Annotated in this window: 44 protein-coding genes, 2 tRNA genes and 1 pseudogene; 19 read left to right on the forward strand and 28 right to left on the reverse strand. The window is 59.7% G+C overall.

Annotation, left to right across the window (positions count from 1 at the left end):
• Positions 1-1,133 (reverse strand): sodium:solute symporter family transporter (locus F753_RS36965; RefSeq protein WP_023445455.1); only part of this gene is annotated, 1,133 nt, incomplete at its 3' end.
• Complete coding sequence (locus F753_RS36970) at positions 1,133-1,447, reverse strand: DUF485 domain-containing protein (protein WP_023445032.1); 315 nt, start codon at positions 1,445-1,447, stop codon at positions 1,133-1,135. The genes F753_RS36970 and F753_RS36965, both read right to left, overlap by 1 nt.
• A gap of 282 nt (positions 1,448-1,729) precedes the next feature.
• Between F753_RS36970 and F753_RS36975 the strand changes: the two are divergent.
• The 4 genes and pseudogenes from F753_RS36975 to F753_RS36990 all read left to right on the forward strand — a co-directional run bounded on the left by F753_RS36975 (position 1,730) and on the right by F753_RS36990 (position 5,109).
• Positions 1,730-1,953: pseudogene (locus tag F753_RS36975) on the forward strand (DUF2061 domain-containing protein).
• Between the two features lie 166 nt (positions 1,954-2,119).
• Positions 2,120-3,412, forward strand: coding sequence for an alpha/beta fold hydrolase family protein (locus F753_RS36980; protein WP_014819792.1), 1,293 nt, complete (start codon positions 2,120-2,122; stop codon positions 3,410-3,412).
• A 4-nt stretch (positions 3,413-3,416) separates the two neighbouring features.
• Positions 3,417-4,172 (forward strand): MlaA family lipoprotein, encoded by a 756-nt coding sequence (locus F753_RS36985; RefSeq protein WP_023445456.1) that lies wholly within the window; start codon positions 3,417-3,419, stop codon positions 4,170-4,172.
• A 94-nt stretch (positions 4,173-4,266) separates the two neighbouring features.
• Complete coding sequence (locus F753_RS36990) at positions 4,267-5,109, forward strand: pirin family protein (protein ID WP_023445457.1); 843 nt, start codon at positions 4,267-4,269, stop codon at positions 5,107-5,109.
• 51 nt (positions 5,110-5,160) lie between these two features.
• Here F753_RS36990 and F753_RS36995 read toward each other — a convergent pair whose 3' ends face one another.
• Positions 5,161-6,108, reverse strand: coding sequence for a lipid A biosynthesis lauroyl acyltransferase (locus F753_RS36995; RefSeq protein WP_014819789.1), 948 nt, complete (start codon positions 6,106-6,108; stop codon positions 5,161-5,163).
• Positions 6,109-6,266: 158 nt separating this feature from the next.
• On the opposite strand from F753_RS36995, the gene minC reads away from it, so the two are divergent.
• From minC to F753_RS37020, 5 genes are all read left to right on the forward strand, one after another.
• Positions 6,267-6,992: a septum site-determining protein MinC gene (minC, locus tag F753_RS37000; protein WP_003301263.1), complete on the forward strand. Its 726-nt coding sequence runs from the start codon at positions 6,267-6,269 to the stop codon at positions 6,990-6,992.
• A 96-nt stretch (positions 6,993-7,088) separates the two neighbouring features.
• Complete coding sequence (minD, locus tag F753_RS37005; RefSeq protein WP_003301265.1) at positions 7,089-7,904, forward strand: septum site-determining protein MinD; 816 nt, start codon at positions 7,089-7,091, stop codon at positions 7,902-7,904.
• Entirely contained in the window at positions 7,901-8,158 is a 258-nt protein-coding gene (gene minE, locus F753_RS37010; RefSeq protein ID WP_003301267.1) for a cell division topological specificity factor MinE, read from the forward strand. The genes minD and minE overlap by 4 nt, the downstream gene beginning before the upstream one ends.
• A gap of 61 nt (positions 8,159-8,219) precedes the next feature.
• Positions 8,220-8,855: an RluA family pseudouridine synthase gene (locus F753_RS37015; RefSeq protein WP_023445458.1), complete on the forward strand. Its 636-nt coding sequence runs from the start codon at positions 8,220-8,222 to the stop codon at positions 8,853-8,855.
• A 113-nt stretch (positions 8,856-8,968) separates the two neighbouring features.
• Positions 8,969-10,258, forward strand: a complete 1,290-nt coding sequence (locus F753_RS37020; RefSeq protein ID WP_023445459.1) for a M18 family aminopeptidase — start codon at positions 8,969-8,971, stop codon at positions 10,256-10,258.
• A gap of 91 nt (positions 10,259-10,349) precedes the next feature.
• Here the strand turns inward: F753_RS37020 and F753_RS37025 are convergent, their stop codons facing one another.
• Positions 10,350-11,312, reverse strand: a complete 963-nt coding sequence (locus F753_RS37025) for an NAD(P)H-quinone oxidoreductase (protein WP_023445460.1) — start codon at positions 11,310-11,312, stop codon at positions 10,350-10,352.
• A 174-nt stretch (positions 11,313-11,486) separates the two neighbouring features.
• On the opposite strand from F753_RS37025, the gene F753_RS37030 reads away from it, so the two are divergent.
• Both F753_RS37030 and F753_RS37035 read left to right on the forward strand, forming a co-directional pair.
• Positions 11,487-13,571: a carboxy terminal-processing peptidase gene (locus F753_RS37030; protein ID WP_023445461.1), complete on the forward strand. Its 2,085-nt coding sequence runs from the start codon at positions 11,487-11,489 to the stop codon at positions 13,569-13,571.
• Positions 13,572-13,670: 99 nt separating this feature from the next.
• A complete protein-coding gene (locus F753_RS37035) occupies positions 13,671-15,467 on the forward strand; it encodes a bifunctional diguanylate cyclase/phosphodiesterase (RefSeq protein ID WP_031297713.1) in 1,797 nt (598 codons plus the stop codon).
• Here F753_RS37035 and F753_RS37040 read toward each other — a convergent pair.
• The 18 genes from F753_RS37040 to F753_RS37125 all read right to left on the reverse strand — a co-directional run bounded on the left by F753_RS37040 (position 15,434) and on the right by F753_RS37125 (position 31,679).
• A complete protein-coding gene (locus F753_RS37040) occupies positions 15,434-15,901 on the reverse strand; it encodes an SEL1-like repeat protein (RefSeq protein ID WP_023445463.1) in 468 nt (155 codons plus the stop codon). The two genes, F753_RS37035 and F753_RS37040, sit on opposite strands and share 34 nt — an antisense overlap.
• Complete coding sequence (locus tag F753_RS37045) at positions 15,901-16,269, reverse strand: hypothetical protein (protein WP_003301276.1); 369 nt, start codon at positions 16,267-16,269, stop codon at positions 15,901-15,903. Before F753_RS37045 ends, F753_RS37040 begins: the two co-directional genes overlap by 1 nt.
• On the reverse strand, positions 16,266-16,595 hold the full coding sequence (locus F753_RS37050) for a helix-turn-helix transcriptional regulator (RefSeq protein WP_023445464.1): 330 nt from the start codon (positions 16,593-16,595) through the stop codon (positions 16,266-16,268). The genes F753_RS37045 and F753_RS37050 overlap by 4 nt, the downstream gene beginning before the upstream one ends.
• 156 nt (positions 16,596-16,751) lie before the next feature.
• Positions 16,752-17,201 (reverse strand): YkvA family protein, encoded by a 450-nt coding sequence (locus tag F753_RS37055; protein ID WP_023445465.1) that lies wholly within the window; start codon positions 17,199-17,201, stop codon positions 16,752-16,754.
• A 386-nt stretch (positions 17,202-17,587) separates the two neighbouring features.
• The gene (locus F753_RS37060) at positions 17,588-17,899 is read right to left on the reverse strand and encodes a ComEA family DNA-binding protein (RefSeq protein WP_023445466.1); all 312 of its coding nucleotides are present in this window, start codon (positions 17,897-17,899) and stop codon (positions 17,588-17,590) included.
• A 122-nt stretch (positions 17,900-18,021) separates the two neighbouring features.
• Entirely contained in the window at positions 18,022-19,524 is a 1,503-nt protein-coding gene (gene flgL / locus F753_RS37065) for a flagellar hook-associated protein FlgL (protein ID WP_023445467.1), read from the reverse strand.
• Between the two features lie 11 nt (positions 19,525-19,535).
• Positions 19,536-21,551: a flagellar hook-associated protein FlgK gene (gene flgK / locus F753_RS37070; RefSeq protein ID WP_023445468.1), complete on the reverse strand. Its 2,016-nt coding sequence runs from the start codon at positions 21,549-21,551 to the stop codon at positions 19,536-19,538.
• A 3-nt stretch (positions 21,552-21,554) separates the two neighbouring features.
• Positions 21,555-22,727: a flagellar assembly peptidoglycan hydrolase FlgJ gene (flgJ, locus tag F753_RS37075; protein WP_023445469.1), complete on the reverse strand. Its 1,173-nt coding sequence runs from the start codon at positions 22,725-22,727 to the stop codon at positions 21,555-21,557.
• Between the two features lie 10 nt (positions 22,728-22,737).
• On the reverse strand, positions 22,738-23,838 hold the full coding sequence (locus F753_RS37080; protein WP_023445470.1) for a flagellar basal body P-ring protein FlgI: 1,101 nt from the start codon (positions 23,836-23,838) through the stop codon (positions 22,738-22,740).
• A gap of 14 nt (positions 23,839-23,852) precedes the next feature.
• Entirely contained in the window at positions 23,853-24,548 is a 696-nt protein-coding gene (gene flgH / locus F753_RS37085; RefSeq protein WP_023445471.1) for a flagellar basal body L-ring protein FlgH, read from the reverse strand.
• An 84-nt stretch (positions 24,549-24,632) separates the two neighbouring features.
• Positions 24,633-25,418, reverse strand: coding sequence for a flagellar basal-body rod protein FlgG (gene flgG / locus F753_RS37090; protein WP_014819775.1), 786 nt, complete (start codon positions 25,416-25,418; stop codon positions 24,633-24,635).
• 35 nt (positions 25,419-25,453) lie between these two features.
• The gene (gene flgF / locus F753_RS37095; protein ID WP_014819774.1) at positions 25,454-26,194 is read right to left on the reverse strand and encodes a flagellar basal-body rod protein FlgF; all 741 of its coding nucleotides are present in this window, start codon (positions 26,192-26,194) and stop codon (positions 25,454-25,456) included.
• A gap of 199 nt (positions 26,195-26,393) precedes the next feature.
• Positions 26,394-28,094, reverse strand: a complete 1,701-nt coding sequence (locus tag F753_RS37100; RefSeq protein WP_023445472.1) for a flagellar hook protein FlgE — start codon at positions 28,092-28,094, stop codon at positions 26,394-26,396.
• 30 nt (positions 28,095-28,124) lie between these two features.
• Positions 28,125-28,808 carry a flagellar hook assembly protein FlgD gene (gene flgD / locus F753_RS37105; RefSeq protein WP_023445473.1) on the reverse strand — a complete coding sequence of 228 codons (684 nt, stop codon included), beginning with the start codon at positions 28,806-28,808 and terminating at the stop codon, positions 28,125-28,127.
• Between the two features lie 19 nt (positions 28,809-28,827).
• Positions 28,828-29,271: a flagellar basal body rod protein FlgC gene (gene flgC / locus F753_RS37110; protein ID WP_023445474.1), complete on the reverse strand. Its 444-nt coding sequence runs from the start codon at positions 29,269-29,271 to the stop codon at positions 28,828-28,830.
• 11 nt (positions 29,272-29,282) lie between these two features.
• A complete protein-coding gene (flgB, locus tag F753_RS37115) occupies positions 29,283-29,687 on the reverse strand; it encodes a flagellar basal body rod protein FlgB (RefSeq protein ID WP_014819770.1) in 405 nt (134 codons plus the stop codon).
• A gap of 197 nt (positions 29,688-29,884) precedes the next feature.
• Positions 29,885-30,712: a protein-glutamate O-methyltransferase CheR gene (gene cheR / locus F753_RS37120; RefSeq protein ID WP_014819769.1), complete on the reverse strand. Its 828-nt coding sequence runs from the start codon at positions 30,710-30,712 to the stop codon at positions 29,885-29,887.
• 34 nt (positions 30,713-30,746) lie between these two features.
• Positions 30,747-31,679, reverse strand: a complete 933-nt coding sequence (locus tag F753_RS37125; RefSeq protein WP_014819768.1) for a chemotaxis protein CheV — start codon at positions 31,677-31,679, stop codon at positions 30,747-30,749.
• Between the two features lie 82 nt (positions 31,680-31,761).
• On the opposite strand from F753_RS37125, the gene flgA reads away from it, so the two are divergent.
• From flgA to F753_RS37145, 4 genes are all read left to right on the forward strand, one after another.
• Positions 31,762-32,499, forward strand: a complete 738-nt coding sequence (gene flgA, locus F753_RS37130) for a flagellar basal body P-ring formation chaperone FlgA (protein ID WP_023445476.1) — start codon at positions 31,762-31,764, stop codon at positions 32,497-32,499.
• Between the two features lie 111 nt (positions 32,500-32,610).
• Positions 32,611-32,940, forward strand: coding sequence for a flagellar biosynthesis anti-sigma factor FlgM (gene flgM / locus F753_RS37135; protein ID WP_014819766.1), 330 nt, complete (start codon positions 32,611-32,613; stop codon positions 32,938-32,940).
• A 42-nt stretch (positions 32,941-32,982) separates the two neighbouring features.
• Complete coding sequence (locus tag F753_RS37140) at positions 32,983-33,453, forward strand: flagella synthesis protein FlgN (protein ID WP_023445477.1); 471 nt, start codon at positions 32,983-32,985, stop codon at positions 33,451-33,453.
• 63 nt (positions 33,454-33,516) lie between these two features.
• Entirely contained in the window at positions 33,517-34,263 is a 747-nt protein-coding gene (locus F753_RS37145; protein ID WP_023445478.1) for a flagellar brake protein, read from the forward strand.
• Positions 34,264-34,379: 116 nt separating this feature from the next.
• Here F753_RS37145 and F753_RS37150 read toward each other — a convergent pair.
• Positions 34,380-34,456, reverse strand: a tRNA-Arg gene (locus tag F753_RS37150).
• Between the two features lie 269 nt (positions 34,457-34,725).
• Here F753_RS37150 and F753_RS37155 point away from each other — a divergent pair.
• The 3 genes from F753_RS37155 (at position 34,726) to F753_RS37165 (ending at position 35,704) form a co-directional block, all read left to right on the forward strand.
• A complete protein-coding gene (locus F753_RS37155; RefSeq protein WP_023445479.1) occupies positions 34,726-34,938 on the forward strand; it encodes a hypothetical protein in 213 nt (70 codons plus the stop codon).
• Between the two features lie 42 nt (positions 34,939-34,980).
• Positions 34,981-35,166 carry a PA3371 family protein gene (locus F753_RS37160; RefSeq protein ID WP_014819749.1) on the forward strand — a complete coding sequence of 62 codons (186 nt, stop codon included), beginning with the start codon at positions 34,981-34,983 and terminating at the stop codon, positions 35,164-35,166.
• A gap of 214 nt (positions 35,167-35,380) precedes the next feature.
• A complete protein-coding gene (locus tag F753_RS37165; RefSeq protein WP_003301308.1) occupies positions 35,381-35,704 on the forward strand; it encodes an Arc family DNA-binding protein in 324 nt (107 codons plus the stop codon).
• A gap of 276 nt (positions 35,705-35,980) precedes the next feature.
• Here the strand turns inward: F753_RS37165 and F753_RS37170 are convergent, their stop codons facing one another.
• The 4 genes from F753_RS37170 to mgtE form a co-directional block, all read right to left on the reverse strand.
• Complete coding sequence (locus F753_RS37170; RefSeq protein WP_023445481.1) at positions 35,981-37,117, reverse strand: sodium ion-translocating decarboxylase subunit beta; 1,137 nt, start codon at positions 37,115-37,117, stop codon at positions 35,981-35,983.
• A gap of 10 nt (positions 37,118-37,127) precedes the next feature.
• Positions 37,128-38,912 (reverse strand): sodium-extruding oxaloacetate decarboxylase subunit alpha, encoded by a 1,785-nt coding sequence (gene oadA, locus F753_RS37175; RefSeq protein ID WP_023445482.1) that lies wholly within the window; start codon positions 38,910-38,912, stop codon positions 37,128-37,130.
• 22 nt (positions 38,913-38,934) lie between these two features.
• A complete protein-coding gene (locus F753_RS49110; RefSeq protein WP_041013465.1) occupies positions 38,935-39,177 on the reverse strand; it encodes an OadG family protein in 243 nt (80 codons plus the stop codon).
• A gap of 139 nt (positions 39,178-39,316) precedes the next feature.
• A complete protein-coding gene (mgtE, locus tag F753_RS37185) occupies positions 39,317-40,750 on the reverse strand; it encodes a magnesium transporter (RefSeq protein WP_014819745.1) in 1,434 nt (477 codons plus the stop codon).
• Positions 40,751-41,084: 334 nt separating this feature from the next.
• Here mgtE and F753_RS0124965 point away from each other — a divergent pair, with 334 nt between their 5' ends.
• On the forward strand, positions 41,085-41,567 hold the full coding sequence (locus tag F753_RS0124965; RefSeq protein WP_031297717.1) for a DUF4124 domain-containing protein: 483 nt from the start codon (positions 41,085-41,087) through the stop codon (positions 41,565-41,567).
• 49 nt (positions 41,568-41,616) lie between these two features.
• On the opposite strand, the gene F753_RS37190 is transcribed toward F753_RS0124965, so the two are convergent.
• Positions 41,617-41,693: transfer RNA gene (locus tag F753_RS37190), tRNA-Arg, on the reverse strand.
• Between the last annotated feature and the right edge of the window lies 1 nt (position 41,694).

Below are 41,694 nucleotides of genomic sequence, written 5' to 3' on the forward strand. Positions count from 1 at the left end.
AGGGTCAGCCCCGCCACGACGGCGAGAATGGTGGCGAAGGCGACCGCGGAGATGAAGCCGAGGAACAGGTTGCCGCCCACCGCGCTGGCCAGGTGGATGGCGACCATGTTGGTGCCGCCGACGATGGCGCCGGTCACGTCCTTGAAGTCCGGGTTGGTGCTGACCAGCAGGATCGCGCCGAAGCCGATGATGAAGGTCAGGATGTAGAAGTAGCCGATGAAGCCGGTGGCGTAGAACACGCTCTTGCGCGCTTCCTTGGCGTCGGAGACGGTAAAGAAGCGCATCAGGATGTGCGGCAGGCCAGCGGTGCCGAACATCAGCGCCAGGCCGAGGGAGATCGCCGAGATCGGATCGGAAACCAGGCCGCCCGGGCTCATGATCTGAGCGCCTTTCTCGTGGATCTTCACTGCTTCGGCGAACAGGCTGCCAAAGTCGAAACCGACACTCTTCATCACCATGATGGCCATGAAAGAGGCGCCGGACAGCAGCAGGACCGCCTTGATGATCTGCACCCAGGTGGTGGCGAGCATGCCGCCGAACAGCACGTACATGACCATCAGCACACCGACCAGCACCACGGCTACGTAGTAGTCCAGACCGAACAGCAGCTGGATCAGCTTGCCGGCGCCGACCATCTGCGCGATCAGGTAGAAGGCCACCACGATCAGCGAACCGAACGCGGAGAGCAGACGGATCTGCGTCTGACCGAGGCGATAGGACGCCACGTCGGAGAAGGTGAACTTGCCCAGGTTGCGCAGGCGCTCGGCCATCAAGAAGAGGATGATCGGCCAGCCGACGAGGAAGCCGATGGAGTAGATCAGGCCGTCGTAGCCGCTGGTGTAGACCAGCGCGGAAATGCCCAGGAAGGATGCCGCCGACATGAAGTCGCCGGCGATAGCCAGGCCGTTCTGGAAGCCGGTGATGCTACCACCCGCGGTGTAGTAATCAGCCGTGGAGGTGTTGCGCTTGGCCGCCCACTTGGTGATGCCCATGGTGAAGACGATGAACACCACGAACATGATGATGGCGGTGTAGTTGGTGGCCTGTTTCTGGACTTCGCCGGTAATCGCATCGGCGAGCAGCGCAGGCGAGACTGCCAGGAGGAAGGCAGCCATCAGGAAACGCAGGATCATTATTTCTGTGCCTCGTTGAGGATTTCCTGGTTGATGCGATCGAACTCACCATTGGCACGCTGCACATAGACACCGGTCAGGATGAACGCCATGAAGATCACCCCGACGCCAACCGGGATACCCCAGGTGGTCACGGTATTGGCGGACAGCGGAATGCCGAGGATCTTTGGCTCGAAGGCGATCAGCAGGATGAACGCCAGGTAGGCGCTGAGCATGACAGCCGATAGCAGCCAGGCAAAACGGCCGCGCTTGGCAACCAGTTCCTGGAAACGCGGATTGGCATAGATCTGCCGGTAAACATTTTCATTGTGCATTGGAATCTGTCTCCACGGTCGCTACCCCCCGGTGGGAGCAGGGGCGGCTACTTTAGGCTTGGGTCGGATGAACACCACCCCGACTTTGGTCTGAATGCAGTTCACAAAAACACCCGTCGTAGAGCCGTTCAGCCGCGGAAAATGGGGCGCCGCAACAAATCCACATACAAATAGTGTGGCGCTATGTCGCACATGCGAAACGTTGATTTCAGACATTGCCCGGGCTCGACCAGACTCTCTCCATCGCGAGAACGATTCTCGACTGCACAAGGAGACGGGGCCATGCTGAAGACCGTGACGTTCACCCTGATGCACTTCTGCATCGCCTTTTCGGTGACCTATGCACTGACTGGCAGCATCGCCATTGACGGCCTGGTCGCCACCGTCGAACCGCTGTGCAACTCGGTGGGCTTCTACTTCCACGAGAAGCTCTGGCAGCGTTTCGAACGCAGCCGGCAAGCAAGATGCCCATCCCCAAACATGCCTGGCTGCACCATCACGCCTGACGCCGTCGTCATTTCTCATCCTGCGCAGGGATCGAATCCGCAACCGCGCTGCCATAGTGAAGTTGGCTTGCATTGTGCGGCCGATGCAGTTCTATTGGGACAGGTAGCGCGGGACCCCGTCGCTGCCTTGCCACAGGCCAGCCGGGCCTGTTAACGGAGAAGCACCATGCAGCTGTTGTTGCGCCTGACCGCCCTGCTCGCCCTGGTCGTTGCGCCTGTCCACGCCGCCGATCTGACTGTCGAGGAGTACGGCTTCCCGCTGTCCAACCCCTTCGAAGCCACCATCGCCGGTACGCCCAACGAGCTACGCGCCGAAGTGCCGACCGATGATGATATCGACCAGGCCGACTACAACCTGCGCCTGCGTCCCGAACGCGAGTTCACCCTGCCGGACAACTTCTGGCCGGTCAAAAAGCTGCGTTATCGGCTCGCTCGGCAAAGCGGCCCCGCGCCACTCATGTTCATCATTTCCGGTACCGGCGCGCGCTATTCGGCAGGCAAGACCGAAGCCCTGAAGCGTCTGTTCTACGGCGCCGGCTACCATGTGGTGCAGCTATCGTCACCGACCAGTTATGACTTCATGTCTGCCGCTTCGCGCTATGCAACGCCGGGTATCAGCAGCGACGACGCTAAGGACCTGTACCGGGTCATGCAGGCGGTTCGCGCGCAGCACCACAAGCTGCCCGTGACCGAATACCACCTCACCGGCTACAGCCTCGGCGCCCTGAATGCCGCGTTCGTCAGCCAGCTGGACGAAACCCGTCGCAGCTTCAACTTCAAGCGCGTGCTGCTGCTGAATCCGCCGGTCAACCTCTACACCTCGGTCAGCAACCTGGACAAGCTGGTGCAGACCCGCGTCGAAGGCATTAACGACCACACCACCTTCTACGAAGTGATTCTGGAAAAGCTCACGCGCTATTACCGTCAGAAGGGCTATATCGACCTCGACGAGGCCGTTCTCTACGACTTCCAGCAATCGAACCTGAAGCTCAGCGACGAGCAGATGGCGATGCTCATCGGTTCGGTGTTCCGCTTCTCCGCCGCGGATATCACCTTCACCTCCGACCTGATCAACCGTCGCGGCCTGATCACACCGCCCGAGTATCCGATCAACGAAGGCACCCGTCTGGAGCCGTTCTTCAAGCGCGCACTGCTGTGCAGCTTCGACTGCTACATCACCGAGCAGGTGATTCCGATGTGGCGCGCCCAGTACGACGGCGGCAGCCTGACCCAGCTGATCCAGCAGGTCAGCCTGTACGCACTGGAGGATTACCTGCGCCAGAGTCCGAAGATCGCCGTCATGCACAACGCCGACGACCTGATCCTCGGCGAGGGTGACCTCGGCTTCCTGCGTCGTACCTTCGGTGATCGCCTGACCCTTTATCCGCGAGGCGGCCACTGCGGCAACCTCAACTACCGCGTAAACACTCAACACATGCTGGAGTTCTTCCGTGGCTAAAGGAATGCTGCTGCCGTTGCTTCTGGCGAGTGGTCTGGCCTTTGCCGACACGCCGAAGGTGGATGAGGATGGTTTCACCCATCCGCTGCGCAATCTGGAGTTCAATCCCGGTCTGGATCAGCGCGAGTTCGAGCGCGCCACCTTCCAGGCACTGGACGTCTACGATCCGTTCGAGTCGGTCAACCGGCGCATCTACCACTTCAACTATCGACTCGATCAGTGGGTGATGCTGCCGGTGGTGCGCGGCTATCGCTACGTCACGCCGCGGCCGGTGCGCACTGGCGTGAGCAATTTCTTCAGCAACCTCGGCGAAGTGCCGACGCTGTTCAACAGCCTGGCCCAACTCAAGGGCCAGCGCGCGGCGAACGCCACTGCACGTTTCCTGTTCAACAGCATCCTGGGTGTGGGCGGCCTCTGGGACCCGGCAACGCGCATGGGGCTGCCGCGTCAGAGCGAAGATTTCGGCCAGACCCTCGGTTATTGGGGCGTTCCCCAGGGGCCGTACCTGATTCTTCCGGCGCTGGGCCCGTCCAACCTGCGCGACACCACGGGCCGCGTGGCCGACTTCGCCGTCGAGCGGCAGGTGGAGTTTCTGCAGTATTCCGAAACCACCGGCGGCGAGTTGAGCCTGACGGCGCTGCGGGCCGTCAATGCGCGGCATGTCACCAGCTTCCGCTACGGTCAGCTCAATTCGCCGTTCGAATACGAGAAGGTGCGCTACGTCTACAGCCGGGCGCGGGATCTGCTGGTAGAGGAATAATCCGCTTTATCGATCTTTTGTAGCGATATAACGCACCCATTGATCGAAGCCACCCACCTACTCTTGGCGAATTCAACCCGAGAGGCATTCGATCATGTCCCAGCGTGAAATTCTTTCCATCACCAGCGGCCGCGCCACGTCCGATGGCGCCGGCGTCAGCCTGACCCGCGTCTTCGGCGGCGCTGCCCCGGAGCGCTTCGATCCGTTCCTGATGCTCGACGAGTTCGGTTCCAACGACCCTGACGAGTACATTGCCGGCTTCCCGCCCCACCCACATCGCGGCTTCGAAACCATCACCTACATGCTCGAAGGACGCATGCGCCACGAGGATCACATGGGCAATGTGGGGTTGCTGGAGAGCGGTGGCGTGCAGTGGATGACCGCAGCGCGCGGCGTCATCCATAGCGAGATGCCGCAGCAGCAGGAAGGCACCATGCGCGGCTTCCAGCTATGGTTGAACCTGCCCTCCCACGCCAAGCTCGGCGATCCGGACTATCGGGATTTCGCCCCGGCCGAAATACCGCAACTCGCCCTGCCGGGCGGCGTGCAGGCCAAGGTCATCGCCGGCGCGTTCAAGGCCGGCGATATCGAACAGCACGGGATCGTGCAGCGGCCCGATACCGAGCCTCTGCTGTTCGACCTGCAGCTTTCAGCCGAGAGTGCCGTCTCGCCGCAAGTACCGGATGGCCATCGGTTGCTGCTCTACGTCTATGAAGGGACGCTGCGGGTGGGTGAGCAGGCGGTGAGCAAAGGCCAGTTGGTTCAGATGTCCCAGGACGGCGAGCTCAATCTGTCCAGCGAACGTGGCGCCCGGCTGATGCTGCTGGCAGGCCGCCCACTCGGTGAGCCGATCGTGCAGTACGGGCCATTCGTGATGAACAGCCGCGAGGAGATCGAGCAGGCGCTGCGAGACTTCCGGGACGGTACGTTGGCCTGACCTGCACGATCTGCCCGGGAAGACGCCAGGCCTGGCGGAAATGGCAGTCCACTAGACGGCCGAACGCGTCTTCCTCTTTTTATACAAGCTGGGCTCGCCTACCGGGCGGGTCTTGAAGCGGCGATGCGCCCAGAGGTACTGCTCGGGTACCGCACTGACCGCCTCTTCTATCCACTGGTTGATCCGCAAGCAGTCCGCCTCTTCACTTTCACCCGGGAAGTCCTGCAGCGGCGGATGGATCACCAGTCGATACCCCGAACCGTCCGCCAGGCGTTCCTGGGTGAAAGGTACGACCCGCGCCCTGCCCAGCCGGGCGAACTTGGTGGTGGCGGTGACGGTCGCCGCCTGGACGCCAAACAGCGGTACGAACAGGCTCTGTTTGCGCCCATAGTCCTGGTCCGGCGCGTACCAAATGGCGCGCCCTGCGCGCAATACCTTGAGCATCGCCCGTACATCCTCACGCTCGATGGCACTCGCATCACGGTTGTGCCGTTCGCGCCCGCGACGCTGGACGAAGTCGAAAAGCGGATTCTTGTGCTCGCGATACATGCCATCGATGGTGTGCCGCTGGCCGAGCAGCGCGGCGCCGATCTCCAGCGTAGTGAAATGCAGCGCCATCAGGATCACACCCTGCCCTGCAGCCTGAGCCTGCTGCAGATGCTCGAGCCCATCGATCCTGGCCAGGCGCTGCAGGCGTGCCTGCGGCCACCACCAGCTCATGGCCATCTCGAAGAAGGCAATGCCGTTGGAGGCAAAGTTCTCCCGCAACAGACGCTCGCGTTGCGCCTGACTCAGTTCGGGGAAACACAGCTCCAGATTGCGCCGGGCGATGTAGCGACGCGAACCGGCGAAACGAAACATCAGTGCGCCAAGCCCGCGCCCCAGTTTCAACAGAACCGAATATGGCAACTGGACCAGCAGCCACAGCACGCCCAGGCCCAGCCACAGCGGCCAGAAGCGCGGGTGCAGGAAGTACGCACGAAACTGAGGACGATCCATGAATAGCTCGACAACCGATGAAGCGACGCATTCTAGCGGCAAACGCCAGCGCTGACCGAGCCCAAGCACACCGGCGATCGCTTCACAGGCCGCTCGCGGGTTGCAGGCAGCGACGCGCCCCGCTATAAGTCCTCGCCATTTACCGTAGCAGACAGACCATGAGCCAAGCCGACCTCACCGATCAGTCCCCAGCCTTCCAGCTCAAGGGCAGCATGCTCGCCATCACCGTGCTGGAACTCGCCAGCAACGACATCGAGCGTCTCGACGAGCAACTCGCGGCCAAGGTCGAGCAGGCGCCGGACTTCTTCAATAACACCCCGCTGGTCCTGGCCTTGGACAAGCTGCCGGAGGCGGCTCGCGAGATCGATATCGCTGCGCTGGTCAGCCTGTGCCGCAAGCATCGTCTGCGTACCCTGGCCCTGCGCGCCAGCGAACCATCCCACCTCGAGGCGGCCGCGGTGCTCGATCTGCCGGTGCTGCCGCCTTCCGGTGCTCGTGAGCGGCAGGTCGACCTGAGCTCGAAAACCCCGGCCAAACCAGCCGAGCCGGTCTATCGCCCGACCCGCGTCGTGACCACCCCCATCCGCGGCGGCCAGCAGGTCTACGCGCAAGGCGGCGACCTCATCGTTCTCGCTCCCGTGAGCCCCGGTGCGGAACTTCTCGCCGATGGCAACATCCATGTCTACGGTCCGCTTCGAGGTCGCGCCTTGGCGGGTATCAAAGGCGACACTTCGGCGCGGATCTTCTGTCAGCAACTCACCGCTGAAATGGTCTCCATCGCCGGCCAGTACAAGGTAGCCGAGGACCTGCGACGCGATCCTCTCTGGGCTGAAGCGGTACAGATCAGCCTCTCCGGCGACGTGTTGAACATCACCCGCCTTTAACGGATACTGCCGCGAATTTTCAAGGACCAAACGGGCAATCCTGACGCTGAAATCGGCGAAAGGTCCCGATTTTTTAAATATTTAGGGTGAATCACCTTGGCCAAGATCATCGTAGTCACTTCCGGCAAAGGTGGCGTTGGTAAAACCACCACCAGCGCCGCCATCGGTACCGGCCTCGCTCTGCGCGGCCACAAGACTGTCATCGTCGACTTCGACGTCGGTCTGCGGAACCTCGACTTGATCATGGGCTGCGAACGCCGGGTGGTTTACGACTTCGTCAACGTCATCAATGGCGACGCAACCCTGACCCAGGCCCTAATCAAGGACAAGCGTCTCGAGAACCTCTATGTGCTGGCCGCCAGCCAGACACGCGACAAGGACGCGCTGACCCAGGAAGGCGTTGGCAAGGTCATCGACGAGCTGGGCAAGAATTTCGAATACGTCATCTGCGACTCCCCGGCCGGTATCGAGAAGGGCGCGCACCTGGCGATGTACTTCGCCGACGAAGCCATCGTCGTCACCAATCCGGAAGTCTCTTCGGTTCGCGACTCCGACCGCATGCTCGGCCTGCTGGCGAGCAAGTCGCGTCGCGCCGAGAACGGCGAAGAACCGATCCGGGAGCATCTGCTGCTGACCCGCTACAACCCCGAGCGTGTCACCAAGGGCGAAATGCTCGGCGTCGAAGACGTCGAGGAAATCCTGTCCATCCGCCTGCTGGGCGTGATCCCCGAGTCGCAGGCCGTACTCAAGGCTTCCAACCAGGGTATCCCGGTGATTCTCGACGACCAGAGCGACGCCGGCCAGGCGTACAGCGACGCCGTGGATCGTCTGCTCGGCAAGGAAGTCGCGCACCGCTTCCTCGACGTCAAGAAGCCGGGCTTCCTGCAACGACTTTTCGGAGGCCGCGAATGAACCTTTTCGACTTCTTCCGTGAACGCAAGAAGAAGGAAACCCCAGCCGCGATCGCCAAGGAGCGTCTGCAGATCATCGTCGCCCACGAGCGTGGCCAGCGCACCGAGCCGGACTACCTGCCGGCCCTGCAGAAAGAGCTGGTCGAGGTGATCCGCAAGTACGTCAACATCGACAGCGATCAGGTCCAGGTTGCACTCGAGGACCAGGGCAGCTGCTCGATTCTCGAACTCAATATCACCCTGCCGGATCGCTGAGCGAAACCGGCGTGCAGAAACGGCGGCCCACGGGTCGCCGTCTTCGTTTGTGGAAAAGCGAATGCCTCTAAGCGCTATCGAGATCGTCCATCAGGACGCCGCCCTGCTGGTCATCAACAAGCCGACCCTGCTGCTTTCCGTACCGGGCCGCGCCGAAGACAACCGTGACTGCCTGGTGACTCGCCTGCAGGAAAACGGCTATCCCGAAGCGCGCATCGTGCATCGCCTGGACTGGGAAACCTCCGGACTAATCGTGCTCGCCCGCGATGCCGATACGCACCGCGAACTGTCCCGCCAGTTCCATGATCGTGAAACGGAGAAGGCCTATACCGCGCTGTGCTGGGGCCAGCCGGGGCAGGACAGCGGCAGCATCGACCTGCCGCTGCGCTACGATCCACCGACCAAACCGCGCCACGTTGTCGACCACGAGCAGGGCAAGCACGCACTGACCTTCTGGCGCGTGCTTGAACGCTGCGGCGACTACAGCCGCGTCGAGCTGACCCCCATCACCGGCCGCTCCCACCAGCTGCGAGTCCATATGCTGTCGATCGGGCATCCGCTGCTCGGCGATCGCCTGTATGCCCACGAGCAAGCCCTGCAAGCCCATGAGCGCCTGTGTCTGCACGCCAGTATGCTCACCCTGACCCACCCGCAAACCGGCGAGCGCCTGCGCTTCGAGTGCCCCGCACCGTTCTGATGACGACAAGCACGTGCCATCGCGCGCACTTACTAGATGCAGGCGGTGCCGGTGCGCTTATTACCAAGTGTCGAATGCTATAGACTTCGTGACCTTGCAGTCCGGAGTCCGAAATGCGCAAAGCTCTCAACCAAGGCCTGATCGAATATCTGCAGGCGTCCCCTACCCCGTTCCATGCCACCCAGAATCTCGCCCAGGCGCTACAGGCCGCCGGCTACCGTGCGCTGGACGAGCGCGAGGTCTGGCATACCGAGGCGGGCGGGCGTTATTACGTTACCCGCAACGACTCGGCCATCATCGCCTTCCAGCTGGGCAGCAAGGCGCTCGTCGAACACGGCCTGCGCTTGGTTGGCGCCCATACCGACAGCCCGTGCCTGCGGGTCAAGCCGCAGCCCGAGCTGCAGCGCCAGGGCTTCTGGCAGCTGGGGGTCGAGGTGTATGGCGGCGCCCTGCTCGCTCCTTGGTTCGACCGCGATCTGTCGCTGGCCGGCCGTGTCACCTACAGCCGTGATGGCCGCATCGAAAGCCAGCTGATCGACTTCAAGGTTCCGATCGCGACGATTCCGAACCTGGCGATTCACCTCAATCGGGAAGCCAATCAGGGCTGGGCCATCAACGCGCAGAACGAGCTACCGCCGATTCTGGCCCAGATCGCCAGCCAGGAAAGCCCAGACTTCCGCGCACTCCTCGCCGATCAGCTCGGCCGTGAACATGGGCTGGTCGCCGACGTGGTGCTGGACTTCGAACTGAGCTTCTACGACACCCAGAGCGCCGCGGTCATCGGCCTGCACGGTGACTTCATCGCCGGCGCGCGTCTGGACAATCTGCTCTCGTGCTTTGCGGGCTTGCAGGCCTTGCTGAACGCCGAACCCGAGCACACCTGCGTACTGGTCTGCACCGATCACGAGGAAGTCGGCTCCACTTCGCTGTGCGGCGCGGATGGCCCTTTCCTGGAGCATGTCTTGCGTCGCGTGCTGCCGGATGAGGACGACTTCCAGCGCGCCATCAGCCATTCCCTGCTGATTTCCGCCGACAATGCCCACGCGGTGCACCCGAACTACGCCGACAAGCACGACGGCAATCACGGGCCGAAGCTCAACGCTGGTCCAGTGATCAAGGTGAACAACAACCAGCGCTACGCCACCAGCAGCGAAACTGCCGGCTTCTTCCGCCATCTCTGCCTGGAGAACGAAGTGCCGGTGCAGAGTTTCGTCACCCGCAGCGACATGGGTTGCGGCTCCACGATCGGCCCGATCACGGCCAGTCAGCTGGGTGTGCGTACCGTCGACATCGGCCTGCCGACCTTCGCCATGCACTCGATCCGCGAGCTTGCGGGTAGTCAGGACCTGGCGCATCTGGTCAAGGTACTGACCGCGTTCTACGCCAGCAGCCAGTTGCCTTGAACCGCACCGGGCAGGTCTGCAGCACTGCAAACCTGCTCGATCCATCAAGGCAAAGCGAAATCTGGCTCCGTCCACATCAGGACGATGCGGATCAGGAAAGCGCGCTATCGATCACCAGGGCCACCTTGCCGGACACGGTGTTGCTGGCCAGCGTTTCGAATGCAGCCTCCACATCACTGATGGCAAAGGTTCGCTCCAGACGCGGCGAAAGCTTGCCCTGGGTGAACAGCGGCCAGACCTTCTCTTCCATTTCCGCCAGCAGCCCGGCCTTGTAATCGGCGTCGCGGCTGCGCAGGGTCGAGCCGATCAACTGGATGCGCTTGGCCAGCAAACCAGCCAGATCCATCTCGGCCTTGCGTCCGCCCATCAAGCCGATCATCACCCAACGCCCATCCAGCGCCAGCAGCTGCATATTCAATGCGGCGTACTTGGCACCGACCGGGTCGAGGATCATGTCGAACGGACCAAAATCGCGTAGCGCTTCGAGCGAGTCACCACGCAGCACACCACCCTGAGCACCGAGCGACTCACAGTAGGCCAGCCGCTCAGCCGAGCCGACACTGACCCAGCAGGGATTGCCGAAAGCCTTGCACAACTGGATCGCCGCCGAGCCGACACCACTGGCGCCAGCGTGCAGCAGCACCTTGTCGCCGGCCAGTAAAGCGCCCAGGCGATAGAGATTGAGCCAGGCCGTGGCATATACCTCCGGGATCACCGCAGCTTCATGCAGTGACATGCCCTCGGGAACCGGCAGCGCGTGACGGGCATCGACCACCACCTCCTCGGCCATGCCACCACCAGCCAGCAGCGTGCACACGCGATCACCCACCTTCCAGCGGCTGCGCCCACTGACCTCGGCGACCACCCCTGCGCATTCCAGCCCCAGGATGTCGGTGACACCTGCCGGCGGCGGATAGTGTCCGCCTCGCTGCAGCAGGTCCGCACGGTTCAGCCCGGCAGCAGCCACACGGATACGGATTTCGCCATCGCCGCACGCCGGAGCCGGTCGCTCGGCCCACTCCAGATGCCCCTCGATACCTTGCAATGCCTTCATGCTGCCTCCATAGTGGTTCCTATCTATGCCCACCCAACTGATCGCTCGCTGGCCTTCTTTGACCACCTCAACCATCGGGCTTGTGCTTTCCACCGCCGGACGGAAAAACGAACCGGCGCCTACTTTAGATGGCCTAATATGCGTTATTCCCTAGCCTTACGTCGCCCCCAAGCCATGAAACGTACGCTGACCTGCACCGTTCTCGCCGTTCTGTTCGGCCTTCACGCTTCCCTGGCGATGGCCAAAGCCGTCAGCACGCCAGAGAACTGGGACTACCTGCAACCCGATCGTGAACAGGTCATCGCCAGCCTGAACGTCGTCGAACTGCTCAAGCGCCATCACTACAACAAGCCGCCGCTGAACGACGCGCGTTCGGCAAAGATTTTCGACAGCTACATCCAGATGCTCGATCCCTCGCGCAGCTATTTCCTGGCATCTGATCTCGAAGAGTTCGGCAAGTGGCGCAACCAGTTCGACGACTTCCTCAAGGGCGGCAATCTCGAACCCGGTTTCATCATCTACTCCCGTCATCTCGAGCGCTTGCAGAACCGGCTGAACTACGCCCTGAGCCTGCTCGACAAGGGCGTCGACAGCTTCGACTTCAGCGTCGACGAGGAGCTGCTGGTCGACCGTGAGAAGGCCGCCTGGGCCAAGGACACCGCAGAGCTGGATGACCTGTGGCGCAAACGGGTAAAGGACGAGGTATTGCGTCTGAAGATCGCCGGCAAGGAGCCGAAGGCCATTGAGGAACTGCTGACCAAACGCTACAAGAACCAGCTATCGCGCCTGAACCAGACCCGTGGCGAGGACGTTTTCCAGACCTATATCAACGCCTTCGCGCAGACCTACGATCCGCACACCCAATACCTGTCGCCGGACAGCGCGGAGAATTTCGACATCAACATGAGCCTGTCGCTCGAGGGCATCGGCGCGGTGCTGCAGAGTGACAACGAGCACGTGAAGATCGTACGCCTGGTGCCGGCAGGCCCGGCGGAGAAGAGCAAGCAGCTGGCGCCAGCGGACAAGATTGTCGGCGTCGGCCAGGCCAACGATGAGATGGTCGACGTCATCGGCTGGCGTCTGGATGAGGTGGTCAAGCTCATCCGCGGCCCGAAGGGTTCCGTCGTGCGTCTGGAAGTCATCCCGGCGAGCAACGCGCCGAATGACCAGAGCAGCAAGGTCGTCGCCATTACCCGCGAAGCAGTGAAGCTCGAGGAGCAGGCAGCGAAGAAGTCGGTGCTGAACCTGGAACACCAGGGGCAGAACTTCAAGCTCGGCGTGATCGAAATTCCGGCGTTCTACCTCGACTTCAAGGCACTGCGCGCCGGGGACCAGAACTACAAGAGCACCACGCGTGACGTTAAAAAGCTGCTCTCCGAACTGGAAGCAGAGAAAGTGGACGGCGTGGTCATCGACCTGCGCAACAACGGCGGCGGCTCACTGCAAGAGGCCACCGAGCTCACCGGCCTATTCATCGATCAGGGTCCGACTGTGCTGGTACGCAACAGCGATGGCCGCGTAGACGTGCTTGCCGATGAACAGACCGGCGCGCTGTACAAGGGGCCGCTGGCCGTCCTCGTCAACCGTCTTTCGGCATCGGCCTCGGAGATCTTCGCCGGCGCGATGCAGGACTACCACCGGGCCTTAATCCTCGGTGGCCAGACCTTCGGCAAGGGCACCGTGCAGACGATCCAGCCTCTCAACCATGGTGAGCTGAAACTGACCCTGGCCAAGTTTTACCGCGTATCCGGGCAGAGCACTCAACATCAGGGTGTGATTCCCGACATCAGCTACCCTGCCGATGTCGACACCAAGGAAATCGGTGAGAGTGCGCTGCCGGAAGCGCTGCCTTGGGACAGCATCCGCGCGGCGATCAATCCGGACATGAACCCGTTCAAGCCTTTCCTCGCCGAGCTGAAGGCACGCCACGAAGCACGCACCGGCGAGAACCCGGACTTCGTCTTCACCCGCGATCGTCTGGCGCTGGCCCAGGAGCTGATGCACGAAACCACCGTCAGCCTCAATGAAGAAAAGCGGCGTGCACAACAGGCCGATATCGAGAAGCGTCAGCTGGCCTTGGAGAATGCATTGCGCCTGGCCAAAGGTGAGGAGCCACTGGCAAAGCTGGAGAAGGAAGACGAAAACACGCCTCACGCGGAAGCGGACAAACCAAAGCCGGAGGATGATGCCTACCTCTCCGAGAGCGGGCGCATTCTGCTCGATTACCTCGGTCTCAGCTCGGCGATGGCCAAGCACTGAATCGAGTGGAACGCCGCGATGTCATCAAATTGACATCACGACATCGTGAAATGAAAGGGCCGCGTTTCGGCCCTTTTCTTTTCACACCCAGAGACCTCCATGACAGTCACCGAGCAGTTGAGCACGCTGGGACATATCCTTGCTCACGGCGACATCACCACCCTGTTCCAACCCATCGTCTCGCTTTCGGAGCGACGCATTCTCGGTTATGAAGCACTCAGCCGTGGACCATCTAACGGCCCGCTGCACTCCCCGATCAATTTGCTCGCCACAGCACGCCACGCCGGCCGGCTTAACGAACTAGAGATGACCTGCCGCGAAACAGCGTGCCGGCGTTACAGCCAGGGGGCGCTACGCGGCAAGCTCTTTCTCAACGCCTCACCGGAAACGCTACTTGACGCGACCCACAAGCCCGGGCGCACGCTCGAGCTGCTGCACACCTATGGCATTTCCGCGGACAACGTGGTCATCGAGCTGACCGAGCAGGCACCGGCCGACGATCTCGAGCTGCTGGACAAGGCGCTTCATCACTATCGCTCGATGGGCTTCAGCATAGCGCTCGACGACCTTGGTGCCGGATATTCGAGTTTGCGCCTGTGGTCCGAGCTGCGACCGGACTATGTGAAGATCGACCGCTATTTCATCGACGGCATCCATCTCGACCCCGTGAAGCGCGAGTTCGTCGAATCCATCCTGAAGATCGCCCGCGCATCGCGTGCCCACGTAATCGCCGAAGGTATCGAACTGCGCGAGGAACTGGCGGTGCTGGCCGGCATGGGTATCGATCTGGTGCAGGGCTATCTGCTCGGACGTCCGCTGGAGTTGCCTGCCCAGGACATCGACGAGGTCCTGCCACCCCCGGAGGCCCAGCAGGCGGTCCTGGGTGAGGAGTCCGGCAACCTGTCCGGACTGCTTATCCGACAACCCGCCATGTCCGCAGAACGTCCGGTCGCTGAAATGCTCGAGGCGTTTCGACTGCAGCCAGCCCTGAACTCGATCGCAGTGTTGGACGTTGACGCCAGGCCGGTCGGCATACTTCACCGCAATCTCATTTCCGACGCGCTGCTCAAGCCCTACGCCACCGATCTGCTGGCACGCAAACCGCTTAGCCGCCTGATGAGCACGGATTTCCTCGCTGTCGAGCTCGACCAGTCGTTGCAACAGGTCAGCCGCTTGCTCACCAGCCGGGCGCGTCAAAGAATCGAGGAAGACTTCGTCATTACACAGGCAGGTCAATACCTCGGTCTGGGCCGCGTCATCGACGTTCTGAGGTTGATAACCGAACTGAAGATTCAGCAGGCGCGCCACGCCAATCCCCTGACACTGTTGCCGGGCAACGTCCCTATCCAGCAGTGCCTGACCCGCCTGCTGCTACAGCGACGTAGGGCGATGGTCTGTTACGTCGACATCGACAACTTCAAACCTTTCAACGATCTGTATGGCTACGCCAAAGGCGATGAAGTGCTGCTGTGCCTGGCCCAATGTCTGAACGACCGGGTCGACCCACAGATGGATTTTGTCGGCCATATTGGCGGGGATGATTTCATGCTGGTGCTGAGCGGTCACGACTGGGAGCAGCGCATTGCCGACTTGCACAGCGCCTTCGCGCTTCGCAGCAGCGCCTTCTACCAGCCAGAACACCTCGCGGCCGGCTGCTTTATTTCCACCAGCCGTGACGGGCGTAAACAGCGCTATGCCCTGCTGTCACTCTCGATCGGGATCGTCAGCGTGCACCCGGAGCACACTGACCGCCTGGATGCAGGCAGGCTCGCCGCCCTTGCTTCGGAGGCCAAGCGCTTTGCCAAACAGGTGAACGGCCCGAGCTTCCACCTGATCGACGCAGGGCAGCCAACGCAGGATGCCTACAACCCCAGTTGCTCCGCCTTCGCCTTGTAACGATCTGCCTGCTGGGGGTCTGCGGCCAGGCCGTGGCCGCCGGCACGATACAGTTGCTCGAGGCGAACCGCCGCCAGTGGATGCCCTGCCTCGGCCGCCTGGGACCACCAGCGCGCCGCCTCACTGCCATCCGGGCCGTGGGAGGCATCTTCGCTGAGGCTGATGACGCCCATCTGATATGCCGCTTTCACATCTCCCGCCTTGGCCGCCAGCCTTAGAAGGCGAACGCCTTCCAGCTTGGCACCATAGCCGCGCCCGCGGAAATACAGGATATGACCGTAGAAACTCTGCGCCGCCACGTCGCCCAGTGCCGCCATCCGCGCGAATTGCCCTTCCATCCAACGCCAGATCTTCGGCTGCTGAACCGCGTAGTGCGACGTCATCAATTTGCGGGCAGTTAAATAACCGAGCCTTGCACGCAGCCTGCCCAGCATCAGAGCTCCTCCGAATAAACGAACTCGAAAACGCGCGCCACTTCTCCCGCATGCCAGGATGCAGCGGCGGCACCGTCCGCCGGCCCCGAGAAGCGTCCCAAGCGCGCAGCACACTCGAAAAAGCCCGTGCGGGGCAAACGACTAGCACCCTGACTGATGACCAGTGCGCTGCGCAACGGGCGCTCCGAGCGGGCGTCCAGCGCAGCGAGGTGCTCCAGCGCGGCGGTAAGGGTTCGCATGGCGGGTGTGGGCAACTGGAGCCGCTCGACCAGCGCACGGTAGGTCACCAGATGCCTCTGCCGGCGAGCGGCATCCAGTTCGGCAAGCAGCGCCTGCCAGTGGTGCCGGCTGATGGATACTGACGTCAAGCGTCGCCCTCCCAGCCGGCAATTTCCAACGCACGTGCCAGTGCTCGACGAATCGCAGCATCGGGTTCGCGCTCTCCCGCCTCGATCAGCCCCAGGTAGGCTGGACTGATCCCCACAGCGCGCGCCAACGCCTCTTGTGAAAGCCCCTTGGCCTCACGCAGAGCGCTCAGCTCGACCAGGGATGGACGTGACTGAGCGCCACTGGGTGCGACATAAGTGGCAACGGCCGATTTGACACCGACCGCATTCAAAAGCGCCTGGTACTCGTCCCACGGCAGTACGGCGTATTCCGGCGAGCCGTCACGCATGATGACCTGTACATTCATCCGTATATCCCCAGGCGTCTTCGATCAGATGCGGAATCTTAACAGCCCTTGCCGCTCCTTGAAGCTACCAACCTGCCGCATGCGTTAGTGAATCGGGATAGAGACCGCAAATGCTCATCCGGCACCGACAAACGGCGGCTACACACGCCGCTGCTATCAGCTCGGCTGGCCGCCGGCCTTCGGTTCGTCCAACGCAGGCAAGCGTTGAAGCGATGCCTGCCGATCCGCAGTCTGGGCCTGCCTCCAGACCCTGAACGCCTCCAACTCACCAGACCACTTGCGCATTACCCAGCCCAGCACAGCCAGATCGTCGACGAACCCAAGACCAGGCAGCCAATCCGGGATGGCGTCGATTGGCGACAGGAAGTAGAGCAAGCCGGCCACCACAGCTATCAATGCATTAGGACTGATGGCCCGGTACTCGCCACGCCACCAAGCTACGCAAATCGCCTGTAAAAGTGCCAGATCTTCTCGCAATCCTTTGAACAGCCCTCTTTTCGAAGAGGATTTGCGGGCCACCGCAAAGAGTAACGCGGGGATCTTTCCGCGTTTGATCAGACGCTGCGCGAGCGGAAAATATCGGATGAAATTCCAGGGAGCCTTCATCTGGGTTGCCTCCAGCCTGCGTCATCCCTGACCTCGTGAATGTTATCCACCGAAGCTGTGGATAACCTTGTGAACAGTTTATGGATGGTTGCCGCTAAGGCCCTGTTTACGGGGCCGCCCAACAGATCGGTGTTTTTTTATCCAGCCGCTTAAGGCCTTAAGAATCAATAGGTTACGTTCATGCTGAAATTGTATTGAAACATGCCTGTAGGACACGCCGCGATCTATTCCGAATGTGCATAACCACGGATTGTCAATGCCTTTACAAGCACTTTGACTGACGACGACACAGGGCGTTCGAACTTCCGGGGGCTAGGAATTGAGGGAGGAGCATCCACGTGAGAATCAAAAAAGAGGTCGATCATTGCGATCGACCTCCCAAAACCTTACTGAATGCTGAGCTGCCCACGAATCTTGTCGAGGGTCGCCGAGCCGATGCCTTTTACCTCGAGCAGCTCATCTACCGAGCTGAACGGGCCATGCTCTTCCCGATAAGCGATGATTGCTTTTGCCTTGGTTTCACCGATGCCTCTCAGCTCACGGGAAAGCGTCTCAGCATCGGCATCATTGAGGTTCACTGGGGCCGGGGCGACAGCCACAGCTGTCGGGGCAGGTTGTGCCTGAGTGGCGGCATAGCCACCGAAAGAAAAGCCGGAGAGTACGGCGAATGCCGCAGCGGCAAGAATAGCTTTACGCATAATCACGTCCTTATGAAAACCAAAGTATTCGTTCGCGGGACTTCCTGCTCCGCGTCAGCCAATCTAGTCGCCTGCCAGCTGATGTCAAAAACGAGGTTGCATATTTGCGAACCTCGTCAAGCTCAGCGCATGGCGTTGAACAGATTCAGGCCGCTGATCTTTACATAGCTCTGCTGCGTAGCCTCAAGGATGACGGTCTGGAACGACAGCCGGGACAGCGCCTCTGCGTAGTCCAGCTCACGCAGCTCGGCCTGGACCGATTTGTTAACCAGAGCCACGTCCTCGTTGTCGGTCTGCGTTGTTTCGATCACGTTCAGACGCGCGCCGATGTTGCCGCGAGCGGCGTCGACGCTGATCATGCCGTGGTCCAGGTTGGTCAGACTCACCGCCACTGAGTCGCGGATGTCGGCGTTGCTGGAGGACGGGTCCTCCAGCGTCATGCGCAGGTTGGCGATGGTTTCCAGGATGCCCTGTTTCTGCTGTGGCTCGCCGGTGAGACTGACAGTAAAAGAATCACCCGCTACAGGCGGGGCGTTCAGGGTAAGTTGGATAGACACTCCATCCTTAGTGATTGGCATGGTCTCAGGGTATTCCAGCACTCCGCTCCAATCACCAAACTCACCGTCATCGAAACTGAAGCTGACCTGCTTACCCGCTTCACCGCTACCCGCGACACCCGCAATCTTGCCAGCCGGTTCCGTTGCCACGGAACTGACTACGGCACCGTTCCTATTGGGCACCAGAATCTGCACCCTATCGCCGACGCTCGGAGTCCCATCGAGCTGAATTTCGATCCCACGGAAAACGAGCTTGTCACTCTTTTCGGCATTCGAATCCATTTGCCCTTGCGCCAACGGTTCCTCGATTTCCGGAGGCGATACCGCTACCCGGGGCAGAGCATATATGGCATAGGCCCCATCTTCCGCAAATTCCAGCTCGATCCCAGTGGGGGGAAATTCTGCCGCGAAGGCAGTTTCATCGCCGACCAGCGGTGCCGATACCTGCAATGACGAGGGATTCGCTGAATCAGCCGGAAGGAATGCACTGTTCAAGCGACCAGCATTCGTTACATTCTCGAATATCGATTTGCCGTTATCGCTGATCGGAAGATTGAGCGAACTGGCGATCTGCAGCTTTCGCTGGCCTTCGTCGCCCTGGTAGCTGTAGCTGCCGTCGGCGGCGCGCACGAAGGGCTGCGTCTTGCCCTGGAAGCCAGAGAACAGGTACTCGCCGCGGGCGTTGCGGGTGTTCATCAACGACAGCAGCTCGTCTTCGCGCTCAGTCAGCTCGGCCGCGATCGACTTCCGGTCTTCCGCACTCAGGCCGCCATTGCCCGCCTGTACAGCAAGCTCACGTACCCGCTGAAGTACGGTATTGACTGAATTGAGCGTGACCTCCTCCTGAGTGAGGCTGTTCTTCGCCGCGGTCAGGTTGGCGTTGTACTGACTCAGCACGTTCTGCTGCTGGTCCAGTTGGAGCAGACGCACCGACGCAACCGGGTCGTCGGCTGGCGTAAGGATGCGATTGCCGGTACTGATCTGCTCCTGAGTGCGGGTCGCATTGGCGTAGTTGCGCTGCAGTCCGGCGACGCCGTTATTGAATGCTTGCAGGGTGGAAATGCGCATAAGGCGACCTATTACCTGAAGGAACTGATCAATGTATCGAACAAGGAGCGGGCAACTTGAATGATCTGGGCCGAAGCGTTGTAGTACTGCTCGAACTTGATCAGGTTGGCGGCTTCCTCGTCCAGGTTCACCGCCGAGAGTGAATCGCGGTTGTCCGTGGCCTGTTTAAGAATCGAGCCCGTTGCTTCGCTATCCATCCGCGCCTGTGCCGTCAACGTTCCGACGCGCTCGACCAGTTCGCCGTAGCCATCGGTGAAGCTGAAGCCAGAACCGGCGACATTGGCGCTCACACCAACAGTTTGCTTGGTTTGCAGGTCGACTAGTTTCAAGGCATTGCGGTTGTCAGAAACGCCGCTCTGGTTGAAGTTGAACGAAAAAGTGTCGTTCGCCGCAGGCCTGCCGCTTACAGTGAACTCGAAAATGTACTGCTGCTGATTGGGTGCAGTACCCGTGGTCAGTGTCAGGTTCAGCGTATTAGTCTGCCCGGCCGTTATGCTTGCAGGCGAAAGGGTTAATCCTGCAGGGGGCGGAGTAGGGAGCGTCAGTCCATTACCGTCATAAGTTAGCGTCAGCTCCTCAAATGCCGTCGATAGCGCAGCCGCGTCGATGGGCGACGGTCCAGATAACAGGTCGGGCTGGCCTATCATGCCTGTTCCGCTGTTCTGCAGCGTGCTCTGGGCGCGTACCGGGGCGGCAAAGGCCAGTTGATCGGCCTGATCCAGCGTCGCCTTGATGTCAGCCGCACCACGACGAGTCGGCTGCAAACTGAACTTGTCGCCTACAGCGGGGGCTGGGTTACCAAGAAGGACCTGGAAGCCCTGATCGACTCCATTCTTGTCAGCTATCGACAGCGTACCGGTTGGGTTCTCCGTTACGTTCATCAGCTGGTTGTCGCTCAGTCGCCGGAGTTCTGGACCGCTCGCGTCGTACTCCATCAGATAATCACTGGTGGTGAGCACGCTGGTGTCGGTGATGTTCAGCACTGGCTGCGCGTTGCTGTTCCCGGCAAATGCATTGACGCGCAACTTCGCCAGCGCCGGCTCGTTGTAGTTACCGAAAAGTGCCGAACCGACCTGTCCTTTCAGATCCAGCCCCTGTCCCAGCTGCGTATTGACCTGATCACTGACGGCCAGCGAAAGGCGCCCTAGGGAGTTCATGGTCGAATCCAGCACTTCCTCGCGATAGCGAATCAGCCCGCCGAGTTCGCCGCCGGTAATCTGCGAGGTGATGCCCTGCCGCGAGCCACCGCTGATGAACTGCACTTCATGACGGTTCGGGTCGCCCTGCCCTGGGACGACCTCCAGCTTGGCTACCGTACTGCCCACGACCAGCGGCTGGCCGCTGCCGATGAATACGTTGAAGCTGCTGTCATCCTGAGGAACAACCGTCACGCCGATGTAGCCCGATAACTGCCGAACAGCCTCGTCACGGGCGTCGAGCAGATCGTTCGGCTGCTTGCCGTTGGCCGCGGCGATGGCAATAGCCTCGTTGAGGCTACCGATGCTGCCTGCCAGACGATTCACCTGATCGGTGACAGCGGACATCTGCTTGTTGGTGAAGCTGTTCTGCTCGGAAAGTCGGTCGTATACGGTATTGAAACGCCGCGCCAATCCCTCAGCCTCCGCCAGCACCAGCTGACGCGCCGGGATATTCGCCGGGTCCTCGGCAGCTGTCTGCAAGGCCGAGAAGAACTTTTGCAGCGAAGGCGTGATACCGGTGGTGGTGCCAGCCAGCAATGAATCGAGCTGATCGATCTGGCTTTTGTAAGCCTCGACATCACTGTTCAACGATGTACTGCTACGCAGCTGGCTGGTGAGAAATTCGCTGTAGGAGCGACGCACGTCTACCAGCGAGGTACCCGATCCAATGTAACCGGCACCGCTGAACTGCGGCGAGCGTGTCGCCTGGCTCGCATCCTGGCGGCTATAGCCAGGCGTGTTGACGTTCGTGATGTTGTGTCCGGTGATGGAAAGTTGGGTTTTGCTGGCAGACAGGCCGGAAAGGCCAATGCTCAATAGGTCAGCCATGATTTAGCCTCTGGTCCGCATGGCGGGCACCGAATTCGCGTCGGCAACGGTCTGGTAAGTCTGCATCTTGCGGGCGATCTGGCTGATCTTGCGCGCGTATTGTGGGTCGGTGGCGTAGCCGGCTTTCTGCAGCTCCTTGACGAAGCGTTCCGAATCGCCGGTATTGCTCGCCACCTGAATGGCGGTCCGATAACGGTCGTTGTTTTCCAGCAGGCTGACGAAGTCGTCGAAGCTCTGCTCGAACGAATCGTAGGCGCGGAAGCCCGCTCTCTCGCGGGTTGCCGTACCGTTGACGTACTCGGTGGTCATCACGGTAGCCGACTCCCCTTTCCACCCGGTCGCCTTGATGCCGAACAGGTTGTGGCTGTTACTGCCGTCCTTCTGACGGATCATGGATTTACCCCAGCCGGTCTCCAGCGCAGCTTGTGCGACCAGGAAACGCGGCTCGATGCCCAGGCGTTCGGCCGCTTTCTCTGCCATGGGCAGCATGGTGGCGATGAACTCTTCGGACGAATTGAACCGCGTCTTGCTCGGCGCGTTGGGCGCACTTTTCTCGACACCATTGACGACCAACGGCTTGTCCTTGGGGGGCACGAACGCCGTGGCGGGGTTCCAATCGAGGTCGACCAGAGGCTGTGCACCTTCTGCGGCAGCTTTCTGCGCAGTCGCCGATACATCTGCCACTTGCCGCTCGATCGCCCGGCCTGGTAACGCAAGACGACGCTGATTCAGCAACCGGGAATCATCTCGTGCGGACTCGACGGCAGCGGCCGGCTTGCTCGGCCATGCGGCGCCTTCGGTCTGCGCAACCTGGGCAAAGGGATTGTTGCGTGTCGCGGTTTCGGTCTGCTTGCTCAACTGGCGCACCAGTACGTCCGCCAGCCCGATGCCACCGCCTTCCTTCGAAAGACTGACAGACAGCTGCTGGTCATACATATCCTGGTACTGCTTGCTGGCCTGACTGTTCAGCGGGTTGTCCTTGGCCAGCACTTCGGTTGCCGAACGCATCGACTTGAGCATTTCGTTGAGAAACAACGACTCGAACTCCTGCGCAACCTTGCGCACGTTCTCCTCACCGTCCCGATCCTTGCCAACTTTGAGCTGGCTGAGACGATTGAGGTCGTTGTAGCTGCCGCTGTCGAGGCCGCGCGCTCCGCTTCCGAGACGATTTTCCATATCCCTGCCCTTAGATCACGATCAGGTCGGCTTGCAGAGCGCCAGCCTGCTTCAGTGCTTCAAGAATTGCCATCAGGTCGCTGGGCGCAGCGCCCACCTGGTTCACCGCCCGGACGATCTCATCCAGCGTGGTACCCGGGCCGAACTTGAACATCGGCTTGGCTTCCTGATCGGCTTTTACCTTGCTGTTGGGCACGACGACAGTCTGACCATCCGAGAAGGGCTCCGGCTGGCTCACCTGTGGATCTTCGCTGATGGTGACGGTCAGGCTGCCGTGGGTAACGGCGGCAGGTTGCACCCGCACGTTCTGGCCGATCACAATCGTCCCGGTACGCGAATTGATGATGACCTTGGCCACGGCCTGGCCAACCTCTACTTCGAGATTTTCCAGAATCGACAGGTAGTCCACGCGCTGACTCGGATCCAGCGGCGCGGTCACGCTGATCGAGCCGCCGTCGAGCGCCTGCGCTACACCCGGGCCGAGCAGGTCGTTGATCTGATCGACGATGTTCTTGGCCGTGGTGAAGTCCGGACGGTTGAGATTCAGCGTCAGTGTATTGCCCTGATTGAAGCCGCTCGGCACCGGCCGTTCGACCGTCGCGCCACCCGGGATCCGGCCAGCCGACGGCGAATTGACGGTGATCCGCGAGCCATCGGCGCCACCGGCATCGAAGCCTCCTACCACTAGGTTGCCCTGGGCGATGGCGTAGACGTTGCCGTCGATACCCTTCAGCGGCGCCATCAACAGGCTGCCGCCACGCAGGCTCTTGGCGTTACCGATAGACGAGACGGTGATGTCGATGGTCTGTCCCGGCTTGGCAAAGGGTGGCAGTTCGGCATGAATCGACACCGCCGCGACGTTCTTCAGCTGAATGTTGCCACCGGCCGGCACCTTGATGCCGAACTGGGCCAGCATGTTGTTGAAGGTCTGCACGGTGAACGGCGTCTGGGTGGTCTGGTCACCGCTACCGTTCAAGCCGACAACCAGACCGTAGCCGATCAGCTGGTTACTACGAACACCATGGATGGTCGCGACATCCTTCAGACGCTCGGCCTGTGCGCCAGCACAGAGCGTGAGCAAACCCGCGAGCAGAAGCAGTTTTTTCCACATGACATCAGCTCCGGTCAGAAGGGCCACATCGGGCTCATGAAGAATCGGTCTAGCCAGCCAGGCTGGCTCGCATCGGCAAAGGCGCCGGTGCCCGAATAGGTAATGCGTGCATCGGCAATGCGGGTAGACGGGACCGTGTTGTCGGTAGAGATATCGTCTGCGCGAACCAGGCCCGCAATGCGCACCAGTTCGTCGCCGGTATTGAGCGTCATCCACTTCTCGCCGCGCACGGCGAGGATGCCGTTGGGCAGCACTTCGGAGACGGTCACGGTGATCGAACCGGACAGGCTGTTGCTCTGTCCGGCCTGTCCAGAACCGGAAGTATCTCGTGACGCGTCGTACTCGGCGCCCAGACTCATCGAGTTGCCGGTCAACGGATTGGCCATCGAGACGGCTCCGCCGAACAGCGAGCCAAGCCCGATGTTGGCGCTGCTGTCCTTCGAAAGCTGCGACGAGGCGTTCTTGCTGGCCTGAGTACGCTCATTGAGCGTGATGGTGATGATGTCGCCGACCCGATGGGCCTTGCGGTCATCGTAGAGATTGGTCTCGAAGCCTGCCTGATAGATTGCGCCGTTGTTCTGCGCCGCCGGCAACGGCGTGCGCGGCAGCACCGGTGCGTAGTACGGATCGTTCGGTTTCGGCGCAGGGGCAACACATCCGGCCAGCGCCAGGGCGGACGACATCGACACAACGATCAGCAAACGGCTCATAAACACCTCAAGCCATGACAGGCCATCGAAACTACTGCGAGCAGCACAAGGCGTGCGTGCCCGTATACAACGGCGAACGCGCGATCAGAGCTGCTGCGTGACGAACGACAGCATCTGGTCGGCGGTGGATATGACCTTGGAATTCATCTCGTAGGCACGCTGGGTGGTGATCATGTTCACCAGTTCCTCAACGACGCTGACGTTGGAATTTTCCAGGGTGTTCTGCAGCACCGTACCCAGACCATTCAGGCCTGGCGTGCTGACCTGAGGCGCGCCGCTTGCAGCGGTCTCCAGGAACAGGTTGCTGCCCATAGCCTGCAGACCTGCCGGATTGATGAAGTCGGCCGTCTGCAGGTTGCCGATGATCTGCGGCTGCGGATTGCCCACGGTGGTCACCGAGACAGTGCCGTCCTCGCCCACGGTGAAGGTCTGGGTCTCCGGCGGTACCACGATGGCCGGCTCCAGCGCATAGCCGTTGGAGGTCACCAATTGGCCATCGGAGCTCAGATGGAAGCTGCCGTCACGGGTGTAGGAAACCGTGCCATCGGGCAGCAGTACCTGGAAGAAACCGCGACCGTTGACCGCCATGTCCAGCGGCTGCTCGGTGGTCTGCAGGCTACCGGCGGTGAAGATCTTCTGCGTGCCGGTCACCCGCACACCGGTACCCAGCTGAAGGCCGGAGGGCAGTTCGCTGTCCTGGCTGGACTGACCGCCAGGCTGACGGCGAATCTGATAGAGCAGGTCCTGAAACTCGGCACGGTCACGCTTGAAGCCGGTGGTAGAAACGTTGGCCAGGTTGTTGGAAATGGTCGTCAGGTTCATGTCCTGAGCGGACAGTCCGGTCTTGCTGACCCAAAGTGCTGGAAGCATGAGCTTTCTCCTCGTGCGCCGCCGGCGCCACGCTATTAGCTGAGTTGCAGTACGCGCGCCATGGCAGCCGCGTCATCTTCGGCGGTGCGCATCATCTTTACGTGCAGTTCGAACTGGCGAGACAGCGCCAGGATGGAAGTCATTTCGGATACCGCATTCACATTGCTCGCCTCGAGAAAACCCGAGACGACCCGTACGTTCGCGTCAGGCTCGATAGGCTGGCCATCCTTCAGCCGAATCAGGCCATCAGTGCCCTTTTCCAGCTGCTGCGGATCAGGGTTGACCAGCTTGATGCGATCCACGGTGACCACAACGTTCGGGTCCTCGCCCAGCGCGCGAATACTGATGGTGCCGTCATTGCCGACGTCCACCTTCTCTTCCGGCGGAATCGCGATCGGCCCGCCATTGCCCAGCACCGGCATACCGTCTGCGGTACGCAACATGCCAAGCACGTCAATATTCAGGCTGCCGGTGCGGACGTAGGCCTCACTGCCATCTGGCGCCTGCACCGCAATCCAGCCCTCGCCTTCGACGGCGACATCAAGATCACGGCCGGTTTCCTGCAAGGTGCCCGGCGTGAAGTCGGTGCCCGGACGCTCGGACATCGCATACACCCGCGCAGGATGACTGTCGCCAAAGACCTGCATCGAACGGGCTTGCTCGAAATCCCGGCGAAAGCCGGTGGTGGAAATATTCGCCAGATTGTTGGCATGGGCCTGCTGGGCCCGCGCATTCTGGCTGGCACCGGTCATGGCCACGTAGAGCATCTTGTCCATCGACATCTCCGAGACGCGAGTTTGACACTTGCGATTCTGTTGCAGATGAAAAATGCAAGGCGCGTGCCATCACCGAAAGAGCCACTTAAGAAGCTGATTTATATAGGTTTTACAGAAACAAAGAAGGCCCTTACGGGCCTTCTTCGAAAGGAGCGGCGGAATAATGCCGTCAGCGGCAACCGTTCTTTGCCGCGGGCTATCACCGCAGATTGATGATGGTCTGCGTGATAGCGCTTTCGGTTTCGATGGTCTTGGCGTTCGCCTGATAGTTGCGCTGGGCGACGATCAGATTGACCAGTTGGTCTGACAGTTCGACGTTGGAGTCCTCCAGCGCACCGGCCTGCAGTGCACCGAGCGTACCGGAGCCAGGCGTACCGACCACGGGCTCACCTGACTCGAACGATTGCACCCACTGCGACTTGCCCACCGGGGTAAGGCCTTGGACATTGGCGAAGTTCGCCAGGATGATTTGCCCCTGCACCTTGGACTGCCCATTGGTGTAACGGGCGAAGATCACACCGCTGTCGTCGATTTCCAGCCCTGCCAGCTCGCCGGTGGTGTAACCATCCTGAGCGACACTGTTCACCGCGAAGGCACTGGCGAACTGCGATGACTTGGAAAAGTCGAGAACGATGCCGTCCGGGTTGGCCAGCGCGCCGTTGGGCGACCATGTAGCGGGAGTACCGCCGTCGGATATGGCAGGAATCCAGCCGTCCGGATTGGTCGCGCTAGGACTATTCAAGGTAACTTTGAGATCAGCCCCAACGGTAAAAGGGCCAGCCTCCGGATTCCCAATGCTGGTTAGAGCACCGGAAGAGTTGAAAGTCAGTCCCATCACATAGGGCTCTGGCGGCTCTTGACCAGGAGCAGCCGGATTACGACCATCAATCAGCACCTTCATATCCCAGGTATTGGCGCTAGTCTTGACGAAGTACTGCGTCATGACGTGCGCGTTACCCTGCGAGTCGTAAATGTTCAGCGACGTCGAACTGTTATATGTGGTCGGATCGGCCGGATTGAATGTCGCGTCTGCTGTGCTGAGCGCAAGAAGCTTTACAGCCTCAGTCCCCGAAGCGGCCTTGGCAACCTCTACAGCCGCAACTTCCGCAGCAGCTATAGCCTCGACGACCTTTGGACCAAGCTCTTCATCAGGAATCGCGATACTTCCAACGCTGGATAACATCACGTCGTCGTAAGCTGTCCGATCAGCGGCGGGAACATTTATCAAAGCGTCCTTGTAAGCGCTTGCTCGCTCAGCGGCGGTCGGTGCTGACGGAATAACTGCGTTTGTAGTCAACCAGCTGTTCATCGCAGTCACCAACTTCGAATCAGTCGTGAAGTTGTCGCGATAAGCCTTGTCGATCACACTATCGTACGATGCCTGCCATGTTACGGGCGCTTTCTGTGTCGAGTTCAGGTTGAACGCCGTATCGATCTGACTGGTAGCCTTCGGCGCCTGATTGGTCGTCTGCACCTGCAAGTCACCCACGACGCCGTTCTGCAGATTGCCGTTGTCATCTACCGGGAAGCCTTGCAGCTTGTAGCCGAAGTTATCGACCAGGAAGCCCTCACGGTCGGTACCGAAATAACCCGCGCGCGTATAGCTGACTGCGCCATTGTTGCTGACCTGGAAGAACCCGTTGCCATTGATCGCCAGATCCAGCGCATTCTGCGTGTAGTTGATGTTGCCCTGATTGAACTGCTGAGAAATGTTCGACATCAGCACACCGCTGCCCTGCGGGTTTTTCCCGGTGCCGAGCACGGAGGCCGCATACACATCGGAGAACTCCGCACGCGATTGTTTGAAGCCCACGGTGCCGGCGTTGGCAATGTTGTTGCCGGTGACATTGAGATCTTTACTCGCCGCACGCAGGCCGCTAAGACCGATATTGAAGGACATTGAATCGCTCCTTTGCCGAAGTGCCGGCGGTTATTGTCCGATGACCTGGACTTGAGAAAGCCCGATGCTGCCAACACCGGCAAGGTTGAGCATCAGCTCCCCGCCGTTCTGCCCGAGGGTTACGCTGTCGACGTTAGCCGGCAGCAAGGTATACAACCCCTTGGTTTCGCCCTGATACGTAGCCTGCGCCTCGAATCGATAGGTGCCGGGCGGCAAGACCTTGCCGCTGGAATCCTTGCCATCCCACATGAAGGAGATGTTCCCGGCCTCTTGCGCACCCATGTTCACGCGACCAACCGCAGCGCCGGTACTGTCGTAGATGTTCACGAACACATTGCTGCTCGACGTCGGCAGCACCAGGCTGGCCTTGAAGGTTTCACTGGTATCGACCACGGCCTTGTCGGCCGGCACGATCACCTTGCGCCCGACCAGGGACGAGGCCTGGAGCGCCTGCGAAGACTGATAGCCGGAAAGGATGGTTTCCATACTGGAATTCAGTTTCTCGACACCCTCGACGGTGCTGAACTGCGCCAGCTGACCGATGAACTCGCCGTTTTCCTGGGGTTCCAGTGGATTCTGGTTGTTCATCTGGGCAACCAGCAGTTCAAGGAACTCGTTCTTGCCAAGGTCGTTCCCCTTGACCTCGCGATCCTCTCCGAACTGGTACTGCTCGAGTATCGAACTGGTACCGCCAACGCCGCTTGTAGTGCTCATGAATGCGCTCTCGTAACGATCACTGACCCAGCGTCAGCACTTTCTGCAACATGGTCTTGGCCGTATTCATCAGTTCGGCGTTGGTCTGAAACGCACGACTGGCTGAAATCATGTCGGCCATCTCTTCCACCACATTGACGTTCGGGTAATACACGTAGCCTGCATCATCAGCGGCCGGATGATTGGGTTCGTAGCGCGCCTGCAGCTCGCCCTGATCCTCGACCACACCCAACACCTGAACACCTACGCCCGCCTGATCCTGCTCCGCGAATAGCGACTGGTCGGGCTGGCCGCCGGCCTGCTGAAACACGGTCGCAAACACGGGATGCCGAGCGCGGTAAGTCTGATCGACGCTGGATGAAACGGTTTCGGCGTTCGCGATGTTGCTGGATATAGCGTTCAGACGGGTGCTCTGGGCACTCATGCCACTACCGGCAATGTTGAAGACGCTGCTTAGAGACATGGGAAACTCCTTTACTCGCCGCGCAGGGCACTGATCAGCCCTTTGAACTTGCTATTGAGCAGGGTGAAGCTCGCCTGAAAGTCAACGGCGTTCTTCGCGTAGTTGGATTGCTCGATCTGCAGATCGACAGTGTTCTGATCAAGCGAGGGATGCGCGGGAGTGCGGAAGCGCAAGGAGGCATCGGCAATCTCCAACCCCTCGGCGGCAATATGCTTGTCACTGGTCCGCGTTACCCCGAACCCACCCTGGCTGCGAGCGGACTGCTCGGCAAGCACGCTGCTGAAGTCCAGATCGCGAGCCTTATAGTTAGGCGTGTCGGCGTTGGCGATATTGTTCGCCAGCACTTCGGCGCGCTGCGAGCGAAAACCGAGTGCCTTCTCGTGTAAACCCAGTGCCTTATCGAAACTGATGCTCATGATCTGGCCCTCTGCCGGATACAAGTCTGCTTACGCAAACACCAGCAAAGCTCATGCCACTGAACGCAAACCATTGATTTTATAAGGCTAACCAGAGAACTCTTGGTTAGAGGGCGTCAAAAGCGGCAAGGCTTTACCGCTTTTTTGCCGCACCCGCCATGTTGCATGACGGTTTTCTGCCGCCGGCGTCATGCCGGCTATTTCGCCTTGTAGATGATTCCCGGACTGCACTGGACCATCTGATACAGCTCAGGCAGGCCATTGAGCGCTTCGGAGGCGCCAAGAAACAGATAGCCGCCTGGGCGCAACGTCGCATGAATGCGCTTGAGAATGTCCTTCTTCACATCGGCGGAAAAGTAGATCAGTACGTTACGGCAGAACACGATGTCGAACTTGCCCAGCGCGGCATAGCTGTCGAGCAAATTCTGCACCCTGAACTCGACCCGCGAACGGATCGCGGGCTTGACCGCCCACCGCCCTGGTGCCTTGACATCGAAGTAGCGCTGCAGGCGGTCACTGGACAGGCCGCGAGCAATTGCCAGACTGTCGTATTCTGCCGCCTTGCACGCCGCAAGCATCGCGCCGGACAGCTCGGTAGCCACGATCTGCACCCCGGTTTTCGCCTGACTGGGATTGCTGCGCTCGTACTCATCGATGGACATCGACAGAGAGTACGGTTCCTGCCCGGACGAGCATGCCGCCGACCAGATCCGCAGACGCTGCCCCGCACCAGTCTTGAGCATCTCTGGCAGTACACGACTCTTGAGCACTTCGAAAGGGTAGGTGTCACGAAACCAGAGCGTTTCGTTGGTCGTCATAGCATCGACGACCAATTCCCGAAGCCCGCTACGTGGCTGTGCCTGAATCTTCCGGACCAGATCGCCCAGCGTCTTGATGCCCTGTTGTTCCATCAGCTTGTTCAGCCGACTGGACACCAGATACTGCTTGTTACTGCCCAGCAGAATGCCGCACGTCTTTTCAAGAAACACCCGGAACTGCTCAAAATCCAGATCGACTGACACCAATCAAAGCCTCACCATCATGAGAGAGGAACTAGCCTCAGTTTGCATCCGCCTGCCTGATCCGCTCAGCCACTCGGGCAGCGAGATCATCAGGCTGGAACTTGGCGAGGAAGTCATCCGCCCCCGCCCGTTTCACCATGTTCTGGTTGAACACGCCGGAAAGGGAAGTATGCAGGAGTATATGCATACCTTGCATGCGCGGATCGTGCCGCACCTCGGTAGTCAGGGTATAGCCATCCATTTCCGGCATTTCAATATCGGAAATCATCATCAGAAATTCTTCAGCCGGTTTCTTGCCCTCGTCAGCCATTCGCTTCAGATAATTGAGAGCCTCCCGTCCATCATTCAGCTTGACGACCTCGATACCGATATTTTCCAGGCAACGAGCAATCTGCTTACGCGCCACAGACGAGTCGTCGACGATGAGCACGCGACACGAAAGCGCCCTGGCACGGGTATCGTCATCGACCACATCGGCTGACACCTCTTCGGAGGTCGGTGCAACTTCTGCCAGCACCTTTTCCACATCGATGATCTCCACCAGCTTGTTGTCGATGTGAGTTACGGCCGTCAGGTAATGATCGCGCCCTGCACCCTTTGGCGGAGGCAGGATCGCTTCCCAGTTCAGATTGACGATCCTTTCAACCGAGCTCACCAGGAAACCCAGCGTTCTGTTGTTGTACTCGGTGATGACAGCGAAAGAATTCTGCAAATCCATCAGCGCCGACTTGCCCGTGGCGAGCGACAGATCGAGGATAGGCAGGGTGCTGCCGCGAATGCTTGCAACGCCCCGTACCACCCGGCCGCATTTGGGCATCACGGTCAGGCGCGGGCACTGCAACACTTCGCGCACCTTGAACACGTTGATGCCATATAGCTGCTCGCCTTCGAGACGAAAAAGCAGCAGCTCCAAACGGTTTTGCCCCACCAACTGGGTACGCTGGTTAACCGAATCCAATACACCGGCCATGCCAGTCTTCCTCTCTGCTTGCAGATTATTGGGGCCGAGGACGCGGCACGCCCCTTGCTTTGGTTGGGATATGAACGTCCAAATGACCATTTTCCGGCGCGGCCGGCTACCGTACAGAAATGTGCTGCTATCAATGCTGTGCGTGTTTTCTCAGTTCACCCACGCGTCAACCTTGTCACATCCTCAGCAGCTTATCGACGTGACCGAGCAGTTTCTTGAGCAGACAGTAAGCGAGTATTTAAGCCGCAGCGCTATCGATGCACGCTACGAGGTCGAAGTAGCCAGGCTGGACCCTCGTTTGCGCTTGAATCAATGCGATCAAACTCTCACGACCAACCTTGGCAGCACCGCTATCCCTGTAGGACGTGTGAGCGTACGGGTAAGTTGCGAAGGCAGCAGCCCATGGTCGGTATTCATCCCTAGCCACGTCCGCCTTTATCGTCAGGTCCTTGTCGCCAGCAAATCACTTCTGCGCGGCACAGTATTGACCGATGCCGACGTGAGGCTAGCCGAACGGGACGTGTCCATCCTTACTCAGGGATACCTGACAAGACACGACGAGGCGCTGGGTAACAAGCTGACACGGCCGGCTCAGCCAGATCAGGTCATCACGCCTAATCAGCTGGAAATGGCGAAGGTAGTACGCAAAGGTGATCAGGTGGTCATCACGGCCAGGTCGGGCTCGATAAGCGTACGCATGCCCGGCGAGGCGATGGCCGATGGCGTTACGGGCAAACAGATCCCGGTCAAGAACCAACGTTCCGGTCGCACTATCAAGGCCCGAGTGACTGGCCCAGGGCAGGTTGAAGTGGCAATGTAGCATGTCCGCATGCCGCAGTTTTCCAGTGTGTTCGCTGGAAAAAAAGGCTAAAGTTTCCTCCATTGTTGCCGAACACATGGCAAGCGTCCTGATTCCTTCGAGGTTTGCATCATGGTCATCGACTTCAATCGACCCAACAGTCCACTGAACGCCCCTAACGGGCGCAGCGGCGTACAAGGCAACGAGCGTACTGCCGGCACCCAGCAAGGGCCTGCTAGCGAAGCGCCTAAAACCGACAGCGTCAACTCCAACACTAGCGACACCGTTCAACTGAGCCCTGAAGCCCAGCGCCTGCAGCACGCGGCTGACAAATTGAACGAGCAGCCCGCAGTGGATCAGGAGCGCGTTGAGAAGCTGAAACAGGCGATCGCTGATGGCTCCTACCAGGTTGATAGCCAACGCGTCGCATCCAAGCTGCTCGCGTTCGAGACCCAGCGCTGAACCTGAGCCGACACATACACGCGAGCAAGCCCAGAGCACGAAATGCAAGAAACAGCCCTGCTTGAGCAGCTAACCGATGATATCGGCATCGCACGCCAGCTCCTTGAACTCATCGATCAAGAGTTCACCGCACTGGGTGAACGCAATCTGGCGGAGCTAGAGGCGATATTAGCGAAGAAGCAGCCGTTACTGGCACTGCTTGGACAGCATGGCACTCAGCGTAGCCAGTGGCTTGCGGGATTGCAGCTGACGCCTGATCGCGCCGGACTTGAAGCGGCCGCAAATAGATCGAAGGACGGTGCGCTCACCCTTGAGCGAGCGCTATCGCTGGAGACAGAGCTTGAGCGCTGCCGTAGCGCCAATGAAAGAAATGGCCGTCTCATCCGAGCCAATCAAAGCGCCCTCGGCGGAATGCTGCACATTCTCCAAGGCAAGGACGATACACCCGGCCTGTATGACAATCGTGGCGGTTCCGCCAAGAACAAGCCGCAACGGCCTCTGAGCCAAGCCTGAACGATAGACCGCCACAAGGACGCAACGCGATGGTGACAACAATGCGCCGGAGAGCATCGGCCCGTGTCTAGCTTATTCCTCGGCGATGAAGGCCCGCAGCCTCCCAAGGCACTGACGGCGCCACTCGAGATTTACGCCAATCTGCGTCCCCTTCTGGACAACAACACCCCCCTCACGCTTCGCTTCCATGAGCGCAACCAGCGCTACCAGAGTTTTCTGGTTGAAATGAACCGTGAAACCGGCTGGATAGCGCTCGACGAATTGATCCCCAATGACGGCGAGAGACTGCTATTGCAAGGCGAGCCGATTCATATAGAAGGATTCTACGAAGGCGCACGACTCTCCTGGACGAGCGACCAACAGGTTCATACCGGCGAGATTGATGGCGCTCGCTGCTATTGGATCCCAACCCCGACAACGCTCACTTACCATCAGCGCCGCAATGCTTATCGCGCACAGCTGAAAGAGATCACCGTCGCTGCGCAACTCGGCGGCTCAACAATAAGAAAAGCCTTGGAAGGCAGGCTGCTCGATATATCGGCTACTGGCTGCAAGCTGAGCGTAAAGGGCGACCAACAGGCCATCCTTCAAACGGGACAAGTCTACGAGATGATCGCGAAGCTGCCCATTGGCGCGATCCAGACGGAAGTCGAGCTTCGTCACGTGGCCATTGATGAAAAGTCTGGAACTTCGATCTGCGGGCTGCGCTTTCATCGCCTCAGCGGACTGACGCAACGGCAGATTGAAAAGCTCGTGTACCAGCTTCAACGCGACGCACGCCGCGACAATTCCGCCTCACCGTTCGGCTAACGCGCCGCGCAGCGCGCCTTGCCAGACCACCGCTCAGCTCAAGGCTTGTCGCGGAAAAGCGGCACAGCCGAGTCACAAGCCTTGCTATCTGCACGTGATCGCTGTGCGACATCTTATGGCGTCCCAGGCGAGGTTCGAACTCACAACCTTCCCCTTAGGAGGGGGATGCTCTATCCAATTGAGCTACTGGGACATCACGCGGCGGGCATGGTAACGAGCCAAGCATGATTTGTCATGCGCATCGTAAACCTGATGCCATGCAGCCTCCTACAGCCGAATACGCCTCTCACACATAGCAATGCAAATTGCATGACCGCTATCAGCCGTCCGTGCAAAGCGCAAGCAACACTCGCCCCAACATAACGCCAACTTATTGATTTATAACAGTTTTTATCCAGATAAACTTTGGCACAGCTACTGCAATAGCTAGGCAAAGTTAACGTGACGCGAAGGATAACGCTCATGATCAAGTCGGCTTTTCTTCTTACTACAGGCCTTACATTTGCCGCCCTGACAGCCTCGCAGCTGCCATCCACCGAACCGCAGCAACAGCGATACGAGCCCTCTTCCCAGTTCTCAATTCAGCGCACGAGTAATTCGGAACGCGCACAGATCACCACCCTCAACTCAGGCGAGGCGAGCGTGCTCACTCAACCGCAACGCTGGGTATTCTAAGGATTTAGTTGAGCGCGGATGGTTCCGCAAAAGGAGTTACTCATGTCCAGATTTGCATTGACTTGCTTGCTTCTTACCGCAGCGTGCGGCTACGGTGCCTTCCTGGCCCCCCAAAGCCTGGCGACCTTGGATACCTTGTGCAAGGCAGGACTTGGCATATTCGGAAGCTTATCCCTGATCGCACTCATGATCGGACGCAGGATCAAGTTCGATCCAGTGCTGCGCTAAGACCCCACAGTCGGACGATAATTAGACTGGTTCACAGTAAAGGCATTTTGATAGCACGAGCACTTTACTAATCAGAATATCGACGTACAATTGGCGTCATGAAGCCGTCTCCTAATTTTTAACCTGGCTGACGGAACAGCGAGTACTGGTGGTTGTCAGACCGGTGACTACCCCGGCAATACGCCAGCACGCCCACCTGACTAACCGGTTAATTATGCGCCCTATGAAACAGGCAGTTTATTCCAGCCGTACGGCTGACAAATTCGTTGTTCGGCTTCCCGACGGCATGCGTGAACGCATCGCCGAGGTAGCGCGGAATCATCACCGCAGCATGAACTCAGAAATCATCGCCAGATTGGAGCAGAGCCTGTTGCAGGAAGGCGCACTGGATGAAGATCTGAGCATGCGTCTCGACAGCCCAGAGCTGTCTCTTCACGAGCGAGAGCTTCTGCAGCGCTTTCGCCAGCTCGCTCACCGCCAGCAGAACGCGCTCATTGCATTGATCGCTCAGGACACCGAGCTCGCCAAAGAAGATTGACCTCGGACCAGCCACCAGCTGGAGACAGGTGACTGGCTCCAGCTAACGCTGTCTCTGATTACCCCCTGCTTCCGGCTGCCACTCTCAGGCGGCCAACAAGTCAGCCAGCCGCATCAGTTCACCCCTTCATCATCGTCTTAGCCAATCAAGACAGGCACGAATGCGCTTCGGACACACGGGTTGCGCCGAATCCATGGTCGACCCAAGATCCGCGCTCGATAAGAAGTTAGAACTTGGATGCAGCAAGGCGCCCCCGCTGCAGAGGCGCCTATACAACTAGCCTACAAAGTTGAGCAGCACCCCGGCCGCAACCGCAGAGCCGATGACACCTGCCACGTTGGGCCCCATGGCATGCATCAGCAGGAAGTTCTGAGGATTGGCCTCTAGCCCCACCTTGTTCGATACACGTGCAGCCATCGGCACAGCAGAGACTCCTGCGGAACCGATCAACGGATTGATCTTGTTCTCACTGAAACGGTTCATCACTTTGGCCATGAAAATACCCGCTGCGGTACCACCGCAAAAGGCAACCATACCCAGCACGAGAATCCCCAAGGTTTTCATCTGCAGGAAGGCCTCGGCCGATAGCTTCGAACCGACTGTCAGACCAAGAGCAATGGTGACGATGTTGATCAGGGCATTTCGTGAAGTATCCGCCAGGCGATCCACCACACCACATTCGCGCAGCAGATTACCGAAGGCGAACATACCCACCAGCGGTGCGGCATCCGGCAGTAGCAAGCCGACCAGCAAGCAGAGCACCAGCGGGAATACTATCTTCTCGACCTGCCCGACATGACGCAGTTGCATCATGACGATTGCACGCTCCTCTTTTGTGGTCATCGCACGCATGATCGGCGGCTGAATCAGCGGCACGAGGGCCATGTAGGAATACGCGGCAACCGCAATCGGACCGAGCAACTCTGGGGCAAGCTTGGATGTCACGAAGATCGACGTTGGACCGTCTGCCCCCCCAATGATAGCGATCGACGCTGCCTCGCGCAGCGTGAACTCCATACCAGGAATCCCGGCAGCGGTCAGAGCAAGAGCGCCTAGCAGGGTCGCAAAGATTCCGAACTGCGCCGCTGCACCAAGCAGCAGGGTCTTTGGGTTGGCAAGCATGGGGCCAAAGTCGGTCATCGCGCCAACGCCCATGAAGATCAACAGCGGAAAGACGCTGGTCGGTAACCCTACTTCATAAAACAGATGCAGAATTCCGGCACCCTCGCCCATGTTGGCAACCGGGATGTTTGCCAGGATGCCACCGAACCCTATAGGGATCAGCAACAAAGGTTCGAATCCCTTCCGAATCGCCAGATAGATCAGCCCCAGACAGACGAAGATCATCAGCGCCTGCCCTGGCTCCAGATGGTACAGGCCGGTTCCGTGCCACAGCTTGAGCAACTTTTCCATGGGACTCCCCTTAGCCGATGCTCAGCAGACTGTCACCGACCGAAACCGCGTCGCCCACCTTAACGCTGACGGAGGCGACGGTGCCGGCCTTGAACGCACGGATCTCGGTTTCCATTTTCATGGCTTCGAGAATCATCACCAGATCGCCCTCTTGGACCACCTGTCCGGGCTGCACCAGCACTTTGAATATGTTGCCCGCCAGCGGCGCCGCCTGGGTTTCACCAGTGGCAGGCACGGCGGCAGAACCAGCAACCGCGCTGGTAGCGCCGCCACCAGCGCCGAGAGGCTTGATGCCCTCGATATCGCCGCCATCGCTCACTTGTACGACGAAAGATTTGCCGTTGACTTCAACGGTGTAGACCTCCGGCTTGCCCGCCTCTCGCGGTGGTAGATCGCCCCCGGTTGGCGCCGGCTCGAACGCGGATGGGTTTCCACGGTTCTCCAAAAACTTCAATCCGATCTGGGGGAATAGTGCATAGGTCAACACATCATCGATCGAATCCGTAGCGAGCTTGATGCCTTTCTCTTTTGCGATCCCTTTCAGTTCGGCAGTAAGTCGATCCATTTCCGGCTGCAGCAGGTCTGCGGGACGACAGGTGATCACCTCGGCCCCCTCCAGCACGCGAGCCTGCAGCTCGGAATTGAAAGGCGCAGGGGCCGCACCGTATTCACCTTTGAGCACGCCTGCCGTCTCTTTGGTGATCGACTTGTAGCGCTCTCCCATCAGCACATTGATCACCGCCTGGGTACCGACGATTTGCGACGTGGGCGTCACCAGCGGGATGAAGCCGAGGTCTTCACGAACGCGAGGGATTTCAGCAAGCACGTCGTCGAACTTGTCCAGAGCACCCTGCTCCTTCAGCTGACCTTCCATATTGGTCAACATGCCGCCGGGCACCTGAGCCACGAGGATTCGCGAGTCGACACCGCGCAGGGTGCCCTCGAATTTCGCGTACTTCTTGCGAACCTCGCGGAAGTACGCCGCGATTTCCTCGAGCAGCTCCAGGTTCAAGCCGGTATCGCGCTCCGTGCCCTGGAAAATAGCCACCACCGATTCCGTCGGAGAATGTCCGTAGGTCATCGATAGCGACGAAATGGCTGTATCGACATTGTCGATACCCGCTTCTACTGCCTTGAGGATGGCGGCCGTCGACAGGCCGGCTGTAGCGTGGCACTGCATATGGATCGGAATCGCAAGGCTGGACTTCAAGCGCGACACCAGCTCGAACGCCATGTACGGCGTAAGGATGCCTGCCATATCCTTGATCGCCACCGAGTCGGCGCCCATATCCTCGATCTGCTTTGCCAGATCGACCCACATCTCCAGCGTATGCACCGGACTGGTGGTGTAGGAAATGGTGCCTTGTGCATGCTTACCCTGTTGTTTGACGGCACGCAGGGCAGTTTCGAGATTGCGCGGATCGTTCATAGCGTCGAATACGCGAAAGACATCGACGCCATTTACAGCGGCGCGCTCGACGAATTTTTCCACGACATCATCGGCGTAGTGCCGATAGCCCAGCAGGTTCTGGCCTCGCAGCAGCATCTGCTGGCGCGTGTTGGGCATGGCCTTCTTGAGTTCGCGAATGCGCTCCCAAGGGTCTTCTCCCAAGTAGCGGATACAGGCATCGAAGGTCGCGCCGCCCCAACTTTCCACCGACCAGAAGCCAACCTGATCGAGCTTGGCAGCGATCGGCAACATGTCTTCCAAGCGAACACGGGTAGCTAGAATGGATTGGTGCGCATCACGCAGCACCACATCGGTTATGCCGAGCGGCTGTTTAGCAATGGTCATGGAAGGAACTCCCTTTCCAGAGTCAACCGCGTCGCGCGCGGTGTTGATGAATCGCGGCCTGGATGGCTGCAAGAATATCCGCATCTGTTTCAGCGCTCGCAACCTGAGCGGCCGCTACTCGAGGCGCCGGCTCAGTGACGAAGCGGCCGGCGAGGTAGGACATCAAGCGAATGCAGAGGATCAACAGAACGAGAAAGGCGAAGACGAAACCGATGCCGAACAGCATGAGTTCGACGCCTTCGAGCAGGAGTTGGCTGGGGGTCATCGGGAGTTCCCTTGTCAGCAGCTCAAGCTGCTTGTTATTCGCTGCGTGGGTTCGGCACGTTTCGCGACACACGAAACGGCCGAACCTTAGCCCGAAACAGCGAAATAAGGCAAACCCCAATAAAGCGCGAAAAGTACCGCTACAGCAGAAAAATGGTCGCCAATCCAAGGAAAATGAAGAACCCGCCGCTGTCTGTCATGGCAGTGATCATGACGCTTGCCCCCATTGCCGGATCGCGCCCTAGGCGCGCCAGCGTCATAGGAATCAGCACGCCCATAAGCGCAGCGAGCAGCAGGTTCAGTGTCATAGCCGCCGTCATGACTACCCCCAGAGACCAGCTGCCATACAGCCACCAGGCCACCGCACCGATCACACCACCCCAGACCAGCCCGTTGACCAGGCCAACCCCGACCTCCTTGCGCAACAGTCGGGTCGTATTACCGGTACCCACCTGATCCAACGCCATTGCGCGCACGATCATGGTGATTGTCTGATTACCCGAATTTCCGCCAATGCCTGCGACAATTGGCATCAGGGCCGCGAGGGCAACCAGCTTCTCGATCGAGCCATCGAACAGGCCGATTACCCGGGAGGCGATAAATGCAGTGACCAGGTTGACCGCGAGCCAGGCCCAACGGTTACGGACGGATTTCCAAACGGAGGCGAAGATGTCTTCCTCCTCGCGCAGACCGGCCATGTTGAGAACTTCGCTTTCACTCTCCTCACGGATCAGGTCAACCATCTCATCGATGGTCAGACGCCCGATCAGCTTGCCACCCTTGTCGACGACCGGCGTCGATACCAAGTCATAACGTTCGAAGGCCTGCGCCGCGTCATAGGCGTCTTCATCCGGGTGAAAGGTAACAGGGTCGCTGGCCATCACCTCCGCGACCTGCTTGTCCGGATCGTTAACCAGTAAACGCTTGATCGGGAGCACGCCCTTGAGCACGCCGTCGTAGTCGACCACGAACAGCTTGTCGGTGTGGCCCGGCAACTCCTTGAGGCGGCGCAGATAACGCAACACCACTTCGAGACTGACATCCTCACGGATGGTCACCATCTCGAAGTCCATCAGTGCCCCGACCTGATCCTCTTCGTAGGACAGCGCTGATCGCACGCGCTCGCGCTGTTGCGCATCGAGGCTTTCCATCAACTCATGAACGACGTCGCGCGGCAACTCCGGCGCCAGGTCTGCCAGCTCGTCGGCGTCCATTTCCTTCGCCGCGGCAAGCAGTTCGTGATCGTCCATATCGGCGATCAGCGTTTCCCGAACTGCGTCGGACACCTCGAGCAGGATATCGCCATCTCGCTCGGCCTTGACCAGTTGCCAGACGGTCAGTCGCTCTTCGAGCGGTAGCGCTTCGAGAATATGAGCGACGTCAGCAGGATGCAATTCGTCGAGCTTGCGTTGCAGCTCGGCGAGAATCTGACTCTCGTCGTAGATCTCACCCTGCTCGCCGTCCTGCCGGTACTCCCCGTCCTCACCGAGGCGACGGCGCTGCAGCAGATCGACCACCTGCGCCAGGCGATCCTGCAGGGTCTCTTGGGGCTTTTTTGCTTCTACTTCTGTCATGGCGCACTCCACCCTGGCCGGGAGCACGCCAGGGAAAATCAATCAATCAGTACGTGATTGGCAAATTGGAAACGTGAACGACTACTGGGTAAGTCCATAAAGAAAGGTTGTTCCACAAACCCTGAGGGGCAGATGCGGGCATCATAACATCGCAATCAGCGGCCCGACGCGCTCAAACACGGCCATCACAAGGGCTGCGTCAAAGATGCAGAAAAGCTTGCGACGGAGAAGCCGACATTCTGTCGACGCCTTCACGCTGCGAAGAGACACGAATGTACGAGCAGCTTTTATTGAGTAGCCTGAATGGACAGTTGTTCAGTCATGGAGGACGAGAATGAGAGCACTGTCCATAGGTGTGAGCCTGCTATTGCTATCCACCCCCGCATTTTCAGCAAGCGTATTTCGCTGCGTCGACCAATCCGGGCATGTCACCTTCAGCCAGCAAGGCTGCCCGGAAAACCAAAGACAGCAACGGCAGCGCGCAACCAATCCAACACCCAGTTCAGGGAAAGCCGTGCCAATGGCGACCCTCAAGACCAGGAAAAGCCCCGCCGGCAGTGAAGGCGAAAGCCTGGCGATAGTCGCCGAACGAGATGACGGTTGCGGCAACAGAGTAACCAGCAGCGAACGGCGCAGCGCAATCATCAACAAACAGATCCGCACCGGCATGACTCGCAGTGACGTCGAAAGCGCATTCGGGCGACCGGAGAGCATCACAAGTAGCAACGGGCGGGAACGCCTGCGCTTTCGCAGCAGCAGCGGCCAGGTACGCACCGTCAGCTTCGACGAGTTCGGCTGCGTTCTTGGTAGACGCTAACGCTCGAAAACGAAAAAGGGCCTGCATCGCTGCAGGCCCTTCTCTTAGCTGGCGCACTCAGGAGGATTCGAACCTCCGACCGCTCGGTTCGTAGCCGAGTACTCTATCCAGCTGAGCTATGAGTGCG

It is taken from the genome of Stutzerimonas chloritidismutans AW-1, assembly GCF_000495915.1.
Classification (GTDB): Bacteria; Pseudomonadota; Gammaproteobacteria; order Pseudomonadales; family Pseudomonadaceae; genus Stutzerimonas; species Stutzerimonas chloritidismutans.

What these genes read in the sequence shown, in the direction of transcription:
- F753_RS36970 (WP_023445032.1), bottom strand. Translation starts at nt 1,447, where the DNA reads ATGCACAATGAAAATGTTTACCGGCAGATCTATGCCAATCCGCGTTTC.
- F753_RS36980 (WP_014819792.1), top strand. Translation starts at nt 2,120, where the DNA reads ATGCAGCTGTTGTTGCGCCTGACCGCCCTGCTCGCCCTGGTCGTTGCG.
- F753_RS36985 (WP_023445456.1), top strand. Translation starts at nt 3,417, where the DNA reads ATGCTGCTGCCGTTGCTTCTGGCGAGTGGTCTGGCCTTTGCCGACACG.
- F753_RS36990 (WP_023445457.1), top strand. Translation starts at nt 4,267, where the DNA reads ATGTCCCAGCGTGAAATTCTTTCCATCACCAGCGGCCGCGCCACGTCC.
- F753_RS36995 (WP_014819789.1), bottom strand. Translation starts at nt 6,108, where the DNA reads ATGGATCGTCCTCAGTTTCGTGCGTACTTCCTGCACCCGCGCTTCTGG.
- minC (WP_003301263.1), top strand. Translation starts at nt 6,267, where the DNA reads ATGAGCCAAGCCGACCTCACCGATCAGTCCCCAGCCTTCCAGCTCAAG.
- minE (WP_003301267.1), top strand. Translation starts at nt 7,901, where the DNA reads ATGAACCTTTTCGACTTCTTCCGTGAACGCAAGAAGAAGGAAACCCCA.
- F753_RS37015 (WP_023445458.1), top strand. Translation starts at nt 8,220, where the DNA reads ATGCCTCTAAGCGCTATCGAGATCGTCCATCAGGACGCCGCCCTGCTG.
- F753_RS37020 (WP_023445459.1), top strand. Translation starts at nt 8,969, where the DNA reads ATGCGCAAAGCTCTCAACCAAGGCCTGATCGAATATCTGCAGGCGTCC.
- F753_RS37025 (WP_023445460.1), bottom strand. Translation starts at nt 11,312, where the DNA reads ATGAAGGCATTGCAAGGTATCGAGGGGCATCTGGAGTGGGCCGAGCGA.
- F753_RS37030 (WP_023445461.1), top strand. Translation starts at nt 11,487, where the DNA reads ATGAAACGTACGCTGACCTGCACCGTTCTCGCCGTTCTGTTCGGCCTT.
- F753_RS37035 (WP_031297713.1), top strand. Translation starts at nt 13,671, where the DNA reads ATGACAGTCACCGAGCAGTTGAGCACGCTGGGACATATCCTTGCTCAC.
- F753_RS37040 (WP_023445463.1), bottom strand. Translation starts at nt 15,901, where the DNA reads ATGCTGGGCAGGCTGCGTGCAAGGCTCGGTTATTTAACTGCCCGCAAA.
- F753_RS37050 (WP_023445464.1), bottom strand. Translation starts at nt 16,595, where the DNA reads ATGAATGTACAGGTCATCATGCGTGACGGCTCGCCGGAATACGCCGTA.
- F753_RS37055 (WP_023445465.1), bottom strand. Translation starts at nt 17,201, where the DNA reads ATGAAGGCTCCCTGGAATTTCATCCGATATTTTCCGCTCGCGCAGCGT.
- F753_RS37060 (WP_023445466.1), bottom strand. Translation starts at nt 17,899, where the DNA reads ATGCGTAAAGCTATTCTTGCCGCTGCGGCATTCGCCGTACTCTCCGGC.
- flgL (WP_023445467.1), bottom strand. Translation starts at nt 19,524, where the DNA reads ATGCGCATTTCCACCCTGCAAGCATTCAATAACGGCGTCGCCGGACTG.
- flgK (WP_023445468.1), bottom strand. Translation starts at nt 21,551, where the DNA reads ATGGCTGACCTATTGAGCATTGGCCTTTCCGGCCTGTCTGCCAGCAAA.
- flgJ (WP_023445469.1), bottom strand. Translation starts at nt 22,727, where the DNA reads ATGGAAAATCGTCTCGGAAGCGGAGCGCGCGGCCTCGACAGCGGCAGC.
- F753_RS37080 (WP_023445470.1), bottom strand. Translation starts at nt 23,838, where the DNA reads ATGTGGAAAAAACTGCTTCTGCTCGCGGGTTTGCTCACGCTCTGTGCT.
- flgH (WP_023445471.1), bottom strand. Translation starts at nt 24,548, where the DNA reads ATGAGCCGTTTGCTGATCGTTGTGTCGATGTCGTCCGCCCTGGCGCTG.
- flgG (WP_014819775.1), bottom strand. Translation starts at nt 25,418, where the DNA reads ATGCTTCCAGCACTTTGGGTCAGCAAGACCGGACTGTCCGCTCAGGAC.
- flgF (WP_014819774.1), bottom strand. Translation starts at nt 26,194, where the DNA reads ATGGACAAGATGCTCTACGTGGCCATGACCGGTGCCAGCCAGAATGCG.
- F753_RS37100 (WP_023445472.1), bottom strand. Translation starts at nt 28,094, where the DNA reads ATGTCCTTCAATATCGGTCTTAGCGGCCTGCGTGCGGCGAGTAAAGAT.
- flgD (WP_023445473.1), bottom strand. Translation starts at nt 28,808, where the DNA reads ATGAGCACTACAAGCGGCGTTGGCGGTACCAGTTCGATACTCGAGCAG.
- flgC (WP_023445474.1), bottom strand. Translation starts at nt 29,271, where the DNA reads ATGTCTCTAAGCAGCGTCTTCAACATTGCCGGTAGTGGCATGAGTGCC.
- flgB (WP_014819770.1), bottom strand. Translation starts at nt 29,687, where the DNA reads ATGAGCATCAGTTTCGATAAGGCACTGGGTTTACACGAGAAGGCACTC.
- F753_RS37125 (WP_014819768.1), bottom strand. Translation starts at nt 31,679, where the DNA reads ATGGCCGGTGTATTGGATTCGGTTAACCAGCGTACCCAGTTGGTGGGG.
- flgA (WP_023445476.1), top strand. Translation starts at nt 31,762, where the DNA reads ATGACCATTTTCCGGCGCGGCCGGCTACCGTACAGAAATGTGCTGCTA.
- flgM (WP_014819766.1), top strand. Translation starts at nt 32,611, where the DNA reads ATGGTCATCGACTTCAATCGACCCAACAGTCCACTGAACGCCCCTAAC.
- F753_RS37140 (WP_023445477.1), top strand. Translation starts at nt 32,983, where the DNA reads ATGCAAGAAACAGCCCTGCTTGAGCAGCTAACCGATGATATCGGCATC.
- F753_RS37155 (WP_023445479.1), top strand. Translation starts at nt 34,726, where the DNA reads ATGATCAAGTCGGCTTTTCTTCTTACTACAGGCCTTACATTTGCCGCC.
- F753_RS37160 (WP_014819749.1), top strand. Translation starts at nt 34,981, where the DNA reads ATGTCCAGATTTGCATTGACTTGCTTGCTTCTTACCGCAGCGTGCGGC.
- F753_RS37165 (WP_003301308.1), top strand. Translation starts at nt 35,381, where the DNA reads ATGCGCCCTATGAAACAGGCAGTTTATTCCAGCCGTACGGCTGACAAA.
- F753_RS37170 (WP_023445481.1), bottom strand. Translation starts at nt 37,117, where the DNA reads ATGGAAAAGTTGCTCAAGCTGTGGCACGGAACCGGCCTGTACCATCTG.
- oadA (WP_023445482.1), bottom strand. Translation starts at nt 38,912, where the DNA reads ATGACCATTGCTAAACAGCCGCTCGGCATAACCGATGTGGTGCTGCGT.
- F753_RS49110 (WP_041013465.1), bottom strand. Translation starts at nt 39,177, where the DNA reads ATGACCCCCAGCCAACTCCTGCTCGAAGGCGTCGAACTCATGCTGTTC.
- mgtE (WP_014819745.1), bottom strand. Translation starts at nt 40,750, where the DNA reads ATGACAGAAGTAGAAGCAAAAAAGCCCCAAGAGACCCTGCAGGATCGC.
- F753_RS0124965 (WP_031297717.1), top strand. Translation starts at nt 41,085, where the DNA reads ATGAGAGCACTGTCCATAGGTGTGAGCCTGCTATTGCTATCCACCCCC.